Origin of the sequence: Arenibacter sp. F20364 (assembly GCF_023015905.1) — a bacterium.
Classification (GTDB): Bacteria; Bacteroidota; Bacteroidia; order Flavobacteriales; family Flavobacteriaceae; genus Arenibacter.
Window position 1 is genome coordinate 1 of record NZ_JALKBD010000005.1, and the last position, 57,671, is coordinate 57,671.

The 57,671-nt window shown below is 40.2% G+C and carries 47 protein-coding genes, 2 tRNA genes and 1 pseudogene (1 of these 50 running past the window's edge); 23 read left to right on the forward strand and 27 right to left on the reverse strand.

Annotated elements, in window-relative coordinates; translation table 11 throughout:
* Positions 1-430: 430 nt before the first annotated feature.
* The 8 genes from MWU84_RS05175 (at position 431) to MWU84_RS05210 (ending at position 8,596) form a co-directional block, all read left to right on the forward strand.
* Positions 431-880 carry a hypothetical protein gene (locus MWU84_RS05175; RefSeq protein WP_246899060.1) on the forward strand — a complete coding sequence of 150 codons (450 nt, stop codon included), beginning with the start codon at positions 431-433 and terminating at the stop codon, positions 878-880.
* Between the two features lie 264 nt (positions 881-1,144).
* Positions 1,145-1,381, forward strand: coding sequence for a hypothetical protein (locus tag MWU84_RS05180; RefSeq protein ID WP_246899061.1), 237 nt, complete (start codon positions 1,145-1,147; stop codon positions 1,379-1,381).
* Positions 1,382-1,387: 6 nt separating this feature from the next.
* Positions 1,388-3,715, forward strand: a complete 2,328-nt coding sequence (locus tag MWU84_RS05185) for a molybdopterin-dependent oxidoreductase (protein ID WP_246899063.1) — start codon at positions 1,388-1,390, stop codon at positions 3,713-3,715.
* 3 nt (positions 3,716-3,718) lie between these two features.
* A complete protein-coding gene (locus MWU84_RS05190) occupies positions 3,719-4,435 on the forward strand; it encodes a nitrate reductase cytochrome c-type subunit (protein WP_246899065.1) in 717 nt (238 codons plus the stop codon).
* A complete protein-coding gene (locus tag MWU84_RS05195; RefSeq protein WP_246899067.1) occupies positions 4,425-5,054 on the forward strand; it encodes a cytochrome c family protein in 630 nt (209 codons plus the stop codon). The genes MWU84_RS05190 and MWU84_RS05195 overlap by 11 nt, the downstream gene beginning before the upstream one ends.
* 9 nt (positions 5,055-5,063) lie before the next feature.
* Positions 5,064-6,185 carry a 4Fe-4S dicluster domain-containing protein gene (locus MWU84_RS05200; protein WP_246899069.1) on the forward strand — a complete coding sequence of 374 codons (1,122 nt, stop codon included), beginning with the start codon at positions 5,064-5,066 and terminating at the stop codon, positions 6,183-6,185.
* An 89-nt stretch (positions 6,186-6,274) separates the two neighbouring features.
* Positions 6,275-7,510: a sulfate reduction electron transfer complex DsrMKJOP subunit DsrP gene (gene dsrP / locus MWU84_RS05205; RefSeq protein ID WP_246899071.1), complete on the forward strand. Its 1,236-nt coding sequence runs from the start codon at positions 6,275-6,277 to the stop codon at positions 7,508-7,510.
* Positions 7,511-7,750: 240 nt separating this feature from the next.
* The gene (locus tag MWU84_RS05210) at positions 7,751-8,596 is read left to right on the forward strand and encodes an AraC family transcriptional regulator (RefSeq protein ID WP_246899073.1); all 846 of its coding nucleotides are present in this window, start codon (positions 7,751-7,753) and stop codon (positions 8,594-8,596) included.
* A 67-nt stretch (positions 8,597-8,663) separates the two neighbouring features.
* On the opposite strand, the gene MWU84_RS05215 is transcribed toward MWU84_RS05210, so the two are convergent.
* The 8 genes from MWU84_RS05215 to proS form a co-directional block, all read right to left on the reverse strand.
* A complete protein-coding gene (locus MWU84_RS05215; protein ID WP_246899075.1) occupies positions 8,664-10,550 on the reverse strand; it encodes a cytochrome c peroxidase in 1,887 nt (628 codons plus the stop codon).
* Positions 10,551-10,678: 128 nt separating this feature from the next.
* The gene (locus MWU84_RS05220) at positions 10,679-12,349 is read right to left on the reverse strand and encodes a metallophosphoesterase (protein WP_246899077.1); all 1,671 of its coding nucleotides are present in this window, start codon (positions 12,347-12,349) and stop codon (positions 10,679-10,681) included.
* A complete protein-coding gene (locus tag MWU84_RS05225) occupies positions 12,342-13,220 on the reverse strand; it encodes a hypothetical protein (protein ID WP_246899079.1) in 879 nt (292 codons plus the stop codon). Before MWU84_RS05225 ends, MWU84_RS05220 begins: the two co-directional genes overlap by 8 nt.
* A 161-nt stretch (positions 13,221-13,381) precedes the next feature.
* Positions 13,382-14,824, reverse strand: coding sequence for a metallophosphoesterase family protein (locus MWU84_RS05230; RefSeq protein ID WP_246899082.1), 1,443 nt, complete (start codon positions 14,822-14,824; stop codon positions 13,382-13,384).
* A gap of 212 nt (positions 14,825-15,036) precedes the next feature.
* Entirely contained in the window at positions 15,037-15,288 is a 252-nt protein-coding gene (rpsT, locus tag MWU84_RS05235; protein ID WP_031442787.1) for a 30S ribosomal protein S20, read from the reverse strand.
* Positions 15,289-15,338: 50 nt separating this feature from the next.
* A tRNA-Glu gene (locus tag MWU84_RS05240) sits at positions 15,339-15,410 on the reverse strand.
* 73 nt (positions 15,411-15,483) lie between these two features.
* Positions 15,484-15,555 (reverse strand) — tRNA-Glu (locus MWU84_RS05245).
* 80 nt (positions 15,556-15,635) lie between these two features.
* Positions 15,636-17,111, reverse strand: a complete 1,476-nt coding sequence (proS, locus tag MWU84_RS05250) for a proline--tRNA ligase (protein ID WP_246899084.1) — start codon at positions 17,109-17,111, stop codon at positions 15,636-15,638.
* A gap of 99 nt (positions 17,112-17,210) precedes the next feature.
* Here proS and MWU84_RS05255 point away from each other — a divergent pair, with 99 nt between their 5' ends.
* Positions 17,211-18,443 carry a hypothetical protein gene (locus MWU84_RS05255; protein ID WP_246899086.1) on the forward strand — a complete coding sequence of 411 codons (1,233 nt, stop codon included), beginning with the start codon at positions 17,211-17,213 and terminating at the stop codon, positions 18,441-18,443.
* A 46-nt stretch (positions 18,444-18,489) separates the two neighbouring features.
* Entirely contained in the window at positions 18,490-19,998 is a 1,509-nt protein-coding gene (locus MWU84_RS05260; RefSeq protein WP_246899088.1) for an outer membrane protein transport protein, read from the forward strand.
* A gap of 152 nt (positions 19,999-20,150) precedes the next feature.
* Here the strand turns inward: MWU84_RS05260 and MWU84_RS05265 are convergent, their stop codons facing one another.
* Together MWU84_RS05265 and MWU84_RS05270 are read right to left on the reverse strand one after the other, a co-directional pair.
* On the reverse strand, positions 20,151-21,566 hold the full coding sequence (locus MWU84_RS05265) for a T9SS type B sorting domain-containing protein (RefSeq protein WP_246899091.1): 1,416 nt from the start codon (positions 21,564-21,566) through the stop codon (positions 20,151-20,153).
* Positions 21,567-21,792: 226 nt separating this feature from the next.
* On the reverse strand, positions 21,793-23,598 hold the full coding sequence (locus MWU84_RS05270; RefSeq protein WP_246899094.1) for a T9SS type B sorting domain-containing protein: 1,806 nt from the start codon (positions 23,596-23,598) through the stop codon (positions 21,793-21,795).
* Positions 23,599-23,735: 137 nt separating this feature from the next.
* Between MWU84_RS05270 and folE the strand changes: the two genes are divergently transcribed.
* From folE to MWU84_RS05305, 7 genes are all read left to right on the forward strand, one after another.
* Positions 23,736-24,416: a GTP cyclohydrolase I FolE gene (gene folE / locus MWU84_RS05275; RefSeq protein ID WP_246899096.1), complete on the forward strand. Its 681-nt coding sequence runs from the start codon at positions 23,736-23,738 to the stop codon at positions 24,414-24,416.
* Between the two features lie 15 nt (positions 24,417-24,431).
* On the forward strand, positions 24,432-25,913 hold the full coding sequence (cysS, locus tag MWU84_RS05280; protein ID WP_246899098.1) for a cysteine--tRNA ligase: 1,482 nt from the start codon (positions 24,432-24,434) through the stop codon (positions 25,911-25,913).
* A 23-nt stretch (positions 25,914-25,936) separates the two neighbouring features.
* The gene (yidD, locus tag MWU84_RS05285; RefSeq protein WP_031442778.1) at positions 25,937-26,167 is read left to right on the forward strand and encodes a membrane protein insertion efficiency factor YidD; all 231 of its coding nucleotides are present in this window, start codon (positions 25,937-25,939) and stop codon (positions 26,165-26,167) included.
* A 230-nt stretch (positions 26,168-26,397) separates the two neighbouring features.
* Positions 26,398-27,366 carry a prolipoprotein diacylglyceryl transferase gene (gene lgt / locus MWU84_RS05290; protein ID WP_246899103.1) on the forward strand — a complete coding sequence of 323 codons (969 nt, stop codon included), beginning with the start codon at positions 26,398-26,400 and terminating at the stop codon, positions 27,364-27,366.
* A gap of 45 nt (positions 27,367-27,411) precedes the next feature.
* Positions 27,412-27,903, forward strand: coding sequence for a DUF192 domain-containing protein (locus MWU84_RS05295; protein WP_246899105.1), 492 nt, complete (start codon positions 27,412-27,414; stop codon positions 27,901-27,903).
* 79 nt (positions 27,904-27,982) lie between these two features.
* Positions 27,983-30,196, forward strand: a complete 2,214-nt coding sequence (locus tag MWU84_RS05300) for a DUF5916 domain-containing protein (RefSeq protein ID WP_246899108.1) — start codon at positions 27,983-27,985, stop codon at positions 30,194-30,196.
* 67 nt (positions 30,197-30,263) lie between these two features.
* Positions 30,264-31,511 carry an ATP-binding cassette domain-containing protein gene (locus MWU84_RS05305; protein WP_246899110.1) on the forward strand — a complete coding sequence of 416 codons (1,248 nt, stop codon included), beginning with the start codon at positions 30,264-30,266 and terminating at the stop codon, positions 31,509-31,511.
* Positions 31,512-31,561: 50 nt separating this feature from the next.
* Here the strand turns inward: MWU84_RS05305 and secDF are convergent, their stop codons facing one another.
* Both secDF and mdh read right to left on the reverse strand, forming a co-directional pair.
* The gene (gene secDF / locus MWU84_RS05310; RefSeq protein ID WP_246899113.1) at positions 31,562-34,525 is read right to left on the reverse strand and encodes a protein translocase subunit SecDF; all 2,964 of its coding nucleotides are present in this window, start codon (positions 34,523-34,525) and stop codon (positions 31,562-31,564) included.
* Positions 34,526-34,697: 172 nt separating this feature from the next.
* Positions 34,698-35,624 carry a malate dehydrogenase gene (mdh, locus tag MWU84_RS05315; protein WP_246899115.1) on the reverse strand — a complete coding sequence of 309 codons (927 nt, stop codon included), beginning with the start codon at positions 35,622-35,624 and terminating at the stop codon, positions 34,698-34,700.
* A gap of 297 nt (positions 35,625-35,921) precedes the next feature.
* Here mdh and MWU84_RS05320 point away from each other — a divergent pair, with 297 nt between their 5' ends.
* Entirely contained in the window at positions 35,922-36,290 is a 369-nt protein-coding gene (locus tag MWU84_RS05320; RefSeq protein ID WP_246899117.1) for a hypothetical protein, read from the forward strand.
* Between the two features lie 16 nt (positions 36,291-36,306).
* Here MWU84_RS05320 and MWU84_RS05325 read toward each other — a convergent pair whose 3' ends face one another.
* The 3 genes from MWU84_RS05325 to asnB form a co-directional block, all read right to left on the reverse strand.
* On the reverse strand, positions 36,307-37,320 hold the full coding sequence (locus MWU84_RS05325) for a DUF6588 family protein (RefSeq protein ID WP_246899119.1): 1,014 nt from the start codon (positions 37,318-37,320) through the stop codon (positions 36,307-36,309).
* A 73-nt stretch (positions 37,321-37,393) separates the two neighbouring features.
* Positions 37,394-39,355 carry a DNA topoisomerase (ATP-hydrolyzing) subunit B gene (gene gyrB, locus MWU84_RS05330; protein ID WP_246899121.1) on the reverse strand — a complete coding sequence of 654 codons (1,962 nt, stop codon included), beginning with the start codon at positions 39,353-39,355 and terminating at the stop codon, positions 37,394-37,396.
* Positions 39,356-40,062: 707 nt separating this feature from the next.
* The gene (asnB, locus tag MWU84_RS05335; RefSeq protein WP_246899124.1) at positions 40,063-41,733 is read right to left on the reverse strand and encodes an asparagine synthase B; all 1,671 of its coding nucleotides are present in this window, start codon (positions 41,731-41,733) and stop codon (positions 40,063-40,065) included.
* A 242-nt stretch (positions 41,734-41,975) separates the two neighbouring features.
* On the opposite strand from asnB, the gene MWU84_RS05340 reads away from it, so the two are divergent.
* Entirely contained in the window at positions 41,976-42,515 is a 540-nt protein-coding gene (locus MWU84_RS05340) for a DUF2911 domain-containing protein (RefSeq protein WP_246899126.1), read from the forward strand.
* Between the two features lie 101 nt (positions 42,516-42,616).
* Here MWU84_RS05340 and MWU84_RS05345 read toward each other — a convergent pair whose 3' ends face one another.
* Positions 42,617-43,051, reverse strand: a complete 435-nt coding sequence (locus tag MWU84_RS05345; RefSeq protein WP_246899130.1) for a hypothetical protein — start codon at positions 43,049-43,051, stop codon at positions 42,617-42,619.
* A 191-nt stretch (positions 43,052-43,242) separates the two neighbouring features.
* Here MWU84_RS05345 and MWU84_RS05350 point away from each other — a divergent pair, with 191 nt between their 5' ends.
* Entirely contained in the window at positions 43,243-43,953 is a 711-nt protein-coding gene (locus tag MWU84_RS05350; RefSeq protein WP_246899132.1) for a hypothetical protein, read from the forward strand.
* 127 nt (positions 43,954-44,080) lie between these two features.
* On the opposite strand, the gene MWU84_RS05355 is transcribed toward MWU84_RS05350, so the two are convergent.
* Positions 44,081-44,770, reverse strand: a complete 690-nt coding sequence (locus tag MWU84_RS05355; protein WP_246899134.1) for a GNAT family N-acetyltransferase — start codon at positions 44,768-44,770, stop codon at positions 44,081-44,083.
* Positions 44,742-45,611: a 3-keto-5-aminohexanoate cleavage protein gene (locus tag MWU84_RS05360; protein WP_246899138.1), complete on the reverse strand. Its 870-nt coding sequence runs from the start codon at positions 45,609-45,611 to the stop codon at positions 44,742-44,744. Before MWU84_RS05360 ends, MWU84_RS05355 begins: the two co-directional genes overlap by 29 nt.
* A 271-nt stretch (positions 45,612-45,882) precedes the next feature.
* Between MWU84_RS05360 and MWU84_RS05365 the strand changes: the two genes are divergently transcribed.
* On the forward strand, positions 45,883-47,520 hold the full coding sequence (locus MWU84_RS05365) for an ABC-F family ATP-binding cassette domain-containing protein (protein WP_246899140.1): 1,638 nt from the start codon (positions 45,883-45,885) through the stop codon (positions 47,518-47,520).
* A 28-nt stretch (positions 47,521-47,548) separates the two neighbouring features.
* On the opposite strand, the gene MWU84_RS05370 is transcribed toward MWU84_RS05365, so the two are convergent.
* The 5 genes from MWU84_RS05370 to MWU84_RS05390 form a co-directional block, all read right to left on the reverse strand.
* Positions 47,549-48,151 (reverse strand): YkgJ family cysteine cluster protein, encoded by a 603-nt coding sequence (locus tag MWU84_RS05370; protein ID WP_348647852.1) that lies wholly within the window; start codon positions 48,149-48,151, stop codon positions 47,549-47,551.
* 84 nt (positions 48,152-48,235) lie between these two features.
* Entirely contained in the window at positions 48,236-49,996 is a 1,761-nt protein-coding gene (locus MWU84_RS05375) for an arylsulfatase (protein WP_246899144.1), read from the reverse strand.
* 112 nt (positions 49,997-50,108) lie between these two features.
* Positions 50,109-51,266 carry a sialidase family protein gene (locus MWU84_RS05380; protein WP_246899146.1) on the reverse strand — a complete coding sequence of 386 codons (1,158 nt, stop codon included), beginning with the start codon at positions 51,264-51,266 and terminating at the stop codon, positions 50,109-50,111.
* Positions 51,267-51,304: 38 nt separating this feature from the next.
* On the reverse strand, positions 51,305-52,333 hold the full coding sequence (locus MWU84_RS05385; protein ID WP_246899148.1) for a sialidase family protein: 1,029 nt from the start codon (positions 52,331-52,333) through the stop codon (positions 51,305-51,307).
* Between the two features lie 198 nt (positions 52,334-52,531).
* Positions 52,532-53,248, reverse strand: a complete 717-nt coding sequence (locus tag MWU84_RS05390) for an SIS domain-containing protein (RefSeq protein WP_246899150.1) — start codon at positions 53,246-53,248, stop codon at positions 52,532-52,534.
* Positions 53,249-53,662: 414 nt separating this feature from the next.
* Here MWU84_RS05390 and MWU84_RS05395 point away from each other — a divergent pair, with 414 nt between their 5' ends.
* Together MWU84_RS05395 and MWU84_RS05400 are read left to right on the forward strand one after the other, a co-directional pair.
* Positions 53,663-54,022, forward strand: coding sequence for a transposase family protein (locus MWU84_RS05395; RefSeq protein ID WP_246899152.1), 360 nt, complete (start codon positions 53,663-53,665; stop codon positions 54,020-54,022).
* A gap of 13 nt (positions 54,023-54,035) precedes the next feature.
* Positions 54,036-54,989 (forward strand): annotated as a pseudogene (locus MWU84_RS05400) (transposase).
* Positions 54,990-55,099: 110 nt separating this feature from the next.
* Here MWU84_RS05400 and MWU84_RS05405 read toward each other — a convergent pair.
* The 4 genes from MWU84_RS05405 to MWU84_RS05420 form a co-directional block, all read right to left on the reverse strand.
* Entirely contained in the window at positions 55,100-55,291 is a 192-nt protein-coding gene (locus MWU84_RS05405; RefSeq protein WP_246899154.1) for a cold shock domain-containing protein, read from the reverse strand.
* Positions 55,292-55,415: 124 nt separating this feature from the next.
* Positions 55,416-56,432 carry an OmpA family protein gene (locus MWU84_RS05410; RefSeq protein ID WP_246899155.1) on the reverse strand — a complete coding sequence of 339 codons (1,017 nt, stop codon included), beginning with the start codon at positions 56,430-56,432 and terminating at the stop codon, positions 55,416-55,418.
* Positions 56,433-56,654: 222 nt separating this feature from the next.
* Positions 56,655-57,080: a hypothetical protein gene (locus MWU84_RS05415; protein ID WP_246899157.1), complete on the reverse strand. Its 426-nt coding sequence runs from the start codon at positions 57,078-57,080 to the stop codon at positions 56,655-56,657.
* Between the two features lie 400 nt (positions 57,081-57,480).
* Positions 57,481-57,671: the 3' end of a TonB-dependent receptor gene (locus MWU84_RS05420; protein ID WP_246899159.1), read on the reverse strand. It continues 1,561 nt past the right edge of the window; the window shows 191 of its 1,752 coding nt (coding positions 1,562-1,752); the start codon falls outside the window, past its right edge — the gene reads right to left on this strand; the stop codon is at positions 57,481-57,483.

Sequence of the window (57,671 nt, forward strand, 5' to 3'; positions counted from 1 at the left end):
GTTTCTTATTTGCAACTTTGAGCACAAAGGAAAACCAAAGGTAATCCTGTCGAGGTCACAACAAGCAAGAAACCACGTCTTTAAGGCGTGGTTCTTTGTTTTATGGAAAAAGCCAAACACAGTTTGAGGTTTTGGAATAAAATAAAGAAACTGCAGCGATAGCTGTGGGGTTTCTTATTTGCAACTTTGAGCTCAATGGAAAACCGCAGGTACTCCTGTCGAGGTCACAACAAGCAAGAAACCACGTCTTTTTTAGACGTGGTTCACTGTTTTATGGAAATAGCCAAACGAAAAATCTATAGGAAATATGAGGCTGTACATTAATGTAGCCTATTTATATTCCAATATTATCAAGCCTATCACGCTTCCCAATTATTGAAAAAAAACCAAACCATCCACCATTCTTAAAAAAATAAATATCTTGCGTCATATGGGAATATTCGACTTTAGAGATCCAAGTAAAAGAAAAAAAAAGGAAGCTACCATAATTATTCAGTGCGACCCTAATGAAATAAGAATAAATAATACATCCATTAGTTTTCCAACTAGCTACAAAATTATAAAAGGTATTTTGGGTGATGCCACGCGGATCGAACCTATTAAACAAACCAAAAACAGTATATACCTCTGGGATGAACTGGGCATTTATTGCTCTTGCCCCGACCCGGAAAAGATGTTGATGCTCCTTCTCGTTGAGGACAACAGATACGGACTTGGACACCAACCCAAGAGCAACTTTACTGGAAAAGTTTTAATAGATGGCGAAGCTATGGAGATCACGCTGGATAAAGTAGGCCAGGACCGCCCATATATTATAAGGTCCGTTATCAAAGAAAATAAGCAAGTGGCAATAGCTATTGGATGGAACCCCGGTGTATAAAAATTAACCTCAGCAAAAGGAAGTAAGCCTAATTACTTTGCAAATTGGGGTTTTAAGTTGCTACTCCTTTATTATTTACAATAGTCTGGTTTAAGTATTGAATACATTAAATCCAACCAATGGGAATGTATTAAATCTATATTATCTTTTTATCATATCAACAACTTTTGACTCATTTATTTAGGGAATGTCTTTTAATTTTTGTTAAATTAATGGTGAAATTATCAAAGAAGATTAAATCCCCTTGTTAAAACTGAATTTAGTATGCCCATTAAAAGTTACCTAGCCCTGTCTATATCGGGCAGAAAAGAAGAGTTGATGACCGCATTGAGAAATCTTCATCAATGCGAAGTTGTTCCTGCCAAAAATCAAGACGTTCTTGCACTGGTAACCGACACGCCCAACGAAAAAGAGGATGATATTCTCAAAGAAAAAATTGAAGCCCTGGACAGCCTCAAATTATTGTCTCTGGTCTCTGGTTTTGATACACCTCATAATTAATATACTATGAACAAATCTGCAACAAATAGAAGAAGTTTTATCAAAAAAATGGCCATGATGTCCGCAATGACGGCTGCTTCATCCATGTTTCCAGGAATTTTGTTTGCAAATGAACAGGAAAAGGGCATTCCTGAAGATGCTAATTTAGATTGGAAAAAAGGCCCCTGTAGGTTCTGTGGCGTAGGGTGTGGCATACTCGTAGGCACTGAAAACGGAAAGGCCGTTGCCGTGAAAGGAGATCCAAATTCTTCCGTAAATAAAGGACTACTTTGTGTAAAAGGATATCACCAGATTATGTGCATTCAGTCCAAAGACCGACTTACCCACGCCTTGGTCAAGAAAAATGGCAGTTATGTTAGGACGCCTATCAATGACGCCTTGGACCTTGTAGCTTCCAAAATGAAGGAAACAATCACTAATCATGGTAAGGATTCCGTAGCCATGTACACCTCTGGACAATCCACCATTCCAGAAGGTTATATAGCCTCCAAATTAATGAAGGGAGCTATAGGGACGAACAACTTGGATTGCAATGCGCGATTGTGCATGGCAAGTGCCGTGACGGGCTTCTTGACCAGTTTTGGCGCAGATGAACCAATGGGCTGTTATGAAGATATTGATCATGCCGATTATTTTGTCACCTGGGGCAACAATATGGCCGAAATGCACCCCGTATTGTTCTCCCGAATGTTGGAGCAAAAAGCACTTCGCGGTGCTAAAATTATTGATTTTGCCACAAGAACAACGCGCTCAAGTACGGCATCGGACAGATCTATTCTTTTTGAACCCCAAACCGATCTAGCGGTTGCCAATGCCATATGTTATGAGATTATCAAAAATGGTTGGGTAAATAGATCCTTTGTTGAAAAGCACTGCAGTTTTAGCAAGGGGCTCACCGATATGGGATATGGTCTGGAAGACCATTATGAATTTACGGATAAACCACAGAAAATAGACTTCGAAGCTTACAAAGAGTTTTTGAAGGATTACAGTCCGGAATTGGTTGCCAAATATTCCAAAGTATCCGTAAGGGACATTAAATATTTAGCTTCCATATACGGTGATCCAAATATCAAGGTAGTTTCTTATTGGTGTATGGGTATGAACCAACACACAAGGGGAACTTGGATAAACAACCTAGTATATAATATTCATTTACTGACCGGAAAAATTTCGCAACCTGGAAATGGCCCGTTTTCCTTAACTGGTCAACCCTCCGCTTGCGGAACCGCCCGTGAGGTGGGAACTTTTACCCATAAATTACCACACGGAGTTGTCACCAACCAAGAAGACAGGGAAATGGCTGCAAGAATTTGGAAAGTTCCCGTTGAAAATATTCCATCCAAACCCACCTATCACGCAACGGAAATGTTTAGGGCAGTAGATAGAGGGGATATCAAGTTTATATGGGTCCAAGCCACCAACCCACTGGTTTCACTGCCAAAGACCAGTCGTTATCGTCCAGGGATGGAAAAGGAATCCTGTTTCGTTGTTGTTTCGGATGTGTTTCCAACGCCTACCTCGGATGTCGCTGATGTAATTCTTCCAGCGTCCTGGCATATTGAAAAAGGAGGACTTTATGGCAACTCTGAAAGAAGAACCCAGTATTGGGACAAAATGGTGGAAGGTCCAGGTGAAACTACACCAGATGCTTGGATGTTTATAGAGGTGGCAAAACGAATGGGATATGGGGATCTCTTTCCTTACAGCAAAGAAAATCACGTGGAGGAAATATTCAATGAATACAGACAGTTTCACGAAGGCGCCAAACATGGCATGGCACCATTGGAAGTTCTGAAAAAAGAATCCGGTGTTATATGGCCGTATGTAAATGGAAAATCAACCCAATGGCGATTTAACGCAAAATATGATCCCGCTTGTTCCAACGGGGAAGACTTTCATTTTTATGGCAAACCGGATGGAAAAGCTGTGATATGGCAACGTCCATTTGAAGAAGCCCCGGAAAAGCCGGATCAAGAATATCCATTCTGGTTAAATACGGGACGTGTAATTGAACACTGGCATACTGGATCCATGACCCGAAGAATACCAGTCTTACATCAAGCTATGCCCAATGCCTATGTGGAATTTCATCCTGATGATGCGAAGACTTTGGGAATAAGAAATGGCGAAAATATCAAAATAACCTCCCGTAGGGGCTCTTGTAATCTGCCCGCTTCCATAAATGAAAGAGGGTTGCCCACCAAAGGGCAAATATTTGTTCCTTTTTTCGATGAAAATATGCTTATCAATGACGTGACACTCGATGCTTTTTGCCCTATTTCCAAAGAACCGGATTACAAGAAATGCGCTGTTAAAGTAGAAAAAGCATAGAATATGAAAAAGAGACTGGGTATCATATCATTGTTTGTAATCATCTTTATAGCCTTTATTATTACATGGAACTATAGTTACCTAGAAGGGCTGGAGGAGGCGGACATCCCTACTTATGACACTCCCACTGGAAATTTCATTCCCGCAGAGGGTGGTGTTTTTAAGCGATTTAACAATGCCGGTCATGATTTTTCGAATATGCCTATAGACGAAAATCATCAGCGCTCACTTGACAGCTACTATGATAACAGAGCCTATCACGGCGCACCTCCAAGTATACCACATCCAGTTGCAAAAGATCGTAGTCTAGGAGGGAACACCTGCCTGCAATGCCATCAGAATGGAGGATTTGTAGAGAAATTTAATGCCTACGCCCCTGTAACCCCACATCCGGAATTGATAAATTGTCGCCAGTGCCATGTTGCCATAAAAACCAATAATACGTTTCGGGAATTTGCTTTCACCAAAGTACAGGCTCCAGAGGTAGGGGTTGGTGCCAACAATGCTATGCCAGGAAGTCCGCCAATGATTCCGCACCAATTACAGATGAGGGAAAATTGTATTACTTGTCATTCCGGCCCCAGCGCCCCTAAAGAAATAAGAGTTTCGCACCCGGAACGCATTAATTGTAGGCAATGCCATATACCTATATCAAATGAAAAACAACAGATGGATGCAAGTACCTTCCTAAGACAATTCAACAATTCCTATGAAGAATAAAACCCTTATATATTGTTTGATATTCCTGTTCATTCTAGGATTCTGCTCTTGTAAAGAAGACGGGGAATATCACTCCATTAAAGACAAAATTGAGAATGAAGGCAAGCCTTACCACGGAAAGCTTACCTCTGATCAATTATTAATGGATTCCGAATTAATTGAAATTACAGCAGGGGAACATACCTTTTGGATACCCGAAAGAAAGGGACAAATAAAATCATTTGCATGTACAGAGTGCCACAACAGGCCAGTAGCACAAATGAAGGGCCTGGAAGGGCAAAAGGCGCACTGGGACGTAAAATTAAACCACGCCAATAGCGAGATGATGGACTGTACCACTTGCCATAATGGAGAGGACATGAACAATCTACGTTCCCTAACAAACCAAAACATAGATCTAAACCTTAGTTATAAGCTCTGCGCCCAATGCCACTTTAGTCAGTTCGAAGACTGGAAAGGAGGTGCACACGGTAAAAAAGTAGCGGGCTGGGCCCCACCACGCGCCTCAATGACCTGCGTAAATTGCCATAATCCGCACAGTCCAGGTTTTGAAAAAAGATGGCCAGTACAATTTAATACTCAAAAAGCCATAGAGCGTAAAGAAGGTTTGGATCATTAAAAATAAAGTATGAGCGATAATAAAAAATGGTATTCCCTAGACCTCGGTCAAAATAAGCAAAAAGAGGCGACTGCATCCTGTGGATGCGGTAAGACCGAAGGAAGCTGCAATAGCCAGAAAACGGAACTTAGTGCCGACGAATTTTACGAGGCCGCCATAAATGCATCCATTGGAGAAGAAAGACACAGGGATGGTTTTGAGCAAGTTTTTGACGTGAAGATGGATCGCAGAACTGCCTTTAGAAAATTAACGGCAAGTCTTCTTATTGGAGCCGGTGCCGTTAGTACTTCTTGTAGTGCAGTAATTGACAATAAAACAAAGGAAAAAGCCCAAATTGATTGGGAAGAGCAGTTTAAGGGCAACTATAAGTTGATGACCGATGAAGAGAAACAAGGTACCATTAATAGGCTTATGCGATCGTATGAATTACGAACAGGTAAGAATATTAGTATGACCGCGGAAAATGCAGAAGAGGATGTTCTCTTTGGATACGCCTTTAACATTTCAAAATGCCAAGGTTATATGAACTGCGTGAGTGCCTGTGTGGAGGAGAATAATCAGGATAGGAATTCACAAATGCAGTATATCCGCATCCACGAAATGAAAGATGGCCAAGGGTTTAAGTTTGATAATGCCGATGACAATTACTATCACGAAGTTCCAGCAGAAGGTCATTTTTATATGGGCACCCAGTGTTTCCATTGTGATAACCCTCCTTGTGTAGAAGTATGCCCTGTACAAGCTACTTGGAAAGAGGAAGACGGTCTTGTCGTAATTGATTATGATTGGTGTGTAGGATGTCGCTATTGTATGGCAGCCTGTCCTTATGATGGAAGACGGTTTAACTGGAGTAAACCTGAAGTCCCGGAAAATGAAATCAATAAAAACCAACACTACCTTGGAAATAGGATGCGCAAAAAAGGAGTGATGGAAAAGTGTACTTTTTGCGTACAACGCTCCAGAAAAGGGAAGAATCCGGCATGTGTTGAAGCTTGTCCGACCGGAGCCCGAATTTTCGGAAACCTATTAGACCCAAATAGTACGATACGGTGGGTATTGGCAAATAAAAAAGTCTTTAGGCTCAAGGAAGATCTAGGAACAGAACCTAAGTTCTGGTACTTTATGGATTAACAAATAAATAGCGTATCCATGTAAAGCATTTGGATAGCAATGCTCGGAAAAACATAGGATTCTCAGCCATTTGATTAAAGCAAAATATAATGGGAAGATTTAAAGTATTAAAAAGTTTGGTCATCGATAGTTTGGACACTATTACGAAGGGGTCTAAAAAGTATCATATCTGGATGGGGTTTCTGACACTGGTAATGCTTATAGGAATGTATTGTTATTCCATTCAGTTAGACGAGGGACTTAGTGTTACGGGAATGTCCGATCGTGTTAGCTGGGGTCTGTATATTTCCAATTTCACCTTTTTAGTAGGGGTAGCGGCCGCAGCCGTAATGCTCGTAATGCCCACGTACGTACTAAAGGATATAGATTTTAAACAAGCCGTGCTCATAGGGGAAGGATTGGCCGTAGCCGCATTGATAATGTGTTTGGCATTTGTAGTTGCCGATATGGGCGGGCCATCCGTACTTTGGCATATGATACCAGGCATTGGTGTATTTAATTTCCCGAATTCCATGCTTACCTGGGACGTTATCGTTTTAAACGGATACCTGTTCATTAATATTTCCATCCCATTTTACATTCTTTTTAGGCACTATCAAGGTAAGGAAGCCCAGAAAAAAGTATATGTCCCGGGAGCCGTACTATCGGTTTTTTGGGCAGTTGGTATACACCTTGTAACGGCTTTCCTTTATCAAGGGTTACAAGCTCGCCCATTTTGGAATAATGCCCTCTTAGGTCCTCGCTTCTTGGCTTCAGCTTTTGCGGCCGGACCGGCATTGATAATTTTAGTTTTGGCAGTTATCCGTTCTTTTACAGCTTTTAGAATAGAGGATAAAACTATAAAAAAGATTGCCATGATCGTTACCGTAGCGGCACAGATAAATTTGATAATGCTAGCCTCAGAATTGTTTAAGGAATTCTATGCACCCACCCATCACAGCGAAAGTGCCTATTATCTTTTCTTCGGATTGCACGGCAAGAACGCCTTACTTCCTTGGATTTGGACAGCAATTCCGTTAAATATTCTGGCCACTGTAATTCTAACTTTTGGTAAGTTTAGAAATAATCTGAAAGTTTTGTATTTCTGTTGCTTTATCCTTTTTGCCGCAATTTGGATTGAGAAAGGTTTTGGTCTAATTGTCCCAGGATTTATTCCTGGACCTTATGGCAAAATAGTGGAATACCTACCAACCAAAATTGAAATAGGCGTTACCATAGGAATTTGGGCATTGGGAGCATTTGTCTTTACTATACTTGCCAAAACTGCCATAGGTATAGAGTTGGGGGAATTGCGGTACAAAAACAAAAATTCTTCCGACTCATAAAAGCTAAATTTAGAACTTTAATAATTGATAGTGAATTTTTACAATCAATGTTGAACAGTTCCTTATCAAGCAGTAATTCCTGTATATAATTAAAATTGGTCCTTTAGTAATTAACCCTATTAAACAGCTTCTCTATTGAGAATTAAAAGATCTGGCTCAAATACCAGATTATTATACTATATTACCCCAAATACCATTAAATTTCAATTTTATTTGTAATTTTTGCAAAAAAAATATTCCTTGAAAGTTCTTCCCTTTAAAATACCCAAACCGAAAAATGAGGCCCTCATCTACCAGGAAGATCGGGATAGGGCATTTTATGGCGAACTACACCAACATCAGGAAATACAAATAAGCCTTATCGTAAAAGGGGCAGGGTCTTTGATTGTGGCAGACACTATTAGCGAATACAAAGAAAATGATATTATTATCATTGGCAGTCATGTCCCCCACGTCCTTAAGAGCGACCAGAGTACAAGCGATGAATTTATAATGTATTCACTATTTTTCAACAAAACCTCCTTTGGAAAACAATTTTTCGAGCTGTCGGATATGTCCGGCACACTTGATTTTTTCAAGGATTCTGAATATGGAATGAAGGTACTTTCAAAAAAACAGAAAATAAGGAGACAATTCAATAAGCTAAACAAACAAAATAAGCTAGAGAGGGTAGCAAGCCTTCTAAAAATAATAAATTTGATCAGCACAGCAACAACCACTCCCCTGTCATCCTTTGTTTACAAAAAGAAATTTACAAACGACGACGGGAAACGATTGAACGATGTATTCAAATATGCCATGGAAAAGTATTTTGAACCCATTACTTTGGAAGAAATTGCGGATAAGGCCAATATGGGGAAAAATTCCTTTTGCCGTTATTTTAAGAAACGAACCAATAAAACATTTTTTCAATTTTTGATAGAAATACGAATAGAAAATGCCTGCAAACTTATCAATAGCAATCCCGACCTTTCAATTTCCGAGATATCGGAACAATGTGGATTTGGAGCTATAGCCAACTTCAATAGAAAATTCAAGGAAATCAAAGGGCTTACCCCCTCAGATTATCGAGCAAAAAGATATTAATTAAATGATCAGTCAAAAATTGGCCCTGCTCAAATTACTCTTATAGAATAGCACCTACACCAAACAGTTAATTCTTATAAGCCGTAAAACTTGAGGTATCCGTGAGTGTCTCCATAAATGTTATAACATCTTCAATCTCTTGCTTGGACAAATCCAATGTCGCATCGGACAAAGTTTGGTCTTCAACCTCCAAACCCATTCCTGCCCCTCCGCCTAGGTTGTAGAAGGCCATAACATCTTCCAAAGTACCAAATAAACCGTTGTGCATGTACGGTGCCGTGAGGGCTACATTTCTAATGGTAACTGTTTTGAACGAATTCTTAAAATAAGGATTATTATCCAATTTAAGACCATTGCCCATGCGCCCCAAATCCGTATCCAACTTTGGTGCAATGGAGTCAAAACCTCGGGTAACACCCAAGACTTCCGATTCTGATTCCAAATAAAAGGGAGGTACAGTACCATTGAACACAGGTGCAAAATGACAACTACCACAAGCCGCTTTCCCCATAAACAAATTAAATCCCCGTTTGGCATTCTCAGGGTATTCCTTTGCTTCGTTGCGCACATATTTATCAAACGGACTATTGAAGGATTTTAAAGAGTTTACATAGGCCGCAATAGCATTACTTATAGAACGCTGATTGATATCTTCTTTATCTATCCCTCCATAAGCCTCTTTAAATAGTTTATTATAGTTGGCATTTTTATTGAGTTTACTGATAATGGCATCAAAATCGGTATTGAACTCCAAATCGTTATCTATGACATGTATCACTTGTCTTTCAAGATCAGAAGCCCGCATGTCCCAAAAATAACGTGTTGAATATCCTGCGTCCATCAAAGTCGGGGCATTTCTTTTGGTAAAAACTCCTTGTTGATTGGATACACTTTTGGGCAATCCATCGGAAAAACCTTTGTTCGGATTATGACAGCTGGCGCAGGACATCACATTGTCCTTGGAAAGCTGGGGATCCTGGAACAACAACTTACCCAAGGCTATGGTCTTTGGGTTGTCCAAAGGCAGATAAACCAGTTCTGAATAAAAATTCGTGTCGAGAAAATCCTTATCGAATATATTCTTTGCTTGGTAGTTTTGGGCATGCTTTTTATAAGGCTCTAGCCTAATGTCATTTAAATTTTGAAATTCCAACAAAACCGAATACAAAGGATTGACAACTTCCTTCAAAAATGTCAATCGATCGAAGTCATTAAAATGGGTATCGGCGTTCAATATTTCCTTACCCTTTGTGAAGAGTTCTTTGATTGCTTTGAATTTGGTCTTTGCCGGCGGTGAAAGACCTTCTACAAAGTAAAGAAATGCGGTTTCCATGCTTTGCCAGCTCACATAACTTTCTTTTAATCCATTTACAGAACCCGGGGTATCATACCCCGTTAGGCCTAAAGTAAAGATCCTGACAATACCTGACCGAATACACTCAATAATCTGACTCGATTTTAAATGGATGGGCAAATGTATTTTTGCAATAAAATCTACCTGCTCCTTAAGTCCTTTGGCCAATACTTGTATGTGCTGCAAGTTTTCATTGGAAGCCTCCCCATAAACCGCCTCATCCAACGCCTGTAAGCCACTAGGCGGAATAACTTGTTCAGCTTCAAAATACTCGCTTACCTTCGGAAGAGGAGCTCCATTGATATAAGTACCATTGTAGAAAGTTTGGTAATAATCAAAAATGAACTCGACCTGCTTATAGGCCAACCTAGTTTTTTCAACTTTTCTTTTCAGTGCCTCCCATTCGTTAACAGAAGTTGCCCTATTGGCAAGGGTGGCCAAATAATCTACTTCATTTTGAAACTTGTTAAAATTGGCCGTATACAGTGCTGCTATTTTTTCGGGAATGGCATTCGTTTGTTTCGGAATGGTCGTCTTCTTCCCAGACAACATCAAGAGGCATATAACAATGGACCCCAACAAAATGCTTGTCGTTTTCATTTTCATCATCCGCTTATTACCATTTTATGTACCACTTGTTACCGCTGGCCTTTCTGATTTGATTGGAACAAATCCACCCAAACGACCACTATGGTATGGTCATATTACAAAATACGCATTAAACCGGTCTATTCTATGGCAATAGAGTCGGTATATGTTTTCTTGTTGGTAATGACTTCTATAACGTATAGGCCTTTTGGCAGTTTGTCTACATTGATGGTTTTCTTTCTACTCTTCTTCACCAATTTCCCAATGTTGTTATAGAATTTGACTTTCTTAAGTCGTTCTTTTCCTTCCAAATTAAACTGGACCAAATCCTTGTCGGCATCATAGGATAGTCTTCCACTTTTTGGTGCCTTTTTCATTCCATCAACTTTCAGATCCATAGCTGTTTTGTTAATGGTGAAATAATCTTCTATCCCATCGGTTTCCCTTATAAACTTTACGGTCAGGTTTTGCCCCCCCTTTCCATCATCTTCCACCTCCATAACACAAGAACCCAATTGGTTCAAGGACACGGACATAGCTTGGTGGTTTAGGTCCCCCCCAGATATTTTACCGGCAGATCCCGTAGTTATATATACGGCGCCTTCAGTGGCCAAACTGGTTTTTTGGTAAGCACCATCACTATCTGCCTTACCATCTCCGATGCCTGTTGTTCCAACGGTATGACCCCCGTTCGAAATTTCGTCCGGGTTAAAAGTATTGGCAAATCCATAATGCCCGTTCAGGAAATAGGACCTTTCATAAGAATGGCTATGCCCGTTTAAGATAAGATCCACTCCATTGGCTTCCATCATAGGCATGAAGTTTTGCCTCATTTCAATAAGTCGATCCTCGGTGTCGGAGTCATGGGATCCTTTAGTGTATACCGGATGATGAAACAAGGTCACTATCCAATCTTGCTTTGTGTTTTGAATATCGGTTAATGTCCAGTTGTACATGGCACCTCCAACTTCCCGACTTGTATGATGTGAATCCAGTATTATAAAGTGGATATTGGCATAATCAAAAGAATAATAGGCCTCTGTTCCCGAGGCAGTACCTCCCGCCTGGGCAGCGGTAGGAAAGGTAAATATATCATAATAAGGTCCGGATTGTGTTGCAGAATCTGCCGACTTGCCATCATGATTTCCCAAGCAGGACCATGCCACGGATTTCTTCAACATATCGTCATAGATGTCAAAAAGGGCGTTTTGATATTGCTCATCCGTACCACTACCATAGGCGTTATCCCCTAAAAACAACATCATATCTGTTTTACCGCTATTCATGGGAGCAGCGTCCACATAATCGTAATAGGCATCACGTACGGCTCTCTGATTATTATTGGCCGTTCCGGCATCACCCAAAATCCATGCACGAACAAATTGTTTGCTGCCTGCTTTAGGGGCTGTTATTACATACATATCCCCAGAATCACTTTCGGACAGCACCTCTGATTTATTGCCGATATTGAAATAATATTTTGTGTTGGGACTCAGACCGGATAAGGTAACCTCGTGTTCGGTGGTCAAAGCAGTGTTGGATGCTTTCTCCGACAATGAATTTGATATTTTTCCGTAATTCACAACGGATTGGGTTGCTATGTCCGTTCTCCATTTTACCACAACAGTGGTTGGCGTACCGCTTTGTAAATAAGGGCCCCTTACAACAGTTACGGAAGGGGAATTCTGTGCAAGGTCATTAGGGTTGGTAACGGCAACAGCATTAACATTGGGAAGATCTACTTGGGAGGTCTGGGCAATTGAATACACCGAACATAGGGCGACTAGCAAAAAGGTACTTTTTTTAATCATAATTTTTGGTTGTTAAGGAGCTTTCCAAGCTTTTTATTTGTTCTTTTAATTTTATTACGGGGTTCATATTCCTAAACTTTGCATCCAATTGCTCAATAGCAACCATGGCTAGTTTTAACGATATGAAGGCCTTATGTGGTTTATCTATTTCCGCCAAATACTTTGCTTTTTTATAATACCAGAACTCTTTTCTGTTGTATTCAAGAATAAAATAATTGTATTGTTCCAAGGCTTCTTTAGTTTGACCGGAATCTTTAAGATAGTCCAGTTTTTTAAGTTGAAGCGATAAGGTGTGAGGCCCCAGTAGGTCCAGACCCGATTCTATCGCAGCAATAGCACCCTTGTAATTCTTATTGTTTTCCGCTAGTATGATATTGCTGTATTCCAATACATCTTCGGGACGGATATCGATCATATTATTGATTACATAACGGTAAGCGTCCAAGGATTTTTTGTAGGATTTTAGATGGAACAGTATTTGGGCTTCCAGTTTTTTAGCTTTTACATCTATACTGCCCAATTCCAAATAAGAGCCTATACTTTTTAAGGACGCATTATAATCCTCAGTTAAATAATGGACCTCGGCAATTTGATAATGTAGCGTTTTGTCGGTATTTCCCAAGGATTGGGACCTACGATAGTCTTCCAGGGCATTGCTATATTCCAGGTGCTGCTGATACAATAACCCCCTTTCAAAGTAAAGTTTAAAATTATTGGGATTTTCGGAAATCTCTATGGTCTTTTCCGCTATCCGTATACTTAAATCCCCATGGGCAAACAGCTGCGCAATTGATAGAAAAAATGCATAGAATAAAAATATTCTTTTAATAAAATAACCGTTTAGCTTTTTGATATGTAACCTAACAAGCATTGAAATGATGGAATTTATAAAATAATATATCTATTGTAACAGCAATTGGAAATAAACAACAAGCCTTAGCCCTTATTAAGTCCTAGACCTTGTATCACTAGTATTCCACTTACTTTCGTCAAATAATTCTTTAGTACAATCCTAAACCAACCAACAACAATTTACTTTTTATCTTCTTTCAAAAAGTCTTTTCTAAGTCGGACAGGACTTTTGGGTACCCTATTGATCAATTGCTTTTTACCGTCTTTTTTAATTAAGTCGAATGCATCGTACAAGGTACCTATAGGAGTGTACGCCTCATATTTAATGGTATCGTTGGTAACAGTAAGTATTTGAAAGAGTTGAGTATACTCCCCTCGCCTTACCATCCAGTCCTGGTCTTGCGATTCATACATTTTGGGACCACTTACAGAAACGGCATAAACCGTACCAGCGTCATCCAACACTGTTAAGCCCTGACCTTCGTTAGCGGGATAGCCTCTGGCATAGGTATGATCATGCCCTTGTAATACTAAATCCACCCCATATTTATCTATCAAAGGTTTTATACCTTCTCTCAGCTCCCAATTGTCCCGTCCTTCTTTGGTAGAATAAACCGGATAATGGGTGAAAATGGTTATCCATTTTTTAGTGTTTGATTGCAATACGGAATCTAGCCATTTTATCTGTGCCGTGCGGGCTTCCATACTTTCATCATACCCTTCGCTATCGATAGAAATCAATTTCATGTCTTGATAATCAATTGCAAAACACGTTTCTTTTAATTCCTCAATTGGCCCGTTCTCGGGCAAAGTGAATTGTGGGTTCCATAAAGAAGTTAACACACCATCCCTGTATTCATGATTACCCGGCGTCATAACACTTGGCACCGTGGCATGAATAAAGCTGCCGGCATAAAACCATTCTCCCCATTCCAGATTGGCATCCCTATCATTTATTAAGTCGCCTGCGTGCAACATGAAGTTTACTTCAGGGAATTTTCGGTAAGAATTTCGTATTACCCTAGACCACAGGGATTTTACGTTGTTCTGGGCATCGCCAAAATAGATAAAGCTAAAGGGGTCGTCGGAAGTAGCGCTGGCCGTAGTATATTGAAACCATTCGCTCCAACCGTCGCTACTCTCCTTTCCATAACCAACCCTATATACATAGGTGGTTTTTGGCTGCAGATTGTCGACCATTGCTGAATGGTATATAGCTTTCACAAGGGGCTCCTTCCTGTTCTGATTTTGAAAGATTTCACTTTTAGCTTCAATCCTTCTTACATCATTCAATAAAAATTCCGGGCCGTCGGTCGCTATTGCAATTTCCACAAACCCAGCCTCCACTTGCTGGTCCGTTCTCCAATTCACGGCCATGCTATGGGACGGATCTGCAGTTAAATTGGCAATGACCCTATCCGGCACCTGGGAAGGAAAAATCAATTTATGGGCAGTTACCGCATCATGTTCCGTATAATGGCTGTGTGAATGGGAATGTTCAGTTTCGGAAGAGTGACTATGAGGTACTGTTTCCTGCTTAGACTTGCAACCCAAAAGAACTGCAAATAAAAGAAAACCTAATTTTTGTTTAGAACATAGCATACCCATTATTTTCGGTTTCAAGTGGCTTAGATTTAATAAATGAAATCCGAATATAAAATGATTACTTTTAATTTCCTACGATTTTTGGCAGCATATCTTAAACCTTACAGTATCTTGATAATTTAATCATATATCTTAACCCAAAGCCCTATTCCAAGAAACGGGGGTGGATAATAAAAACAAAAAAACGCCCGTTCTTGCGAAGGGCGTTCCTTAAATATAAATTTTAAAACTTATAGTGCAGCTACTTGTTTGGTCAACTTGCTCTTTAAGTTTGCAGCTTTATTGGAATGGATAATATTACGCTTAGCCAATCTATCGATCATACTTACCACACTTGGCAATAAAGTTTCAGCAGCTTTTTTATCTTCCTCTGTACGCAATCTTCTGATAGCGTTACGGGTTGTTTTATGCTGGTACCTGTTGCGTAGTCTTACCGCTTCGTTCCTTCTAATCCTCTTTAATGCTGACTTATGATTTGCCATTTTCTATTTAATTAATTTTTTTATCGGGATAAACCCCTTAATACACTGTGTAGTCCGTAGGGGAATCGAACCCCTGTTACCAGGATGAAAACCTGGCGTCCTAACCCCTAGACGAACGGACCATTTTTTGGTTACGAGTACAGACACGATTCTTATATCTAAATCAATACTCCAAAAATTTCAATATAACCTTAGTAGTCCGTAGGGGAATCGAACCCCTGTTACCAGGATGAAAACCTGGCGTCCTAACCCCTAGACGAACGGACCATCAAATCGCATAATTGCGGATGCAAAAATACAATTATTTTTTACTATCGCAAGACCTAAATAAAAATTTTTAAAATCTTTTAATATGCCTTGGCAAAAAGCACTCTTTTCGAGGACGGTTTTCCCGTTACCATGCATACTCCAGCTTCTTCTTTGGCATCAATAGGAATGCAGCGTATAGTAGCTTTTGTCTGCTCTTTCACCAATTCTTCCGTTTCAGGGGTGCCATCCCAATGTGCCGATATAAATCCTCCCTTATTTTCCAAAACCTCCTTAAATTCTTCATAAGAATCAACCTCCGTAATATGGGTTCTCCTATGTTCCAATGCCTTATTATGGATATTTAGCTGAATATCCTCCAACAAAAACTCAATTTTCGCAACCACCTCATCGCCCTTAATGGTTTGTTTTTCAAATGTATCCCTTCTGGCTACTTCAAAGGTACCATTATCCATATCCCTTTGTCCTATGGCCAAACGAACAGGTACCCCTTTCAACTCGTACTCGTTAAATTTAAACCCCGGTTTCTGGGTATCCCGGTCATCGTATTTAACCGAGATTCCTTTGGAGCGTAATTCCTTGACCAAAGGACCCACTCTTTCTGAAATGGCATCCAATTGATCCTCTCCTTTATATATAGGAACAATTACCACTTGTATTGGAGCCAATTTAGGTGGTAGCACCAATCCGTTATCATCGCTATGGGTCATGATCAATGCCCCCATCAAACGTGTAGAAACCCCCCATGAGGTTGCCCAAACATATTCCCGCACCCCTTCTTTGGTAGCAAACTTTACATCAAAAGCCTTGGCGAAATTTTGCCCCAAAAAATGTGATGTACCTGCCTGTAAGGCCTTACCGTCTTGCATTAGGGCCTCTATACAGTAGGTCTCCAATGCTCCGGCAAAACGTTCACTTGCCGTTTTGGTTCCTTTAATAACTGGTACCGCCATATAGTTCTCTACAAATTCCGCATACACGTTCATCATCTGTTCCGCTTCTGCAATGGCCTCCTTTTCAGTTGCATGAGCGGTATGGCCTTCCTGCCATAAAAACTCAGCAGTTCTCAAGAAAAGTCTGGTTCGCATTTCCCAACGTACCACATTTGCCCATTGGTTTATTAAAAGTGGCAAATCGCGATAAGACTGTACCCAGCGTCTATAGGTGTCCCATATTATGGTTTCCGAGGTAGGCCTAACAATTAGCTCTTCCTCCAGCTTGGCTTCAGGGTCCACAATAATTCCGCTACCATCCTCAGCATTCTTTAATCTATAGTGCGTAACTACAGCACATTCCTTGGCAAAGCCTTCCACATGACTGGCCTCTTTGCTCAGGTAGGACTTAGGTATGAACAATGGAAAATAGGCATTCTCATGTCCAGTTTCCTTGAACATAATATCCAATTGGGCCTGCATCTTTTCCCATATGGCATAACCATAAGGTTTAATGACCATACAACCCCTAACTCCCGAATTTTCAGCCAAATCCGCTTTTACAACAAGTTCATTATACCATTTGGAATAATCCTCTGCTCTTTTCGTTAAATTTTTACCCATACCAGAAAGTTTGGCACAAAACTTGCGACCTTTTATTTAAATGAAATAGTTCGGCAAAACTAACTATTTTTACAATGTTCAACAATTAAAATTACAGCGATGATACATTCTCTACCCCACCGAAGAATACATATAGCAGCAACTGTTGTACTCCTTAGCATAGTATTGGTATCTTGCGGATCCTACCAGCAAGCCTCATATTATGATAATGATGGCATTTATTCCAGCAGAACAGAGCAAGTGCGCGTAACCGAACAACGGCCAAGAACGCAGCAACCAGCTCCAAAACAAGACGCCTATGGTGATTATTTTGGACAAAAGGCCAATGAATATGGAGAAATTCTGGACAGTGAAGTATTTACCGATGTAGACGGCTATTATAGCGATATGGAAACCGACAGCCTTAACTACGATCAGGATTTGAGCTATAATGGCGCCAACAATGACTATAACGGGTATGGTTCGTGGGGAGATAATGCCACCAACGTCAATATTAATGTATATGACAATTGGGGCTGGGGAGGCTCTCCTTTCGCTTGGGGTTATGGTGGTTTTTACGGTGGCTTCTACGGAGGCTATTATGGCTATCACAACCCTTGGAGATGGAACCGTTACGGGTACGGATATGGTTGGAACAACTGGGGCTGGGGAGGCTATGGCTGGAACAACTGGGGCTGGGGAGGCTATGGTTGGGGCGGTTATTACAACCCATACTTTTATTCACCTTACAGACATTACCCATATTACTATTCCCGTAATAGATTTGGAAACAACTACTACAATAGAAGTTACGCTTACAACGCTAGCAGAAGGGGTATATACAACAACAATTCCAACCTTAGAAGCACTGCCTTAAGGGGTAGGTCGAATATCAGTACTGCAAACCGAACAAGTAACAGCAGATACAGAAGCACCACATCGCGCAGCAATGTCGGAGTAGATGCTTTGGAAAGAAACAGATCCTACCGTACCAGTAGAAGCACAAGGGCGGTACCGAACTACAATAGCAGATCCAGAAGCAACCAGACATACAGAAGCAGCAGCCCCAGCAATAGCAATTATAGGGGCACGGCACCTAGAACTTCTACCTACAGAAGTTCGGGCAGCACTTCTTCAAGGTCTTCCAGCGGAACCTACAGAAGCTCTTCCCCATCAAGGTCTTCGAGTGGAACATATAGAAGCAGTTCCAGTAGCTCCCCATCAAGATCATCTAGTGGCACCTACAGAAGCTCCAGTAGCTCCAATCGTTCCAGTGGAAGTGTTAGAAGCTCTAGCAGCTCTTCTTCAAGATCATCGTCATCCAGTAGTAGAAGCAGCGGAAGACGCAATTAGAAAACATGGCCCCTTATTTCAATAAAAACTTTCTAAATTAAATAAAATGAAAAGGAATTACACTTTCATTCTACTATTGGTATGTGCATTTGCCAGCGCTCAGAACATCAACGATGTTCTAAGGCTGAACGCAGAGAGTTCCTATGGAACAGCACGTTTTCAAGGATTAAATGGCGCATTTGGTGCCTTGGGAGGTGATTTATCATCCCTAAACGTCAACCCAGCTGGTTCGGCTGTTTTTAACAATAGCTTGCTATCCTTAACGGGATCAAATTACAATGTTAAAAATGATGCCGGCTATTACAACGGTAACTCCAGCACCTCTTTAAATTCACTGGATCTTAATCAAGTTGGAGGTGTTTTTGTATTCAAAAGTACCGATTCCAATTCTCCTTGGAAAAAACTTGCATTGGCATTTAACTATGATCTCATCAAAAATTTTGACGAAGACCTATTTGTTGCCGGGAATAGCGACCAGGGAATTGACAATTACTTTTTGGATTTGGCCAATGGAGTCCCATTTGGACCTCTTTTGATCCAGGATGGGGAGTTTATCGAAGAAGCCTACCTAGATATTGGAGCCAGTCTGGGATTTGTGGACCAACAAGCATTTTTGGGATACTACGGGGGTATAATAGACCCAGTAGATTTCTTGGACGATAATAATACCGATTATATATCCAATGCCAAATACGGTACAGTAAACCAAAATTACTCCCAGAGCACTTCGGGATATAATAGTAAATTTACGGCCAACTTGGCTTCGCAGTATGGCGACAATATATATTTGGGAGCATCCTTGAACATCCACAGTGTATTTATGGACAAGCTCACCCAAATATCCGAAAGAGGCTTTGATGCCGATTCGGAAATTCAGACTATCACCTTCGATAACTTTCTTAGGACCCAGGGAAATGGGTTTTCCTTTAGTTTGGGTGCCATTGGAAAATTGAACGAAAACTTCAGGATAGGCGGCAGTTATCAATCGCCAACCTGGTACCAATTATCGGATGAAACCTCTCAAAAAATAAATTCCGATCTGGCCGATAGCGATATTTCCTTTATCAATTTTAACATCATAAATGTTTTTGAGGATTACACTATCAAAATACCTGGAAAATTAACCGGGAGTTTAGCCATGATCTTTGGCCGGGATGGTCTTATTAGTTTCGATTATAGTTATCAGGACATGTCCAAAGCCGAGTTAAGGCCTGGATCAGATCCAAGTTTTGCCTCGGAAAACGACTTTATATCGGATAAGCTAAGTACTGTTTCAACCTTTAGATTGGGTGGGGAATACCGAATTGAAGCCCTAAGTTTAAGAGCAGGATACAGATTTGAACAAAGTCCGTATGCCAATGGGGGAACCATAGGAGATTTGAATGGTTATTCAGGAGGAATCGGTTACAACTTTGGAGGAAGTAGGCTAGACCTATCTTACAACTACTCCACTCAGGACATAAACAAACAGTTGTTTGATGTTGGCCTTCCCACACCGGCCAGTATTACCAATAAAAATTCTGTAGTAAGTTTAGGATATACCCTAAACTTCTAAAGAACACTATATTTTAGAAACGAAAAAGACGGGTATTTCCCGTCTTTTTTATATCGCATAAATGGTCTCAAGCCTTAAGGAGACGTTGGTTCACCTATCGTATTTCCATTTACCTACAGCTTTTGAAATATTGGCCTCCACCAATAATTTGATTATCGCTTCAAGGTAAAGTGGGTCCTAATAGAGCGCGCCACTATAATTCCGTCTTCATCACGGGAATAATCCATCCTAAACCAATAGTCCGATGAAGGCAAGGGTCTTCCATTAAAGGTGCCATCCCACCCTATTGTAGTTTCATCAATTTGCTTAAGGAGTTTGCCGTAACGATCAAATATAAATACAACGGGGTCGATCAAGGTCGAGATTCCATAAACATTCCAACGGTCGTGGATGCCATCGGCATTGGGCGTAAAAAATTTGGGATAGCCCACCACCAAGAATTCGATAGGCTCCGTAATTCCACAGCCATTTTTATCATTTATGATAACGGTATTTACCCCTGGCGGCACATTGTTAAAGACGGGGTCATCCTGAAACTCCCCGCCGTTAATGGCATATTCATAACTACCGTCCGGGTTCGCCACCACTATTTCCACAATATTGTTATCGGAAAGATCATCCCTAACGATTACTTCCTGAAGGACAGGCGTACCGAAATAGGTAATCAATATATCATCCCTAACCTCCTGACCAAAACTATTGGTAATCAAAACAAAATACCGCCCAGAATTGGGGCTGCTCACCACCAATTCCGCATTTGAAGGTCCAGATCCCGGCAGGGTGGCATCAATAGTACCGTCATCATCGTAATCCACCGTCCATTCAATACTTGCAATATCAGGTCCAACGGGAGAATTTAAAGCAGATAAGGTAATGTCCGGATCATCCTCACAGGCAATAATATCCAGTCCTAAAAACTCGTCCCTCAAAGTACAATCCAACGCGTTATTCTGATCGGCATCCACGGAACTGCCCGTAAAAGTTAACATAAAAGATTCGGCCTCATCGTCAAAATTGGTATTCCAGTTATTTATAAGAATATAATAGATTTCTCCAGCCTGTACATCCAACCATTCATCATAAGTGTTTTGACTTTGCTTTAAAAATGGAGCACCCACATCCCCATTCTCCGGATTAATTCCTAATCCCGTAAAACGCGTGTTATTGGTTTCGTAATTACAACGAATGGGCTCAATACTGCCAGTTCCAATTCCCAAGCAATCCACATCCGGTCCATAGACCGCAAAATCCCATTCCGCAGTAATAGTATTACCGGTAACCGGTAGGGCTTCTATATCAAAACCGACCTGCCCATCGGTTCCAGCCCTAAATACATACCATGAGGTGTTATTTTCTATGTTCGCGGAAATATTACTCCCTTTTTCAAGACATCCCGTTTGCCGAACAACGTCTGGATCAAAATCATCTATACCCCCACCATCTGCCGTACCCATAATGGGAGCATCGGCACAAACAGGAATAGCACTCCTACAATCAGGTGAGTTTTGTGCATCTATATTACTGACAAACAGAAACATAATGCATATAGAACAAATAAGTGTCCGCATAGAAATTGGGGCTAAAAACATACTTAAATCAAGTATAATAACTCTTATGAAAAAGATTTAGTATACCTAAGGTCTATTTTATCAAAAAAAATTGAACCCTGCCACATGCATTCGTTGAGACTATAGACAATCCCAGATACCCATCGTTTATTGGTGTATATTAAATTGTATTTGCGAAAAAAGTCAATAAGGTAGAATTAAATTACATTCCTTGACCTATTTACTATTAGCGTTTTAAAGAAAAATGATTATTTACATACTTGGCCATGATGCGTTGTCCATTCTGATCCATATAACTAAGCTTAAACCAATAATCATCCGAAGGCAATGCCACACCATTATAGGTGCCATCCCACCCCATGCTATTCTTGGACAATTGTTTAAGCAATTTGCCATACCTGTCATAAACCGTTAATACAGGATTTTCCAAACTGGAAATACCTACAATATTCCAAACATCGTTGGCCCCGTCTCCATTTGGAGTAAAGAACTTGGGATACCCTACCACAACTATGGTTTCCGAAGCAGTACCGCAACCATTTAAATCGTTCAACGTTACTTTGTGCATTCCCGAAAGTACCTTATAAAATATATTGTCTGACTGGTAAGCTCCGTCATCCAGGCTAAATTCAAAATCACCCTCCCTATCGGGTACAATTGTAATGGTATTGTTATCCTGCATGTCCTCAATCACCACCTCCTCAATATGCGGTGTATTTGAGTCATATACGGTAATTACAAAAGTATTGTCGCAAGCCGAAACGCCAAGTTTATCGGTAATTGTCAAGGAGTATTCCCCTCCTTCGTCCACGGTTATACTCGAAGTTAACTCGCCAGTACTCCAATGATAATTATAATCTGGATCTGGAACCATCTCCCCTATCACAGCATTAAGTTCCCCTTCACAGAGAAAGACCTCCCATGGAAAACTGTGAGTCAAAGGTTCGTGAACAGTAATTTTAAAATCTTGGGAAGCGTCATAACATCTGGGATTTTGAACCGAGGTGGCCCTTATGTATATCTGTTGTTCCCCGGTCTTAAGCTTATATTCCAAAGGCAGGGCATTCACTCCTGCATCCGCATCGTCAAAACTGACGTGATAGGAAATAATTACCTCGTTGCCAAGCTGACCGCCCAAGGCCATTTGGTCCTTGTCGCTCAAATTAAAATATTCGGAATCCAGACAAAGGTGCTCATCATCTACCGAAGAAGCTATAGGTGCTTCGGAAAAGCCAACTTGTACATCACTAATAATATTATTCTGGGATTGGGTAATGGCCTCCACCCGGTAAAAAGCAGCTTCCTGTACATTCAATGTAGCCGAGACTTCCCCGGGTATAACGGTATACCCATTTCCAACATTCTTGTACCACGTATAACTTACCACATCGACAGTGGTGGCATCCAAAACAATATTTTCATTGTTACAAGCGGCAATTGGAGGCCCTAAAAGATTATTGATTATGGAACAATCCAAGGCGTCATATGGGTTGGTAACAAAAATTTGACCTGTGAACTGAATGGAAAACCCGGAATTAATATTACTAAAATTATTGACCAATAGGTAGTAGTCCTCACCGGGCAAAACTTCCAACCAATCCTCATATTGAACATTATCCGTAGCCCCTTGGGGGTCTACCCCTACACCTATAAAACTATTGGCTTCCCTGTTATCAAAAAAATTGCACCTTATTGGGTCGCCCAGGGAATTGCAATCACTGGCCCTATACAAGGCAAAGTCCCAATCTTCATTGGAATCGAAACCAATATTAAATCCCAATTGCCCTGAAGCACCTGTCTTAAATCTATACCAGGCGGCATTGGATTCAATTGCCCCAGAAAGAGTTTTTTCCAAACAACCTGATTTGGCGGCACCTTTAAAGTCATCGGCACCAAAGCCATTGGTACCCCCGTTGACCGGTGTATTGTTACAGATAGGCACGGCATTTGAACAATCCGATGCCACTTGGGCTATAGCCAAAGTAGTACCTAGACACCAAATAATACCAAAAACGACAACCAACCTGTTCATGAATACCTACAAAATTTGGGAATTTCAAAAGTAACCCCCCATTTTTGTTAACACTAATTTATGTTGTGTAACTAAGCAAACATGGTATAAAGTGGCATATAATGTATATCTTTGCTGCCTTAAAAAGCAATATTTTAATGAAAATCGACAACGCATTGGAAAAGCATTTTGAAGAGTTAGGGGACGATCACGTTTCCGCTGCTGAGGACACACCTTTACGTAAGGATGCATTTGTGCTAAGTGATGAGGAAAAAATAGCCCGCATCAGGGGCAGTGTAAACGAAATAATGCTGACTTTGGGCCTTGACCTAGAGGATGACAGCCTAAAGGGAACACCAAATAGGGTGGCCAAAATGTTCGTCCAAGAAATTTTTGGGGGACTAAATCCTAAAAAACGGCCTAAATCCTCCACCTTTGACAATAAATACAAGTACGGTGAAATGTTGGTGGAAAAAAACATTACACTCTATTCCACCTGCGAGCATCATTTGTTACCTATTGTGGGAAAAGCCCACGTGGCCTATATATCCAAAGGAACGGTTGTAGGACTATCCAAAATGAACAGGATCGTGGATTATTACGCAAAAAGACCACAGGTCCAAGAGCGACTAAATATTCAGATCGTAAGAGAACTTCAAGAGGTTTTAGGTACGGAAGATGTTGCCTGTGTTATAGACGCCAAACATTTATGTGTAAATTCCCGCGGTATACGTGATATTGAAAGCAGTACCGTAACGGCCGAATACGGCGGTAAATTTAAAGAAGAGGCCGTTAGACGAGAATTTTTGGACTATATAAACATTGATACTAAATTTTAATTGTCCCGCTTAAAAATGCCTTTGTACCAAACTCAAAAATTAAAAGTTTACAATTCCCTTTCGGGAAAAAAAGAAGATTTTGAACCTCTAAGCGAGGGTTATGTAGGAATGTACGTCTGTGGACCTACCGTTTACAGCAATGTACATTTGGGCAACTGCCGTACCTTCATGTCTTTCGATATGATCTTCAGGTATTTAAAGCATTTGGGATACAAGGTGCGTTACGTCCGGAATATTACAGATGCCGGACATTTGGAAAACGATGCGGAAGACGGTGAGGATAAGATTGCAAAAAAAGCGCGATTGGAACAATTGGAGCCAATGGAAGTGGTACAACAATATACCCTAGATTTCCACGGAATACTGCAAAAATTCAACTTATTGCCCCCAAGTATTGAGCCTACCGCTACCGGGCATATTATAGAGCAAATAGAAATCATAAAGAATATTCTAGAAAAAGGATATGCCTACGAAATTAACGGGTCTGTTTATTTCGATGTTGAGAAATTCAACAAAACCAATGAGTACGGTAAACTAAGCGGGAGAAAATTGGAGGATATGATTGCCAATACGCGGGAATTGGCTGCTCAGGACGAAAAAAAGAGCCCTCAGGATTTTGCTTTATGGAAAAAGGCGGAAACCCAGCATATTATGCGCTGGCCCTCGCCTTGGGGCGATGGTTTTCCAGGATGGCATCTGGAATGTACTGCCATGAGTACCAAGTATCTGGGAGAAACTTTTGATATACATGGCGGGGGTATGGACCTTAAATTTCCACATCACGAATGTGAAATTGCCCAGGCCGAAGCTTGTAACGGTCATGCTCCTGTAAAATATTGGCTACATGCCAATATGTTGACCTTGAACGGTAAAAAAATGGCCAAGTCCACTGGAAATAACATCTTGCCCAATGAGATGTTTTCCGGAGAAAACAACATTCTAAGCAAACCATACACTCCTTCTGTAGTGCGCTTCTTTATGATGCAGGCACACTATACCAGTATTTTGGATTTAAGTGACGAGGCACTTTCCGCATCCGAAAAAGGGTTTCAGAAGTTGATGGATGCCATAAGTAGCTTGGAAAAACTAACTACCAGTTCATCTTCCAGCTTCAATGTGGAGGAATGGAAACAGAAGGGTTACGATGCCATGAACGATGATTTCAACACCCCCATGCTTACGGCCAATTTATTTGAAGCTGTGAAGCACATCAATTTAATAAAAGAAGGCAAGGAAACAATAACAGAAAAAGACAAGGAACTTTTTATTGAGACCATGCATAATTTTGTTTTTGATATATTGGGATTGGAAAATCAGAACAGTGCTATGCTAAATTCGGATAAATTAGGCAATGTAATTGGCCTACTCATCCAATTGCGAAATGAAGCACGGGCCAATAAGGACTTCTCCACATCGGACAAAATAAGGGATCAATTGGCGGAGATGGGCATTCAATTGAATGATGGTAAAGACGGCACCACCTTTAGTCTTTCTTAAACGAGGCTGCAATTTTTAATACTATGGCATTTATAAAAAAAATATTAATTGCCCCATTTGTACTATTGGTGAAATTTTATCAGAATTTTATCTCACCCCTTACCCCGGCCTCCTGTCGCTATTCCCCCACCTGTTCACAATACACTTTGGAGGCCCTACAAAAACACGGATTGTTCAAAGGAGGTTGGCTAGCCCTAAAGAGAATTTTTAGTTGCCACCCTTGGGGAGGAAGTGGATATGACCCCGTTCCATAGTTGCCTTGTTACCTCTTTTCTAGTTTCCAGTTCTGTTTTCCAGCTCCAAAATAATTATCGAAATCTACATGGAGCTACTGTAATATCAGTACACTTCCGTAATCATATAGTGATTCATTGATATATTGTTTTAATTATAAATTGATCCAATACCAGATTTCCAAATTAACCTATTTCCGCCCACCATTCTTTGCAGTATTTACTTATCTTAGTCCCTTAAAAAATTGTAGATGTACTTTTTAGGCTTTACCTGGAACCCCGCCGATACACTTTTTAAAATTGGGGTAATACAAATAAAATATTACAATCTTCTTTGGATAATAGCTTTTGCATTAGGCTGGTATCTTATGAAGAAGATCTTTCTAAAAGAAAAAAAATCCCTTGAACAATTAGACTCCCTTTTTATTTATACCGTTTTGGCCACCATGTTGGGTGCCCGGCTGGGACATGTGTTCTTTTACGATTGGCCCTATTATCAAAACCATTTATTGGAAATACTATTACCAATAAGGGAAAGTGCGGATAGTCAACTGTTTGGATTTATTAATGGTTACGAATTTACAGGATTTACCGGCTTGGCCAGCCACGGGGCCGCTATAGGAATAATTATAGGCATGTACCTCTATACCAGAAAATTTCCCGAATTTAAAATTCTTTGGATTCTGGATCGCATTGTTATTCCCGTATCCATTGGCGCTTTTTGTGTTCGATTGGGGAATTTCTTCAATTCCGAGATCAACGGTAAACCAGTGGAAAAGTCCTTTGCCCTGGCCACTAGGTTCATACGCGACTCCGACGATATGCCTGCTTACAAAGCCTTGTCCATTACCAAGGAAAAAACGGTAAATGCCGCATATAACCTTATCGAAAAAGATCCCAGGTATGCCGAATTTTTAGAGGCTATTCCCTATAGACATCCAGCGCAATTATATGAAGGGTTTTGTTATATTTTTGTCTTTGCCATTTTGTATTATCTATACTGGAAAACAGATAAAAAAGATAAACTTGGGTACCTTTTCGGGCTATTCCTGGTACTTTTATGGACAGTGCGCTTCTTCGTGGAATACGTAAAGAAAAGTCAAGGTGGATTTGAGGAATCACTTGGATTGTTGTCCACTGGACAATGGTTAAGTATACCGTTCATTTTAGTTGGGTTTTACTATATGTTTAGGCCAATATCGGGCGCCTCAAAAAAGTAGACGGACAAAGGATCAAATACACATACACCAATAAGAAATTGTAAAATGGGAAATAATAAAATCTATCTACTCCTTGTTGTATGTTTTATTATTCAGCTTTCCTGCAAGGAAGAAACTAAAAAAGCTATAAAAACAGCCCCGGTCACCTTTAAAAAGGAAGGGGACCTACGCATACTGAAAAAGAAATCGGATTCCCTTCTAACGACTCTGGATATAGAGATAGCGGATACGGACTATGAAAGGGAAACCGGACTTATGTATCGGAGTTCCATGCACCCTACACAGGGCATGCTATTTGTTTTTGAGGATGTTTCCATGCATTACTTTTATATGAAAAACACTGAGTTCCCTTTGGACCTTATTTTTGTGGATGAACAAATGCGCATTGCCAGTTTTCAAAAAAATGCCGAACCTATGAACGAAAACAGCTTATCCTCCAAAGTTCCCGTAAAATATGTCCTGGAAGTAAATGCCGGTTTGGCGGATAAATGGTCTTTGGCCGTAGGGGATTCCATAGTTTATACAAAAACACCATAATCGACTCCTAATATTGCTGGTTTGGGATTGTAAGTAGTGCCTTCCAAATGGTTCCAATACTCATAAAATTCCTATTTTAGTGAGTTCAACCAACAAAAGAACCAACACATTGTCAGCTTCAAAAAGACTATACCTAACTTTCCTGTTTATTGTCCTTGCACTACCCGTCATAGCACAGAAAAAAAATGAGGCGTATCGTCTGCATATCCGTAAAACCAATTCCCTCATACATGTAGATGGAAAAGGTGATGAGAAAGCCTGGCAAGAGACCGATGTGGCTACCAACTTTTTTATGGTACTACCTATGGATAACGGTCAGGCAAACGAACCATCTGAAATTCGTATGACCTATGACGAAAACAATCTATATCTTTTAGCCACCTTCTATAACGCCACCAAAGGATCTTATTATGTAGAGTCCTTGCGGCGCGATTTTATCTTTGGTAAAAATGACAACTTTTTACTGTTTATGGATCCTTTCAATAATCAAACCACCGGTTATTCCTTTGGCTCCAATGCCGCAGGAGCCCAATGGGACGGAACCATGTACGGCGGCGGAAGTGTAGATCTAAATTGGGATAGCAAATGGATCTCCGCGGTAACCAGTGATGCTGAAAAATGGGTATTTGAAATGGCCATCCCTTTCAAATCCATACGTTATGAAGACGGGGTAACGGAATGGGGCATTAATTTTAGTCGATTGGACTTAAAATCGGGCGAAAAATCCAGTTGGACCCCCATTCCGCGACAGTTCCCTACGGCCTCACTGGCCTATACGGGAACATTGGTCTGGGATTCCCCTCCTCCCTCCCCCAGTACCAATTTTTCCATTATCCCTTATGTTTTAGGAGGCATCAACAGGGATTTGGAGAACAACACTGAAACGCAATATGACAAAAAAATTGGAGGTGATGTTAAATTCAGCCTGAGCACTTCCTTGAATTTGGACTTGACGGTAAATCCAGATTTCTCACAGGTAGAAGTAGATCGCCAGGTCACCAATCTTGACCGGTTTGAACTTTTTTTCCCTGAAAAACGACAATTCTTTTTAGAGAACGGGGATCTATTTGCCAACTTCGGATACGCCACCATACGTCCCTTCTTCTCCAGAAGAATTGGTTTGGGCGTACCCATTAGAGCCGGCGCCAGGGTTAGCGGAAACCTAAATAATAAATGGCGCATGGGGCTAATGGACATGCAAACCGCCAGCGTAGAGGATACAGGGCTTCCCAGTCAAAATTTCGGGGTACTTTCACTTCAAAGAAAAGTATTTTCAAGGTCCAGTATCGGTTTTATGTTTGTCAACAAGGAATCTATAAATTACCCCCAAGACACGGATTCCCTTAGAACAATTTTTCCGAAATTCAACAGAAATGTAGGAATGGAATACAATTTGGCCTCCCCAAACAACCAATGGACAGGGAAGGCCTTTTTTCTTAAGTCCTTCGCGCCCAATAAACAAGGCAATGGCATCACCCAAGCGGCCCATTTGGAATATAAAAGCCGTAAATGGAATTGGCGTATACAGGAAGAATCGGTGGAGGAGGATTATACGGCTGAAGTTGGTTTTGTACCCAGAAATGGCTACGTGAACATCACTTCCTATGTAGGCCATCTTTTCTTTCCTAAAAAAAGTACCATTTTAAGCCATGGCCCAAAATTAAGTACGAGTTATTTTTTTAATGAAAAAATAGAGCGAACAGATAATATAAACCTTTTTGAATACCTAATCGATTTTAGGGACCGCTCAAAATTCAATTTGGGGGTAAGCGATGAATATGTAGAATTACTATCTCCTTTTGACCCTACAAGATCTGGCAAGGAATCCTTGGACGTTGGAACCCAGCACCATTGGAATGCCTATACTTTCGATTTCATTTCCAAGCCGCAAAGTATGTTTACGTACTCCATTGGCGGGCGTTTTGGAGGATATTACTCCGAAGGCAACAGAACGAGCCTTATTAGCGAATTGGGTTACCGTTTTCAACCCTTTGTAAGTCTAAGCAGCAATTTAAGTTATAACCATATCCATCTACCAGCGCCTTGGAACAACACAGAATTTTGGCTAATTGGTTCGGAGGTAGATGTCACCTTTACCAACAAATTATTCTTCGCCACCTTGTTCCAATACAACGAGCAATCGAAGAACTTTAATCTAAATTCCCGATTTCAATGGCGCTATAAGCCGGCTTCAGACCTTTTTTTGGTATACAGCAACAATTACCTTATTGAACCCTTTGAAGGAAGGAATTGGGCCTTGACATTAAAATTCACTTATTGGTTCAATAAGTAAACCCGGAAACTCCAAGAAACCTAATTATCAAATATTTTCATATGAAAAGTATAAAATGCCATTAACCATGAATAACAAAATACATTGGGCAGTATTTATTAGCAACCACTCCCAAAAGGAACAATTCATAAAAAATGTATTGGAGGGACCCCTTCCACCCGGATTTGAATCCCTCGAGAATTTGGACGGAGCCCTATTTTCCAAAATAACCTTAAACGAGTTTATTGACGAGGAGGAAAGGCATGGCATCCAGATAATCAATAAAAATTCACAACAACTGCTCAAGACGATGTCCAGCGGGGAACAAAAGAAGGCCCTGTTGAAATATATCTTTCATTTAAAGCCCGATTATATAGTTTTGGACAACCCCTTCGACAATTTGGACAAAGACGCCCAGAAAGACTTAAAAGCATCCCTTGACCATATTTCACAAAACACCTTGATAGTTCAGCTCATAAGTAGAAAAGCAGATATTTTACCGTTCATAACCCACGAGATGGTTTTGGACGGATCCACCATAAGGAAACTTGAAAGAGAAGTAAACACCGATAAGGAAAATAACCTATCAATAAACTCTTCCTTTACAGGCAGAATTCCCACGCCAATTACCCCTACGGATTACAAAGACCCTATTTTGATAGATTGCCAGGATATAAGCGTAATATACGGGGACAAAAAAGTACTGGACAAAATTAATTGGACCATAAAAAAGGGAGAGTTTTGGCAACTTATAGGCCCAAATGGAAGTGGAAAATCCACATTACTATCTATGATTACAGGTGACAACCACAAAGGCTACGGACAGCAACTGTACCTTTTTGGCCAACGTAAAGGGACCGGTGAAAGTGTTTGGGACATCAAAAAAAGAATCGGGTACTACACCCCTGCGATGACGGATAAATTTTCAGGTTTACACTCTTGTCTCAACATGGTCATCTCCGGGATGAACGATTCTGTTGGACTCTATCTTAGGGCCACGGAAAACCAAAAGGCCCTTGCCAAGGAATGGCTTATAATTTTGGATATGTGGCACCTAAGGGATGTTCTTTTTGCAGACCTGTCAGCAGGACAACAACGTATGGTCATGACCGCTAGGGCCATGATAAAACATCCTCCCCTACTGATTTTGGATGAACCTACGGCCGGGTTGGATGATGAAAGTGCAGCGCTTTTTATATCCCTTGTCAATAAAATTGCCAAGGAAAGCAAGTCGGCCATTGTCTTTGTATCCCATAGAAAAGAACCAGGATTGGAACCCCAATTTATCTACGAGCTACAAGCATCACCCGAAGGATCCCAAGGAAAAATAATATAAAAAAAGGCCGCTAGTCAGCGGCCTTTTGTATTATAGTCGATTAGAGTTTACTACTCTTCCTTTCCTATTTGAGTTTTCTTCTTCAATGTATCGAACATTACTGGAGTAGCAATGAACAAGGAAGAATAAGTACCAACAATGATACCTATAATCATGGCGAACATAAATCCTCTTAGGGATTCACCGCCAAATATGAATATTGCCAACAAAACCACCAAGGTAGTCATGGAGGTATTCAAGGTTCTACTTAATGTACTGTTAAGGGCCAAGTTGGTATTCTCGCCTGCTTTCCATCCCTTTTCAGCTATAATCTCCCTAATACGGTCGAATACTACCACCGTATCGTTCAATGAGTAACCAATAACCGTTAGTATTGCCGCAATAAAGGCCTGATCAATTTCCATATTAAAAGGCATCAACTTTCCAAATATGGAGAACACACCCAAAACAATTAATATATCATGGAATACGGCTGCAACAGCACCCAAAGAGAACTGCCATCTACGGAACCTGAATAGAATATAAAGGAATACTACCCCCAAAGAACCAATAATCGCCAAGAAGGCATTCTTTTTAATATCATCCGCAATAGTTGGACCTACTTTAACCGATTGAAGTATTCCTATGGAATTCTCTCCGCTTCCGATAATAAAATCGTCGAAACTGGTGCCATCCGGCAAATATTTTTGTAGGGAAGTATAGAGTTTATTTTGAATTTCATTATCCACCTCGATTCCTTCAACATCTACCTTATAAGCAGTAGTAATCTTTATTTGATTGGCCTCACCATAAGTCTTAACATTGGTGCCACTGCCAAAAACAGTGTTTAATTCTGAAGCGATTTCAGACGGGTTTACCATCTTCTCAAATCTTACCGTGTAAGAACGACCTCCAAGGAAATCGACCCCTTGCGGTATGCCTTGTGTTAATATTGAAAATAGACCTATCCCTACTAAAATAGAAGAAGCTATATAGGCAATCTTTCTCTTGGACAAGAAGTCAATATTGATATTCTTGAAAAGGTTCTTGGTCATGGTCGTGGAGAAATCCAATTTTCTTCCTTTTCCACTCACATACCAGTCAACCAAAAGTCTAGTGATGAATATGGCCGTAAACAATGAGGTAACTATACCGATCAATAAAGTGGTCGCAAACCCTTTAATAGGACCAGAACCAAATACAAATAGTATCAAGGCCGTTAGACCAGTAGTAATGTTGGCATCCAAGATCGAAGAAAGTGCATTTCCAAAACCATCTGCAATGGCCTGACTCTGTCCTTTTCCTTTTGCCAACTCTTCTTTAATACGTTCAAAAATAAGTACATTGGCATCCACGGACATACCTATGGTCAATACAATACCTGCTATTCCCGGAAGGGTCAGTACAGCATTTAAACTTACCAATACCCCAAAGATCAACAAGATGTTCAATAGAAGGGCGATATCTGCAAAAATCCCCGCTTTTCCATAGTAGAATACCATCCATACCAATACAATGGCCATGGCGATCATAAAGGAAAAGAATCCACTATTGATAGCCTCCTGTCCTAGAGAAGGTCCTACAATTTCCGATTGAATTATTTCTGCAGAAGCAGGTAGTTTACCAGCTCTTAATACGTTTGCAATATCTTTGGTCTCGTTAATGGTAAAGGTCCCCGTAATCTCCGAACGACCACCAGAAATAGGCCCGGAAGAAACACCTGGAGCAGTATACACCTTATTATCCAACACGATAGCAATACCGGTCTGATTGTTAAAGGCATCCCCTGTTAATTTTTCCCATTCCTTGGCACCTTTGGTATTCATGGTCATGGTAACCGCAGGCTTGTTATACTGGTCAAAAGTATCCGAAGCATCGGAAACAACATCCCCACTAATTCTAGGCGTATTGTCCCTATTGGATTTTAAGGCATATAATTCAACAACTTCCGAACCTTCGGTTGGACGTTCCCAAACAAATTTAACAAACTGAATATCCGCAGGAATCAATCTTCGGATTTCCTTCATTCTAAGGTATTCCCCAATTTTTGCCGTATCCTGAATAGCAGCGCTAACCAAGGCATTTCCATTAGGATTCGCTGGAATCAATAAACTGAACAATGGATTTACATCTTGTGAAAAGTCCAATGAATCTTGTGCAACATCGGACAACAAAGAATCCAATTCAGATTCTGGCTTAACAACTTCTTCCGGCTTTTCAACCTCTACCAAAGTCTTTAACCTCTCGTTGGCAGCCTGCAAAAAGTTACTTAAACTAGGGTTACTTTGTTTATAAGTTTCCCAAAACTCCAATTGAGCCGTACTGGACAATAAATCCTGCGCACGTCCTATATCCCTTGCACCTGGCAATTCTACCAAAATACGACCAGAATTTCCTTCTCTTTGAATATTGGGCTGGGTAACACCAAAACCATCGATACGCTCGCGTAGTACTTCAAAAGCAGAAACAATGGACTCGTCAATCTTCGTTCTTATGATAGGCTTTACCTGATCATCGCTCATTTGAAAATTAATGACATCGCTCAACCCTTTATTGGCAAAAATATCGGGAGAGGCCAATTTGGTTTCTCCTTTAATATTATCAAAAGATTCAAAAAACAGATCTATATAGGTAGCATCACTATTTTTGGAAGCGTTGTCGGCATCGGCCAAAGCTTTATTAAAAACCGGATTCTTGGTATTGTTGGCGAGTCCTTTTAATATATCCTTTACAGATATCTGAAGGGTAACATTTATCCCACCTTTTAAATCCAGTCCTTTATTCAGTTCCTTTTTCTTGGCTTCGTCATAATTGGTATATCCTAAAATGGAATTCCCTCCTATGGAATCCAAATACCTTGCTTCAAGTGCTTCCCTTTTTTCAAGGTAATCCTCTTCAGATTCCGAAATTTTGTTGGTAGCAAAGACAGTTGCTTCCTTTTCTACTTTATTGGTAATAAAAGTGTAGGATAGCTGATAAATACTAACTAGCCCAAACAAAAAAGCGAAAAGCTTTATAAGTCCTTTATTTTGCATTGGTTATATATTAATTTAAAATGGTATTCTTAAATAGCGTGCAAATATATTATTTCCCATAGGAACTAACAATATATTTATCAGTTTTATAAAATAAGGGCATCCGCCCCGTTCCGATGGTAATCGGAAACATATGGGACGGATGCCCTTAGTATTTGGCGACCCCAATAAATTATAGGGCCAGAAGACCATTTGTCTTTCTTACTCCCTCTGCACTTTCCTGCATTTTCGCTTTTTCGGCCTCGGCCAATTCTATTTTTACAATTTTTTCGATGCCATTTTTACCCAAAAGTACAGGGACACCAATACAAATATCATCTAAACCGTACTCCCCTTCCAAAAAGGCTGAACAAGGGAACATCTTCTTCTGATCACAAGCAATAGCCTGTACCATGGAAGAAACAGCAGCACCTGGAGCGTACCAAGCACTAGTACCCAATAATTTGGTAAGTGTAGCTCCTCCTACTTTAGTATCCTCAGAAACTTGCGCTAGGCGCTCTTCTGACAAAAACTCGGACACTTTGATACTATTCCTAGTAGCATGTGCCGTTAACGGCACCATACCTGTATCGCTATGACCTCCTATTACCATACCATCCACATCGGAAATTGGAGCCTCCAATGCCTCGGCCAATCTGTATTTAAACCTAGCACTATCCAAAGCACCACCCATTCCTATAATCCTGTTCTTGGGCAAATTAGTAGTCTTATGAACCAAATATGTCATGGTATCCATTGGATTACTAACGACTATCAAAATAACGTTGGGAGAGTGTTCTATTAAATTGGAAGAAACCGTCTTTACAATACCGGCGTTTATCCCGATCAACTCCTCACGGGTCATTCCCGGCTTACGAGGAATACCAGAAGTAATAATAGCCACGTCGCTTCCTGCTGTTTTGCTATAATCGTTCGTAATTCCGGTTATTTTGGTATCAAAACCATTCAATGAAGCTGTTTGCATTAAATCCATGGCTTTGCCTTCAGCAAAACCTTCCTTAATATCCAACACAACTACTTCTGATGCAAAATTCTTTATAGCAATGTACTCTGCACAACTCGCGCCTACAGCACCTGCTCCAACAACGGTAACTTTCATTATAAGGTTATTTTAAGTTAAATTTTATCTCCCAAAAGTACTGATTTTTAACAGAACAATACCACCATATTCATAGAAACCATCTAAATTTTATTGGCAGTAGGATTTTGAATTTTTCATAAATAGGAAGAATTTTGATTGGCAAAGTGAGGCTTATCCAAATTTATACTGAACGTAATAAAAAGACCTTTCATCGAAAAAAGTTAAAATACCGTTCCATACGTCGAATTAATATAATAGAAGGATGAAACTCTGCGTTCAATATGAAGTACCCAAATCAAAGAAAATTCCTACAAAATGAAAAAAATATTTTCATTCTTGGGCATTATTGGTATCCTACTTGCCAGTAATTGCACAAGAATTACAGAAAACAATGATCCGGTTATTGGGATATGGTCCCATACTTCGGCGGATGGTGGCACCACCCAAAAACAGACCGTAAAACAGGAATGGATCTTTAATGATGCCTATCTCGGCAGATACCATACCTATCACAACAAAAATTTAACGGTTATTTCGGACTTTAGTTGGGTCCATAAGGATAGCGTATATGTTATTTCTTATCCCGGTCTTGATAAAGAGGAGGATATAGTACTCATGACAGAAACCGAACATGGGATTATCCTTGCCGATAAGGAAGGTAAGATATTGGCAATAAGGGAATAAAGGGTAAATTTTGGATTTATCTAAATCCAAAATTTACTCCTACAGTTAGGTTATTAAATTCTGCCAGCGAATAATCGGCATGTAACCTAAAGAAGCCAAGTTTTAATTTGACACCCAAAGTTCCCGAGACCCCGCTGGCCTTTCTGGTCAAAGAAAAAGGATCCACGTAGGTTTCTTGAAATGGCCCAGACTGTACATTGTAGGTTCCCAAAACATCTGTTGTAGATTTTCCGGAGACATATCCTATACCTCCATAAAAGTTAATGACCGGAAGTTTAGTAGATGCCAAGGCTTGAACGGTTAATACATTTATATCCACATCTATCTTCTGACCACTGCCATCTACAATATTACTGTCCGTAAAATCATAAGTTGCATTCAAATGCGTATAACCTACCACAGCCGAAAGCGCAACGGGCAATACTTTGTCCGCAGGCAGCAATTTAGAAAAGTCATATTGAAGGCCTGCGCCATATAGGCCCAAAGCAACATCTTCCGTATCAATTTTAGGTAAAAACCTCGCCTTGACTTCCAAGCCTTTGACCAAGCCTACACTTACCTGTAAAAACGCGGAAGGAATAAAGTTGATATTTTCCGAAGCAAGTCCAGTAGGCAATTCAAATTCTTCCCGTGTTGTTACACCAGGGGCCAACTCTCCTTCAACAAACACATCTATCCCTTCCAAATCCCCTAAAGCCGTTGAAACCGGCTTGGAAGAACTCCCATCTACGAACTGCAGATTTTCATAATCAGCTGTATTTAGAACGAAAGTCTTTTTGTCTTCCTTATTTTTAAAAGAAGTCATATTACCTATTATGGAAATCTCAAAACCACCCAAAGGTTTCGAATCTGCGCTATTGTACCATCCATTGGACAAACCATAAATTGCACCCTCGGATACTGGCCCTAAATAACTATCGACAAATCTTTCGGCATCATCCTCACCGGCAGCAAATAACTCGTTGACATTGGATTGTGAAAATCCAGCTGCGCTTAAAAACAAAATTCCTGTTAAAAATATATATTTCATAACTAATAGATTTTTGTTAAAACTAAAAAACTCGCACCACTGGTGCGAGTTTTTGTTGTGTATACACTATTTCTTATGCATCAATGTTCGCATAAACCGCATTTTTCTCAATAAACTCCCTTCTTGGCGGCACCTCATCCCCCATTAACATAGAGAATACTCTATCTGTTTCCGTGGCGTTATCGATGGTTATCTGTCTTAATGTCCTAAATTCAGGATTCATGGTCGTGTCCCATAATTGCTCTGCATTCATTTCCCCAAGACCCTTATAGCGCTGAATACCAACACTTCCGTTAAAACTCTCTGCAATTTCATCCCGCTCCTTATCGGACCAAGCATACCTCTTTTTAGCTCCCTTTTTCACCAAATAAAGAGGAGGGGTTGCTATATAAACATGCCCGCCTTCGATCAATTCGCGCATGTATCTAAAGAAGAAGGTCAATATCAAAGTTTCAATATGACTACCATCGACGTCCGCATCACACATAATCACAACCTTGTGATAACGCAATTTATCCAAATTCAAAGCCTTGCTATCGTCCTCTGTTCCAATGGTAACTCCTAAGGCCGTATAAATATTTTTGATCTCCTCATTCTCAAAGACCTTATGGGTCATTGCCTTTTCAACGTTCAAGATCTTACCCCTCAATGGAAGGATAGCTTGAAAAGCCCTATCCCTTCCTTGTTTGGCAGTACCACCCGCAGAATCTCCCTCTACAAGAAACACTTCGCACAATGCAGGGTCTTGCTCAGAACAATCCGATAATTTTCCAGGTAGGCCACCAATGCTCATCACCGTTTTACGTTGCACCATTTCACGGGCCTTTGTAGCTGCATGTCGGGCCTGAGCTGCCAAAATTACTTTTTGGACAATTGTTTTGGCATCATCTGGATTTTCCTCCAAGTAATTCGTCAACATTTCCGAAACTGCCTGACTTACTGCTGCAGATACCTCTCTATTACCTAATTTGGTCTTGGTCTGCCCTTCGAATTGTGGTTCCGCCACCTTTACGGAGATAATAGCCGTTAAACCTTCCCTAAAGTCATCGCCCTGAACCTCGAATTTTAATTTTTCCAACATTCCGGATGCATCCGCATATTTCTTCAATGTTGAGGTCAAACCCCTTCTGAATCCAGCTAAATGCGTCCCACCTTCATGAGTATTGATATTATTGACATAAGAATGAAGGTTCTCTGTATATGAAGTATTATAAACCATGGCAACTTCCACAGGAATATCGTTCTTTTCCCCTTCCATAGAAATTACGCTACGAATAAGCGGCTCGCGATTACCATCCAAAAATTTGATAAATTCCTTCAACCCTTCTTCAGAAAAGAAACGTTCGGTGACAAAACCGTTTTCACTTTCCTTATCCTTTTGCCTTCTATCCACAAGGGTAATAGCAACACCTTTGTTCAAGAAAGAAAGCTCGCGCATTCTATTGGCAAGGGTCTCATAACTGTATTCCACAGTCTGGGTAAATATCGTATCGTCCGGTGTAAAAGTAACAATGGTCCCCCTCTTATCGGTTTCTCCAATAGTTTTCACGGGATAAAGCGCTTTACCCTTGCTGTATTCCTGCTCCCATATTTTACCATCCCTATGTACTGTCGCTCTCAGATGTTTGGAAAGTGCATTGACACAGGACACCCCAACACCGTGAAGACCACCTGAAACTTTATAGGAATCTTTATCAAATTTACCTCCGGCACCTATTTTGGTCATAACTACCTCCAAGGCAGAAACACCTTCCTTCTTGTGAAGGTCTACAGGGATTCCCCTACCGTTATCCTGGGTAGTGATCGAATTGTCTTCGTTAATGGTTACGCTAATCTCATCACAATGGCCGCCCATGGCCTCATCAATGGAGTTATCCACTACTTCATAAACCAAATGATGCAAACCACGCACCCCTACATCACCTATATACATGGAGGGCCTCATACGCACATGTTCCATACCTTCCAAGGCCTGGATACTATCTGCGGAATAATTGTTCTTTTTTTGCTCGTCTTTATTTGCTTCTTCGCTCATAAATAAATACTTATTTCATTATAATTTTAGCAATCCTACAAATATACGCAATACCCTATGAAATATAGGGTTGATGACGAATATAAGTTGCTAAGTTATCAACAAAAATTGTGGAAAAATACCAATCGATATATAAGGTGACTAAGTGGGTTCTATCGACCCATTTCGGCCCGTTCCAAATAACAATCAAACAAGAGAACGCACCATAAGGATGGCCTTACAAAATCAACCTAAAACACCGAAAGTAAACTACCTCGGGGAAAGCCCGTCTGCCGACAAAATCAAGCCTACAAGGCATGGAAAGAACCCTTATTTTAGATTTTCAAGCCCGCCTGAATGGAACGGGTAGGCCCGCCTGAATGGAACGGGCAGGCCCGCCTGAATGGAACGGGCAGGCCCGCCTGAATGGAACGGGCAGGCAAGCGTCGGAGCACTTTAATCTCGATTATCGAATAAAGTGTACAAATTCAAAGATTAGATGCATTACTTAACATCACAGTTCATCTCCGGTTTACTTAACTTCATGTCAAAACTTTATTCATCTTTTACATTTAGCCAGAAGTTGGATCAAGTTTTAATTACTCCCTAACCCGTTGGCAGGTATTTGAATCCCTCCCAATAAAAAAGGCACCCCCTAAAGGATGCCTCTTATACACTAATAAACTAAAACTTAATCAATCGATTTCTTTTTTCGATAACCAATAGGATTACTTTACATAAGCATCGGAATGCACTTTTGAAACTGCCCTACCGGACGGATCGTTCATGTTTTTAAAGGCCTCATCCCATTCCAGTGCAATTTTTGTACTACAGGCCACTGAAGGTTCCTGTGGCACGCACAATGCCGCTGCATCCGAAGGAAAATGCTCCTCAAAAATTGAGCGATAATAAAATTCTTCTTTAGAAGTAGGCGTCTGCAAAGGAAATCTGTATTTGGCGTTTGCCAATTGATCATCCGTAACTTCATTCTTAACTACCTCCTTCAAGGTATCTATCCAGCTATAACCAACTCCATCCGAAAATTGTTCTTTTTGCCTCCAAGCAACACTTTCGGGCAACATATCCTCAAACGCCTTACGCACTACCCATTTCTCCATACGCTCTCCGTTGATCATCTTATCCTGCGGGTTTATCCTCATAGCCACGTCCATAAATTCCTTATCCAAAAAGGGAACCCTTCCTTCTATACCCCAAGCTGCCAAAGATTTGTTGGCTCTTAGACAATCGTACATATGAAGCTTATCCAATTTTCGGACCGTTTCCTCATGGAATTCCTTAGCATTTGGCGCCTTATGGAAATATAAATAACCCCCAAATAATTCGTCCGCTCCTTCACCTGACAAAACCATTTTAATACCCATAGATTTTATCACTCTGGCCATAAGATACATTGGAGTGGACGCCCTAATAGTTGTTATATCATAGGTCTCCAGGTTATAAACCACATCCTTAATGGCATCCAAACCTTCTTGAATGGTAAATTTAATTTCATGGTGCACGGTACCAATATGATCGGCCACCTTTTGTGCTGCAGCCAAATCCGGCGAACCTTCCAATCCCACCGAAAATGAATGCAATTGCGGCCACCAAGCATCGGTAGTATCATCGGACTCAATTCTCTTCTGCGCATATTTTTTTGCAATGGCAGAAGTAACCGAAGAATCCAACCCTCCAGAAAGCAGAACACCATAGGGCACATCGGACATTAATTGTCTATGAACAGCCGCCTCCAAAGCCTCCTTAATAGCCTGTATACTAGTCTCATTGTCCTTTACGGCATCATAGTCCATCCAATCACGTGTATACCATCTTTTGAATTCACCATTCTTACTATGCAAATAATGCCCTGGAGGAAACAACTGGATCTTGGTACAAGTACCCTCCAATGCCTTTAACTCCGAAGCAACATAAAAAGTACCATTAACATCCCAACCAATATATAGCGGAATGATCCCCATATGATCCCTAGCTATAAAATATTCATCCTTTTCCGAATCATAGATGGCAAAGCCAAAGATACCGTTCATTTCATCCAAGAAATCAACGCCCTTCTTCTGATAGAGGGCCAAAATCACCTCACAGTCAGATTCCGTCTGAAAATTATAGGTTCCGGCAAATTGTTTACGCAACTCCCTATGGTTATATATCTCGCCATTAGCGGCCAAAACCAATTTTTTATCCGGACTATACAAAGGTTGTTTTCCGGAAGCCGGGTCAACGATAGACAAACGCTCGTGCGCCAAAATAGCCTTATCGTCAGCATATATCCCACTCCAGTCTGGTCCCCTATGTCTAATTTTCTTGGACATTTCCAGTAATTGAGGCCTTAAAACCTCCGTACTCTCTTTTACATCAAAGGCACATACAATTCCACACATACTATTATATTTATGTCAATTTTTAAGCAAATATCGACTTAATATATACATTATAAAATATAAAATTCATAATTGATTTTAATTTATAACCTTAAATTAAATAATACTAACATATTGTCATAATATAAATGTATTCGCTTACATCAACCCACTATTTTGTAAGTTGTACAAAATTTAGCGACTTTTAATTCAGATTAACAGGAATACTATTTAAATTTGACAATCACTAAAACTAAAAAAAAATGAAAAATTTATTTACGATTGCACTTATGGTTATTGCCCTGTCCTTTAGCTCTGAGGCTATGGCACAGAAATTCAGCGGATTGGACAAGAGTCCGGCGGACATTGCCTCTTATCCTACTGATTATAAAGTTTCGGAAAAATTGGTTCGAGTAACTTATAGTCGCCCACAATTAAAAGGACGTTCAATTTCCGAACTTGCCCCTGCTGGAAAGGTATGGAGAACTGGAGCCAATGAGGCCGCTGAAATCATTTTTTATAAGGATGCCACTGTAGGTGGGAAATCTGTTGCTGCTGGCACTTATTCCTTGTTTACCATCCCTGGAGATAAGGAATGGACTGTAATACTGAACAAAAATTTAAATCAATGGGGAGCATATTCCTATCAGGAAGATGCTGACGTTGTACGCATACCCGCTAGTGTTAGCAATGCCTCTGAATCATTGGATGCTTTCTCCATTGCCTATAAGGATGCCGACAAAGGTGCCCATATGGTATTGGGTTGGGGCAACACTAGAGTTTCCTTACCAATTACCTTTTAAGGGGAAACAATTTTTAAAAAGAAAAAAACCGAAGTTCTTAACTTCGGTTTTTTTATGACTTTAGGGACTCTAAGCAGTCCTAAAAGATTAAAAATCAAATCCTATTCAGGGTCTAAACGCCTTTCCCCTGTTAATTGGAAAATACCGTCCCGAGAACTTGCCTTTCCACTTATCTTATCACCTTCCGCCTTTAAACTCACGGATACTATTTGGCCTTCCAAATTAAGGTCAAATGTCAAAGTATTATCTTCCACCCTAACGTCCTGTGCCTTACTTTCCCTACCTCGTAAAGCAACTACAACTGTAAGTACACCTTCTTTTTTAGAAATAAACAATATCCCCTTGGCATACTCATAAGGCACATTTTCTGCAGAATATTTCCAATTACCCAGAAAATTTTCCTCACCTAAAAGGGAGCTAGCCTTATGGACCTCAATATTGAATTGATTTAAATTTTCCGAAGCCACGGAAGAAACCCCCATCAGCATGGCAAATACTATAAATCCTAACTTGACAATACCTTTAAAACTTCCCATCTATCTATTTTTTTTGAATTATAATCACTTTGGATAAAATTAAATTTACCTAAAAATCACGCTCGATGGAATCCGAATAATTATTCTATTATTTTATTCCATTTACGAGCTCATCACCATAAGAACTCCGTTTGGGCAATTTTTATTGTTTAAATTGCCATCAAAATTAGATTTCAATTGCCCCGTGAACTATGAGTGAAAATCACCTTCCCAGTGAAATGCCATCCCAAGCTCAACTCCTACAGGCAAAGATCAATTACTTGCAGATTGAAATCAATAAAGTAATTCAAGAAACTTCAGTTTTTGAAAACTTTCTTCGTTCCAAAATCGAAGATGAATTAATTGAAGAACAAGAACTTACACTACTCTACAAACAACAGAAAAAAGCAAAAAAGGCCAAACGCTTGGCACAAAAAAAGAACGGAAAAAACTACGAGCAGAAATTATGTTTAACACCTAACCAACCTAAGCCAATGCCAGAAAAGAATTCAAGGGAACGGCAGCAAAGGAAGCAACTGTACCGAGAGGCCATGTTATATGTACATCCCGATAAGTTTTCAATGCAAACGGATAAATTGGATATGGCCACGAAGATAACCGCCAAACTAATAGATATATACCGATCCGGAGATTTGGCCGCCCTAAAGGCTTATCACGCTCATATTTTTAGCGTGAACACCTTGATAAAGCCTCACGAAAAACAAGAGCCCTTAAAAGATCCCGACCTTACGTATTTAAAAATGGAGCTAAAAAAACTGCAGGAGGAACTGGCGGTGGCCAAAAATAGCCATACTTACAAAGTATTGACGGAGTACGAAAACCCAATGAGCTTTTTGGACGAATTGAAGGCCTACTATAAAGACCGACTCATGAAACTCCGTAAGAGGACTAGAACAATATAAGCATGTTCTTTACATAAGAATACATCCACTAAACAGTGGATGTACCGTGCATTGTTTTTTATTTATGTCACCAAATTAAAAGCAAATGAGCAATTTGAACCACTACCTTGAATTTCACAAGCCCATTTTATTTATCTGTATAGGATCTTAGCAAGTAGTGCCTTTTCCATTTGCCGAACAAGTCAATATATATAAAAAGTTGCAAGTGCTTGGAATTGAGCTTATTTTTAAACTTTATGGAGGACTTATTAAAATAGTCAGTAACACTATATTTGGTATCCCTCCCTTGGCCCTTCAAAAGTTCATAACATTTGTAACGTAAATAGGGAGCTAGGTTTCTTCCTCTAAAGGAATGAAAGGTCCACATGTTATAAAGATATGCCTCATTCGTATTAATATGGAATATTTTGCCTTTATAATTTAAGTCGTTAAGGCCGATAAACATATAAGCCGCAATTTCACCCTTATGTTCCAACCCCATACATAACTGAGAATTCTTATGATTCTCCATTAAATCATCCAATTCAAGATTGTCTATTGATTTTGTCAGTAATTTCATTTCAGCAAGACTTAACTCCCTAAAAATGAATTCTGAAACATTACCTTTAATTTTTGGTTCCAAACTTTTTTCCACTTCTTCCTTTACCCAGTAATATGGCTTAATTTCAATTCCTACTCGTGCCAAGCGATTTTTCAAACCAAAAAGGAACATTCCATTTTTAATGATATTCCAAAATCTTTTGACTGTAGATATCTTTTCACTCTCCTTTAAAGATATCTCTATTGAATTAGGACGCTTTTCTTCCATATTTTCCATTCCCTGGTTCCAGTTTCATTTTTACTCTAAATTCTTGCGGCGACATAATCTTTCTATCATTGGCCTTGGCTATGGTATGAATTCTATCCAACAAATCCATATTACTTGCCAGGGTTGTCCTTGAAGTATCGAACCATATGTTATCTTCCAGCCCGACCCTTACCCCTGCGCCAATAGCAATTCCTAATGAATTCATTTGCAATTGATAATTTCCAATTCCCGCCAAACTATATAGTGAATCCTGCGGAAGATCACGTACCATAATTCCTGTATGCAATAAATCCCCTTGGGCACAAGCTATATTGCCCAGGAGCAGATTGAAATAGTAAGGAGCTTCAATAAGTCCTTTCCTTTCCAAATATTTAGAATAATTAATCATTCCGATATCGAAAACTTCCAATTCCGGAACAATACCCTTTTCTTTCATTATAGCAGCCAAACCCTGAACTGTTTCAGGAGAATTTATACTGGCAGTATTATTGAAATTCAACGAGCTAAGTGTCAAGCTTCCATAGTCTGGCTTTAAAAACCCTTCCAAAGACAGTGGATCCGCCCTTAATTCCAATTTATTAATATTCCTTCCACTCAACGAAACACAAATAACCAGATATGGAGCAAATTTTCGAATACCTTCGATTATTTCTCCATAAACCTCCTTTTCGTATGTAGGCTCCCCTGTTTTGGCATCTCTGGCGTGCAAATGCACCATGGTTATCCCCAGCTCTGTTGCCTTATGAACATCTTCAACTATTTCAGAAACACTCACCGGAACATGTGGAGTCATACCTTTGGTCGGTATCATTCCAGTGGGAGTAAAATTTATTACTAATTTATCATCCATTACACTAGTATTAATTAAAAATAAAGGTAACTAATTGAACCTTAACACTCCAATAAGGAAGATATTATTCGACCTTTCAACTTTTAAAGCCGATAAACAGAAATCAAACGTAAGGAATAGCCACATTTTAGCTGTACTCCTTCTACTTTAAAGGAAGTATTTGCTTTTTAATTGAACAAGGATTTATCGTATTTCGTATTATTTTCAACCATTAAATTAAATAACCAAAGTATTCCCCTTTTTCATAGTTTTGCAGACTTAAAATTGGAATATGATTTCTGTAGACGCAATAGCAGTAGAGTTTAGTGGCGACACCTTGTTTAGTGATGTTTCCTTTGTTATCAATGAGAACGATAAGATTGCCCTAATGGGCAAAAACGGGGCTGGAAAATCTACCATGATGAAGATAATTGCAGGAGAGCAAAAAGCCACCCGAGGTCATATTCGCTATCCCAAGGACGCCGTAATTGCCTATTTGCCGCAGCATTTACTGACCGATGACAGCTGTACCGTTTTCGAAGAAGCCTCCAAAGCCTTTAAGGAAATCTTTAGCATGCGAGATGAAATTGATCGGCTGAACAAGGAACTGGAAACCCGTACAGATTATGAGTCGGACGCCTATATGTCTATCATTGAAAAAGTATCGGACCTAGGAGAAAAATTCTATGCCTTGGAAGAAATAAATTATGAAGCAGAGGTGGAAAAGGCATTGAGGGGACTAGGTTTTAGACGCGAGGATTTTCATCGACTTACCAGCGAATTTAGTGGTGGGTGGCGTATGAGGATAGAGCTTGCCAAAATATTGTTGCAAAAGCCAGACCTCATCCTTTTGGATGAGCCTACCAACCACGTAGATATCGAATCCGTTATTTGGCTGGAGGATTTCTTGCTGAACAAGGCCAAGGCAGTTGTAGTAATCTCTCATGACAAGACCTTTATAGATAATATTACCAACAGAACCATAGAAGTGACCATGGGTAGGATCTATGATTACAAGGCCAATTACACCCACTACCTTCAATTGCGGGAAGACCGAAGAAGCCATCAAATAAAGGCCTATCAGGAACAGCAAAAATTTATTGCTGATAATCAAGCTTTTATTGACCGTTTTAAAGGCACCTATTCCAAAACCAACCAAGTAACTTCCCGTGAAAGGATGTTGGAAAAATTACAGATAATAGAAATTGACGAAGTGGATACTACAGCCTTAAAACTGAGGTTCCCCCCTTCCATACGTTCGGGCGACTACCCGGTTACTGCAGAGGGGCTTTCCAAAACTTATGGTGACCATGTGGTTTTTAAAGATGCCAATCTCTCTATTTCAAGAGGAGAAAAGGTTTCCTTTGTCGGGAGGAACGGAGAAGGAAAATCTACCATGATCAAGGCCATTTTGGGCGAAATTGAAGTGGAGGGCAAATGCAGCTTGGGGCACAATGTGAAAGTGGGTTACTTTGCCCAAAACCAGGCTTCCTTGTTAGACCCAGAACTGACCATCTTCCAAACCGTGGACGAAGTGGCCGAAGGGGACGTGCGTACGCAGATAAAAAATATTTTGGGTAGATTTATGTTTAGTGGCGATGATCTGGAAAAAAAGGTAAGCGTACTGTCTGGAGGAGAAAAAACCCGCCTGGCCATGGTAAAATTACTTTTGGAACCCGTTAATCTTTTGATCCTGGATGAGCCTACCAACCATTTGGACCTAAAATCCAAGGATGTTCTTAAAGAAGCTCTTCTTGCCTTTGACGGCACCTTGATATTGGTTTCCCACGACCGGGATTTTCTTCAAGGGCTGTCCCAAAAAGTGTTCGAATTTAAGAATAAACGTGTCATAGAACATTTCGAGACCATAGATGCGTTTTTGGTAAGAAACCGAATTGAAAATTTAAAAGAAATAGATTTAAAAGTTTAAAACTACAGCTATAAATAGAGCTTTGAGCTTAAGCAATAACCTTGTACCCCTCTGGAAAGGGTCGGTAGGCATAGTATTGAAGCACCTCCTCGATTGCGACCTTCATGGCCTTGTTTATTGGAAGAATAATATTGCCCAACCTAAAATCTATTTGATTGAGGTTCATGTAGTAGTCGGTGAAAATAGGCACATATAGTCCGTTTTTCATAGCTATTTTTGCATTCTCATAGCGATCGGCCTGATTTTCCTTAATTATCTTGCAGGTGGCCAAACGCAGTTCCCCCAACTTGTCCCTACTTGCCCCATATCCAAACAATCGGCATATTAACCCACGATACTTATAGTCGCCACAGCTGCCGCTATTGCTATCCATGACAGAAAGCGGCCTGTACAAATGGCACAATGAACTACTATTTGCCCTTAACTCTTCCAAGGTCGTTTCTGCCTTCCCATTCAAAAAGAGTTGAAAAGCCCATGGAAGAAATTCCAAGGGAGAAGCGTCTATATCCGGATGGGTGCAACATTTACCGCAACCTGCCTTACAGCCCAGACCCGACTCGGATTGAAAAGTAGCTATCTCCCGATCCAAAACGGCGAATAACGCCTCAACTGCTCTTACCTTGCTTTCCATGGACAAAAATTATTGTGCGAATGTACAGCAATAAAGGTAGCGTACAACAAATATTTTTCTATCCGGAAATTATTATAAAGGTCCCTAATCTACTTTATCCATTTCCATCCAAAATGGGAAGATATTTTTGTTGGCCACTGTATAAAAAGGTATAAGTTTGCCCGACATTTTTGGAAAATAAACCTTCTCCATCTGAATAATATCCGTATTCTCTTTTTTATTTTCCATTTGTCTTACCAGCGTATTAGCTTCCAAAACCATTCTCCCGTTACCCATTACAGGTTGCACGAACTTATAGGTAATATCATAATAACCCTCTTCAATGTCTACATCCCAGTTACCATAAATTTCCTCCTGATTCCAAATCCCCCGTTCCCCGCCTGCATCATTCCTATTTAGTATGACAGGGTTTTCGTTCGGGGTACCGACCAATATTTTTGGAGGGTTCAACAGATTATCAGAAATGATCAACTCCTTGTATATTTTATCCATCTCCTTTTTGAGGTCTATGGCCAATGCCTTCTTATCACTTAAAACATTGCGCTGTTCATAAGGGTCATTGGTTAGCTGAAACAATTCAAAATCTTCAATAGTGGCGTTATAGTCCGTTTTTCCCACCAATTTATAACCCGCTTTCTGAATGGCCATGTTATTATACAATTCGGGGTAGCGGCGCGACCAATAAAAAAATAGGGAACGATCGGCCCATTCCACTTTTTGGCCCTGTATCAAGGGAACTAAACTTTTGCCATCTATGATCCTGTCTTTAGGCATTTCCACATCGCAAATTGCCGATAGCGTAGGCAGGACATCCAAATGCGCCGTCATGGTTTCCACATCTTTGTTACCCTTGGAAAGTGCTGGATATTTTAAATAAAATGGTACCCGTACACCCCCATTGTAAACATCTCCCTTAAGTCCCCGCATACCACTAACATATCTGGTCTGCTGGGGGCCATTATCGGTCATAAAAATTACAAGCGTGTTCTCGGCTAGCTTCAGGTCTTTTAATTTTTTGAAGAGTCTCCCTAGGTTGTCGTCAATATTATTGACCATGGCATAGACCTTTCGGGCATCTTCCTTGTCCTTTTCGCTCATTTCTGAAAAAGGCCTACCGTCCTTACCAAACCCTGCAGAAGGGTCTATGTCCCTATACTTTTGATAATAGGAATCAGGCACTTGCAAGGGGGTATGTGGGGCATTGTAGGCCAAATAGCAGAAAAAGGGCGATTCCTTATTTTTATCAATAAAATTCATCGCCTGATCGGTAAAAATATCGGAACAATATCCGTCATATGATTCCCGCTGGTTATTGTGCCAAAGTACAGGATCAAAATAACTTGTATCCCCCTTAAAATAAGTAGTAATATCCCCTACCTGCCCCATGCCTCCAGAAAGGTGGATAACGGACTCGTCAAAACCCTGGTCACTGGGCCTACTAGGAAAATTGTCCCCTAAATGCCATTTCCCAAAAGCCCCGGTCGTATAATCTGCCTGCTTCAACATTTCGGCTATTGTGACCTCATTGGAAGCCATAATGGCACCCCCATTGTAGGTATCCCTCATCCCCGTTCGTAAAGAATAGCGCCCCGTCATTAAACTGGATCTGGTGGGTGCACAAACCGGAGAAACGTAAAAATTGTTAAACCGAACACTTTCACGTGCCAAAGCATCAATGACGGGTGTTTTTACATGGGGATTTCCAGTAAACCCCAAATCCCCGTACCCTTGATCATCGGTAATCACCAAGATTACATTTGGACGTTGGTTCTGCTGGGCATAGCCACTAGAAGTAAACCCCAAAATCATAAAGAGTAAAATACAATGTTTATACATTAGGTTCATAAGTCCTGGTTTAAGGTTTTGTTGATTATTTTTTAAAACACCCGAAATTGGAATACAAAATACCTAATTTCCAATAAATCTTTATTAAATACCTGTTTAAAGGCAAAAAATGTTAGTCTTTATTGCCAGGTTTAACTAGCCAATCCAAATTTAGAGTAGTTATGTTGATTATTGCCAGCCCTGTTCCCTTTACTCTGTTGCCTGCACAATGCCCTAAAATAAGATCTTGTGGATCTGTAAAATACAAGGCGGTATAACAATACCAGCCATCTGGGTCGGTGGCAATATTTTTAATGTTGCCCCATGTTTTCCCCTCGTCCTTGGAAATAGCAATCGTAAGAGGGGTTCTTTTAGCCTTTATAGCTACATCCGAACCATCGTTATTGTTCCACACCATGACCCAATCCCCGGTTCCGGGGACTTTTTCCATGGTAGCTGGCGAAAGAGGAGAATAAATAGAACTGGCCTCAATGTGACTCCAGCTCTCCCCCCTATCTTGGGAATAGGACATCTGCTGCACACCTCCGCTTGCCCGAATATACATCATGATACGCCCGTCATTCATTTCAATGAGACCTGGTTCCTGAGTGATAATTTCGGTAGTATTGGGCACCATTTCACTAGAAGTCCATGTTTCTCCATTATCATCGGAATAATATGAAAATAAATTGCCTTGGGCACTGAAACCTTTTTCCGTAGTAGGGTGTTCCGCCACTGCAAATAGCAATCGCCCATCTTCCAACTGAACAACCCTATCGTTATTTAACACAAAATATCCTTTCTTGTCGGTGATACAAGGGGTTGGCGAACCCCAACTCTGTGCTTCATCCGTGGATATTCTCATTATAGGAATACAATCCTCTGTACTATTCTTCCTCAGGTAAAATAAGGCTATGGAACCATTATGTAATCGCAATAGGGAAACCGACATAACATTCATTCCTCCTTCATTGGGCAGCACCACCTCATCCTTTATGCTCCATGTATTTCCATTATCCTTGGAATATCTACTTACCAGATGTGCAGGGTCATGATCGGATCCGGTGCCCTGAGTATAATGGGTATACACAAATAACAGATTTCCATTTTTTAGCCTGATAAAATCCCCTTCACTGTTACGGGGGTTGTCTACTGAAGGCTGTAGGCTCAAAACGGTTTTAGGTTCTTTGGATACCGATACTTTGTTGGTTATTTTATTGCTCTTGCAAGAGAAGGCGATTCCCAGCAACACCCAGAGAAGTATTGTACTAAAAAGAAATTTTAAACTCATTATTGGACTTTTAAATAATTGGACTTAAGCTATTGCATTCATTTAAGTTCAATCAAGGGTATTTCGGCAAAATAAATAGCCGTTTTTTCGGTCTCATGGGAAGAATAGTAGCTCATGTACAGGGTATCATTTTCAAAAACAAAACCTGGATAGCTGCTATCGGAATTTGATGGCAATGTCAATACCTCCCTAAAATCTCCATTTTTACCAAAGGAAACCAGTCCGGTATACTCCCTATTAATCCTTCCCCCACCAATATATTGGCCCTCTCCTATCGATACAAAGTCGGGACCTCCAATAAAGTATGGCGACTCGGTAAAACTCCAGTCCGTATAAGGAGGACTACTTTTTCCTAAAAAAGCCCTTTTGTTACCCTCTTCCCGCCTAATCAGCATTAACATGTCGCCATTGGGTAAAAAACGGATTGTGGATTCATTGGGATTTCCCTCCACTTCCAAATCGGCAACCTTTATATAATCTATCCCATTGGTAGTTTTAACTAATTTTATAATCGTTGTATTTCCACCCTCTTTATTTTCTATCCGCGAATACATTCCCCCATATCCGGTACCCTCATACCACGTTAAGCTCCAGAGCCAATCGAACTTCGATTTTATATGGGCATCATATGTTATAGGTTGTGGTGGGGAGAACTTGGTCCCATTAGGATTAGAGAAGGCTACATGGGGTATTCCTCCCAACAAGGTCTTACCATCATAAATAGACCCTCCCATAGTGGCCATTATGAGTCCTTCCGGAGTAACCGATAATTTAGGATCCCGTAAATCAAAACCATTGAGAGCGATTTGATCAACATCTTTCCAGGCCTTGCCATCTTTAGAGCTTATAATTTTTATTACGCCATCCTTTCCATAAACATGCCTTTCCCCCGAACGGAAAGCACAATAAAAGTCTCCTTTAAACCTTATCAAAGAAGTAAAGGCGTTATAATTTTCATCGGAGTATATCTTGGATACTTTTATCCCTTCTGGCAGGCTCTGGGAAATGCCATTAAAAGAGACAAAAAAGATTAAAAGTGATATGGTAGCAACTATTACTTTTGTCATTTTTATGGGTTCGGATTTGATGAATATCGCCTTGTTTAAAATGTTGGTTTGTCAAATTTGATTCCCCACATATGGTCACTTTATTCAGAATATTTCTACTGTGATCAGCTTGTGAAAAATATTCTGCTGCCTGAACCTCCTAAATTATAAAATATAGTCGCTATATAAAAAGAAAAAACATTCAATTCCTCTACTTCACTATAGGTGTTTTACCCGGGATTCATATTTTTGGTAGTGCGCCTCATTGTCTGCCTCATCTATGTTCTGACTTTGAAAAACGGAGACATCCACACCTCTGTCCAAATTAATTTTGATGGCCTCGGTCGAAATTATGTTTACGATGATCATTCCCAACACCGAGGAAGCAGGTCCAATAAGCAGTTCGTTAATGGAGATAACCCCATCCCCCGAGGGAACACAGTTATCAATGACCAAATCCGCAATCTGATATAATTTTTTTCCACTCGCGTGTCTGGTAGCATACCTTGTGGACTGTTCCAAGGAAGTGATGGCTATTGTACTTAAACCTTCCTGTTTTGCCTTCATAGCCATCTCCAAGGGCAGAGCATTTCTTCCGGAATTGGAAATAACGACCAATACATCCCCTCTATTAAATTTATAGTTGTTCCAAAGTATTTCGGCAAGACCACTAATCTGCTCCATTTCTGCCGATCTTCTTGCCCCGCCCGCCATAAGCACCATATCGTCCATAATAGCATTTACATTGGCCAAATTGGAGGCCCTGCCAAACATTTCCATACCGATCATCTGGGAATGACCAGTACCTATGGTGTGGATTATGCCATCGTTCTTAATAACATCTGCCACGATTTTAGCGGCACTGACCAATTGATCATGTTGATCAACGGACATTTTATTGATCAGTATTTTTATTTTATCCAAATATTCGAACATAGCGACAATAGCATTTTAGTTAGGGAAGGAAACCAACAACATCGATATAGAGGTAAACTTGCCCGCTAACCAATATTGCCTATTATTCTTTCCATAGACCAATATAAAGAATAAAAACTGGGCCCAGTTAAGGGCTAAAACCATAAAGGCATATCTACGCGCATTGTGGAGTAACAATTTCAGACTACCAAGTTGCAAACTTCGTAGAGCAAAACGCAGGATAGGTGCCACATGCTGTGCAAAGTTTGCAACTTCGCACCCCTAAACCCCAAGGATGCCTTGTCAAACTGGAAATCCCGCTAAAAAGCGGGATTCGTTCGACTATCATATTTCAATGCGCCTTCAGCTGGATCAATCCCAAAAGTTGTGTGTGAATTGAAAATAGAATAAGATCTTTGCGGAAAAACGATCGCATTGGAATTATCATTGGACCTATTAAAGTTTATACTGCCAGAAGTATTAACGACCCATTTTGACCTAGTCTCCCATAATATGCAAGGGGGTGCGCTTCATTTATATTTTGAAGAAAAAAAAGATGCCCCGAAAGAGGAAAAACATCGCACTTTAATAGCCCATGGTTTTCACAAAGAGATTGTCGTCCAGGATTTTCCGTTAAGGGGAAAGTCAGTTTATCTCCACATTAAGCGCCGCCGTTGGCTGGACAAGGCCACTGGCCAAGCCGTGCAAAGAGATTGGGATCTAGTGGCACAGGGGACTCGTATGACCGTTGAGTTCGCTGCTTTTTTAAAAGTACTTGGTCAGTACCAAAGTTAATGACTGCCATACCATTGGCGGGTTTTACGGGGTCAACGGCAAAAAACTACAGCGACAGTTTCGGGATTATTTAAGCGAGTTTAAACAATAGGAGGAGAGACCACATGCCAAGGAGTGGCTCATATTCCCTGAGAATATAGGACCTTATCTGTCCATTGACGAAACGGCACTCTCCAAGGGGGAGCTATACACCATAATTACCAACAAAAAAGCCAAGGGCAGGAAAGGGTCCATAGTGGCCATATTCTCCGGCACCAAGGTGGGACCGATCATAGAGCAACTGCTAAAGATATCGGCCAAAAAAAGGGCCAAGGTCAAGGAAATTACCCTGGATATGGCCAACTCCATGAAGACCATCGCCAAACAATGCTTCCCAAAAGCAATACAGGTAACGGACAGGTTCCATGTACAGAAGCTGGCACTGGAGGCCCTTCAGGACATCCGCATCAAACATAGGTGGGACGCCATAGACCGGGAGAACCAACAGATAAAGCAAGCAAGGGCAAAGAACGGGACATTCGTCCCAAAAGAATTTAGCAATGGGGACACTAGAAAACAGCTCTTGGCCAGAAGTAGGTATCTCCTTTATAAATCGCCCAACAATTGGATGCAAAACCAATACGAAAGGAGCAAAATATTGTTCGCCCAATATCCGGATATAAAGGTGGCCTTCGACCTGGTACAGGGGCTCAGGAACATATTGAATACGGCAACTTCTATACAAACAGCATATACAAAGCTGGCACATTGGTACAAAGACGTAGAGAACACGGGCTTTAGGGCCTTCAATACTATTGCTAATACGATATCGCTCAATTATAGGTCGATCCTGAACTATTTTATAAACAGGAGTACAAATGCATCGGCGGAATCATTCAATGCAAAAATAAAAGCTTTTAGAGCGCAATTCAGAGGAGTCAAAAACGTAGAATTCTTCCTTTATAGATTAACCACAATATTTGCATAAACACAACAATTGTTCTTGATCCCTTCAGCTTTTGAAATACGGGTCTCACGAACAAAAAAAAGCCTATCAAACGATAGGCCTTAGGTCTTAGGAAATTAAAAAAGTATATATTAAATAACTTTAACGTTTACTGCGTTTAATCCTTTTTTTCCTTCTTTTAGTTCAAACTCAACTTCATCGCCTTCGCGAATTTCGTCGATTAAACCAGAGATGTGTACAAAATGTTCTTTGCTAGAACCTTCTTCTGTGATGAACCCAAATCCTTTGGCATCGTTGAAAAATTTTACTGTTCCTCTACTCATTACTAAAATTTAAATTAATTACTTATTGTTGGTCAAATATAGTTCCAAAAGTTTGAACCACAATCATTTATAGCCAACAATTTTAACAAGTACCAAAAAAAAACTCGACAACCCCTTTAAAAGCTTACTCTTCGAGGGCTTTGGATATTATAAACTCCACCCTTCTATTCCGCACCCTACCCTCTTCATCCTCATTATTTCCAAGAGGTTGCTCAGCCCCAAAGCCATTCCAAGTAATTCTTTGACCTGCCAAACCCAATTGGATCAACCTATTTGCCACTGCCATAGAGCGTTTCACAGAAAGGTCCATATTGTAGGAAGAAGTCCCCAAATTGTCCGTATATCCATTGATTACAATGTTCAAAGTACTGTCGGATTGCAGATAATTGTAGACGCGCATAATCTCTTGCTCTCCCTTTTTCCCTAGATGAAACTCATCGAAATTAAAATGGACATTCTCAAAAATATGGGTCTCGTCCAAGGCATAGGACTGCATTCCTTCCCCAACATATACCATATCCAAGAAATAATAGGCCCCGTTCACATTTTTCTCCTTTGCCAATCTCTGTCGCCTTGTAGAGGCATTGTTCTTAAAATTACCAATGGTAATAAATCTTTCCGAGCCCTTGGCAACAAAGTTTGCAGATACCTTGACCCAAGAATTCTGATCAGTCATGAATTCGTCCCCCAAAATTTCGACGCTGGTAAAATCATTTCCTTCAATTTTGGAAAGCTGCCATTTGGAGAGTCCCTTTTTAATTTTCACCCCTATTGGTTTTGTTGAAAATAGAACATCAAAATCACGAACAGCATAATCCGAATTCTCGGCCAAACTAAGATAAAACGAAAGTGTATAGGTAACTCCATGCAGCAAAGGTTCTTTTAGTTCTCCTTGAATATACTCCCTGTAATCCTCAGGAGCATACATATAGAATCCCAAATAGGCCTCACCAAATTTGGCCGTTTGCTCTCCCATAAAATTAACGGGCACCCCCATGCTAAGACTACAAGCATTAAAATAATCAGTGGTTCCATGAGTAGGTACGGACCAATATTTAAGGTCTTCCCCAAAGTTCCCCAAATGATCCGGGCATTCCAAAAAGGCCTCAAAACTTGGATTTTCCACAAGGTTTTGAGACATACCCCTTCCTAGGCATAATGTGGATAAAATCCACATCCCAATTCTACAACCTATGGTGCAATGCCTCATTTTGAACAAATTGTAAGCGAAACTTGTTGACAAAAGAAATACCTAACGAGCAAAAAGTCTAAGTTCAAGATATCAAAAATAAAAAAACATCCCCAAATTCAGGGATGTTTGCAATACCAAGAAAGAAATACAACTGTTCCGGCTATTAAACCTTTAGGATTTATTTCTTTTTCCTTTCAATGAAAATGTACCTTCTGTAGAATTGGCGTTACCGTTAATAATATCATCCTTCACTTGCAAGGATACTTGTACTTTTCCCCCATCGATATAGACCGAAAAGTTGACATTGTTCTCATTGACCTTTACTTCAGAAGCGGTCAAAGTATTATAATTGGCCTTTACCACCACCTTATACTCCTCCTTTTCTTTAGTAATGATCAACACACCAACACTGTATTCATAAGGAACATCGTCCACGGTGTATTCCCATGTTCCAATTGGAGATTTGTACACCTTTTCAACTACTTCGGTTGGGTTAATGCCATCATTAGTATCATTACTTGGGTTCTCTGCCAATAGCGACATACTGCCGGAAACAAAAAAAACACAAGCGTAAAACAATTTTGCAAAATTTCTCATTCTTAAAAAGTTTTATAATTAATATTATCCAGGCAACAAAAGAAAGTTATCCAACAACAAAAAGGAATCCTTTTTCCTATTCTGTGACCAAATGTCCCGTAAGAGTGACGAATGGGACAGTTTTTAAAATTCAACCTTGACAAAATTAACCATCACCGCTCCAAAAAAAATATAAACCTAAGCAGCCCCCTTTAGTAAATTGGAGTTTTAACAGAATAAGGAATATCAATTCGTAATAGTACCCAATTAATGAACAAGAACTACTAAAAAAATACCTTACTGCCTTTTTGCCTCCTAAGATAGAAGGTTAAAGGCAGAAGGTACATTTACGGCGACCATAAAATACCATGGGGTTTTGGCAGATCATGACCAACCGCCAATTCTATTTATTTTTTATATCCTATAGATCAAATTTGTACGTAGCTCCGGCCAAAACCTGGAAACCTTGTACTTGATAATTGTTCCAACGCATATAATTCTGATTGGCAATGTTATTGGCCTTTGCAAACACGGACAATTGCTCATTTACCCGGTACCCAATGTGGGCATTGGCATCAAAATAGCTATCTAAAGTAACCGTTGTCATATCGT

What these genes read in the sequence shown, in the direction of transcription:
- MWU84_RS05305 (WP_246899110.1), top strand. Translation starts at nt 30,264, where the DNA reads ATGAATAACAAAATACATTGGGCAGTATTTATTAGCAACCACTCCCAA.
- MWU84_RS05255 (WP_246899086.1), top strand. Translation starts at nt 17,211, where the DNA reads ATGATACATTCTCTACCCCACCGAAGAATACATATAGCAGCAACTGTT.
- MWU84_RS05410 (WP_246899155.1), bottom strand. Translation starts at nt 56,432, where the DNA reads ATGTCTCAAAACCTTGTGGAAAATCCAAGTTTTGAGGCCTTTTTGGAA.
- MWU84_RS05380 (WP_246899146.1), bottom strand. Translation starts at nt 51,266, where the DNA reads ATGAGTTTAAAATTTCTTTTTAGTACAATACTTCTCTGGGTGTTGCTG.
- gyrB (WP_246899121.1), bottom strand. Translation starts at nt 39,355, where the DNA reads ATGAGCGAAGAAGCAAATAAAGACGAGCAAAAAAAGAACAATTATTCC.
- MWU84_RS05175 (WP_246899060.1), top strand. Translation starts at nt 431, where the DNA reads ATGGGAATATTCGACTTTAGAGATCCAAGTAAAAGAAAAAAAAAGGAA.
- proS (WP_246899084.1), bottom strand. Translation starts at nt 17,111, where the DNA reads ATGGGTAAAAATTTAACGAAAAGAGCAGAGGATTATTCCAAATGGTAT.
- MWU84_RS05375 (WP_246899144.1), bottom strand. Translation starts at nt 49,996, where the DNA reads ATGAACCTAATGTATAAACATTGTATTTTACTCTTTATGATTTTGGGG.
- dsrP (WP_246899071.1), top strand. Translation starts at nt 6,275, where the DNA reads ATGGGAAGATTTAAAGTATTAAAAAGTTTGGTCATCGATAGTTTGGAC.
- MWU84_RS05320 (WP_246899117.1), top strand. Translation starts at nt 35,922, where the DNA reads ATGAAAAAAATATTTTCATTCTTGGGCATTATTGGTATCCTACTTGCC.
- MWU84_RS05355 (WP_246899134.1), bottom strand. Translation starts at nt 44,770, where the DNA reads ATGGAAAATATGGAAGAAAAGCGTCCTAATTCAATAGAGATATCTTTA.
- MWU84_RS05360 (WP_246899138.1), bottom strand. Translation starts at nt 45,611, where the DNA reads ATGGATGATAAATTAGTAATAAATTTTACTCCCACTGGAATGATACCG.
- MWU84_RS05390 (WP_246899150.1), bottom strand. Translation starts at nt 53,248, where the DNA reads ATGTTCGAATATTTGGATAAAATAAAAATACTGATCAATAAAATGTCC.
- MWU84_RS05270 (WP_246899094.1), bottom strand. Translation starts at nt 23,598, where the DNA reads ATGAACAGGTTGGTTGTCGTTTTTGGTATTATTTGGTGTCTAGGTACT.
- MWU84_RS05220 (WP_246899077.1), bottom strand. Translation starts at nt 12,349, where the DNA reads ATGATTAAAAAAAGTACCTTTTTGCTAGTCGCCCTATGTTCGGTGTAT.
- MWU84_RS05365 (WP_246899140.1), top strand. Translation starts at nt 45,883, where the DNA reads ATGATTTCTGTAGACGCAATAGCAGTAGAGTTTAGTGGCGACACCTTG.
- MWU84_RS05225 (WP_246899079.1), bottom strand. Translation starts at nt 13,220, where the DNA reads ATGCTTGTTAGGTTACATATCAAAAAGCTAAACGGTTATTTTATTAAA.
- MWU84_RS05265 (WP_246899091.1), bottom strand. Translation starts at nt 21,566, where the DNA reads ATGCGGACACTTATTTGTTCTATATGCATTATGTTTCTGTTTGTCAGT.
- secDF (WP_246899113.1), bottom strand. Translation starts at nt 34,525, where the DNA reads ATGCAAAATAAAGGACTTATAAAGCTTTTCGCTTTTTTGTTTGGGCTA.
- MWU84_RS05215 (WP_246899075.1), bottom strand. Translation starts at nt 10,550, where the DNA reads ATGAAAACGACAAGCATTTTGTTGGGGTCCATTGTTATATGCCTCTTG.
- MWU84_RS05260 (WP_246899088.1), top strand. Translation starts at nt 18,490, where the DNA reads ATGAAAAGGAATTACACTTTCATTCTACTATTGGTATGTGCATTTGCC.
- MWU84_RS05180 (WP_246899061.1), top strand. Translation starts at nt 1,145, where the DNA reads ATGCCCATTAAAAGTTACCTAGCCCTGTCTATATCGGGCAGAAAAGAA.
- MWU84_RS05385 (WP_246899148.1), bottom strand. Translation starts at nt 52,333, where the DNA reads ATGACAAAAGTAATAGTTGCTACCATATCACTTTTAATCTTTTTTGTC.
- MWU84_RS05295 (WP_246899105.1), top strand. Translation starts at nt 27,412, where the DNA reads ATGGGAAATAATAAAATCTATCTACTCCTTGTTGTATGTTTTATTATT.
- MWU84_RS05185 (WP_246899063.1), top strand. Translation starts at nt 1,388, where the DNA reads ATGAACAAATCTGCAACAAATAGAAGAAGTTTTATCAAAAAAATGGCC.
- asnB (WP_246899124.1), bottom strand. Translation starts at nt 41,733, where the DNA reads ATGTGTGGAATTGTATGTGCCTTTGATGTAAAAGAGAGTACGGAGGTT.
- MWU84_RS05405 (WP_246899154.1), bottom strand. Translation starts at nt 55,291, where the DNA reads ATGAGTAGAGGAACAGTAAAATTTTTCAACGATGCCAAAGGATTTGGG.
- MWU84_RS05350 (WP_246899132.1), top strand. Translation starts at nt 43,243, where the DNA reads ATGAGTGAAAATCACCTTCCCAGTGAAATGCCATCCCAAGCTCAACTC.
- MWU84_RS05190 (WP_246899065.1), top strand. Translation starts at nt 3,719, where the DNA reads ATGAAAAAGAGACTGGGTATCATATCATTGTTTGTAATCATCTTTATA.
- rpsT (WP_031442787.1), bottom strand. Translation starts at nt 15,288, where the DNA reads ATGGCAAATCATAAGTCAGCATTAAAGAGGATTAGAAGGAACGAAGCG.
- MWU84_RS05195 (WP_246899067.1), top strand. Translation starts at nt 4,425, where the DNA reads ATGAAGAATAAAACCCTTATATATTGTTTGATATTCCTGTTCATTCTA.
- MWU84_RS05325 (WP_246899119.1), bottom strand. Translation starts at nt 37,320, where the DNA reads ATGAAATATATATTTTTAACAGGAATTTTGTTTTTAAGCGCAGCTGGA.
- MWU84_RS05370 (WP_348647852.1), bottom strand. Translation starts at nt 48,151, where the DNA reads ATGGAAAGCAAGGTAAGAGCAGTTGAGGCGTTATTCGCCGTTTTGGAT.
- mdh (WP_246899115.1), bottom strand. Translation starts at nt 35,624, where the DNA reads ATGAAAGTTACCGTTGTTGGAGCAGGTGCTGTAGGCGCGAGTTGTGCA.
- MWU84_RS05345 (WP_246899130.1), bottom strand. Translation starts at nt 43,051, where the DNA reads ATGGGAAGTTTTAAAGGTATTGTCAAGTTAGGATTTATAGTATTTGCC.
- MWU84_RS05415 (WP_246899157.1), bottom strand. Translation starts at nt 57,080, where the DNA reads ATGAGAAATTTTGCAAAATTGTTTTACGCTTGTGTTTTTTTTGTTTCC.
- cysS (WP_246899098.1), top strand. Translation starts at nt 24,432, where the DNA reads ATGCCTTTGTACCAAACTCAAAAATTAAAAGTTTACAATTCCCTTTCG.
- lgt (WP_246899103.1), top strand. Translation starts at nt 26,398, where the DNA reads ATGTACTTTTTAGGCTTTACCTGGAACCCCGCCGATACACTTTTTAAA.
- MWU84_RS05200 (WP_246899069.1), top strand. Translation starts at nt 5,064, where the DNA reads ATGAGCGATAATAAAAAATGGTATTCCCTAGACCTCGGTCAAAATAAG.
- folE (WP_246899096.1), top strand. Translation starts at nt 23,736, where the DNA reads ATGAAAATCGACAACGCATTGGAAAAGCATTTTGAAGAGTTAGGGGAC.
- yidD (WP_031442778.1), top strand. Translation starts at nt 25,937, where the DNA reads ATGGCATTTATAAAAAAAATATTAATTGCCCCATTTGTACTATTGGTG.
- MWU84_RS05340 (WP_246899126.1), top strand. Translation starts at nt 41,976, where the DNA reads ATGAAAAATTTATTTACGATTGCACTTATGGTTATTGCCCTGTCCTTT.